The following is a 48,520-nucleotide window of genomic DNA, read 5'->3' on the forward strand; positions in this document are numbered from 1 at the left end:
CCGCGGCAAGATCGATCTTGGCCACACCACGGCCATAAGGCAGCAACAGCCGCTCCTCGATACCCATACCGGCCGCCACCTCACCCAACGGCCGAAGCGAGGCAGCCTCCGCGATAGCCAGATCCGACGGGAAGGACATCAGTCGAGTCCCGCGGCCGCGCGCAGCTCGTCGGCCTTGTCGGTCTGCTCCCACGTGAAGTCGGCGTCGTCGCGGCCGAAGTGCCCGTAGGCGGCGGTCTTGGCGAAGATCGGCCGGTTGAGCTGCAGGTGGCGGCGGAACGCGGCCGGGCGCAGGTCGAAGTGCTCGTCCACGAGCTTGCGGATGGTGGCCAGCGGCACCTGCTCGGTACCGAACGTCTCCACCAGCAGCGACAGCGGGCGCGCGACGCCGATCGCGTACGCGACCTGCACCTCCACCTTCTCGGCCAGCCCCGCGGCCACGATGTTCTTCGCGACCCAGCGCGCCGCGTACGCGGCGGAGCGGTCGACCTTGGAGGAGTCCTTGCCGGAGAACGCGCCGCCGCCGTGGCGGGCGAAGCCGCCGTAGGTGTCGACGATGATCTTGCGGCCGGTCAGGCCCGCGTCGCCCACGGGGCCGCCGATCACGAACCGGCCCGTCGGGTTGACGTAGAAGTTCTCCTGCAGCTCCTCGACGGAGTACAGGTCCGCGGGGATCTCCGGGACCACGACGTGCTCCCACAGGTCGGACTTGATCTGCGCGGTCTCGACCTCCTCGGCGTGCTGCGTGGAGATGAGGACCTTCTCGACGCCGACCGGCTTGCCGTCGCGGTAGCGGACCGTGACCTGCGTCTTGCCGTCCGGGCGCAGGTAGGGGAGCGTGCCGTCCTTGCGCACGGCGGCCAGGCGCCGCGAGAGCCGGTGGGCCAGCGCGATCGGTAGCGGCATGAGCTCCGGCGTCTCCTTGCACGCGAAGCCGAACATCATGCCCTGGTCACCGGCGCCGTCGCTGTCGAGCTCGTCCTCCGAGAGCTTGCCCTCGATGGCGCGGTTCTCGTACGCCTGGTCGACGCCCTGCGCGATGTCGGGCGACTGCTTGTCCAGGGTGATCATCACGGCGCAGTGGTGGCCGTCGAAGCCGTACTCGCCGCGGTCGTAGCCGATGTCGTTGATCGTGCGCCGCACCACGTCCGCGAAGTCGATCTGCGCCGTCGTCGTGATCTCCCCGGCCACGACGACGAGCCCGGTCGTGATGAGCGTCTCACAGGCCACCCGCGAGGTGGGGTCGCCGGTCAGGGCGGCGTCGAGGATGGCGTCGGAGATCTGGTCGGCCATCTTGTCCGGGTGGCCCTCGGTGACCGACTCGGACGTGAAGAGGTGCTCGTTCTCGGCCAGCGGGATCATGCGTGCTCCTTCTGGAGGCGGTCGCGGACCTGTGCGGTCGCGGTGGTCATGGCACGCAGTTTCGCGCGTGCGGCGGACGCCGGCAGGTGTCGGAGCCCGCAGTCGGGTGTGACGATCATCCTGTCAGCAGGCACGACGCGCAGCGCACGCTCGATCCTCCGTTCGACGACGCCGACCGGTTCGACCTCGGGCGTCTTGACGTCGAGCACACCCACGCCGAGCACGCGGTCCCAGCCGAAGCGCTCCACGAGCGCCAGGTCGTCGTCGCCCTTGCGCGCGAACTCCAGCAGCAGCTGGTCGACGTCCGCCTCGAGCACGGCGGGGAACAGGAAGTCGTAGTGGCCCTCCCACAGCGGGCGGGCGTAGCGGTTGCCGTAGCAGACGTGCAGGGCCCACGTGACCGGCACGTCCTTCACCACGATGTTGAGCGCCTCGATCGCGAGGCCCACCTGCTCGGGATGGCCCGCGAGGAACGGCTCGTCGATCTGCAGCAGCTCGGCGCCGGTGTCGGCCAGCGAGCGGGCCTCCGCGTTGAGCACCCGGGCGAGGGCGCGGACGAGGTCGGCCCGGTCGGGGTAGGCCTCGGTGCGCAGCCGCCGCGACAGCGAGAACGGCCCGGTGAGCGAGAACCGGACGGGGCGGTCGGTGTGGTCGAGGGTGAACGCGAGGTCGGCGGCGAGCCCCAGGGGGGCCGGTGGCGGGTCGTCGAGCGGGGCGGGCAGGGCGAGGTCGAGGTAGTCGAAGTAGAACGCCTTGACCGGGTCCATCACCTGCACGCCGGGCACGCGGGCCAGCAGGTGGTCGACGTCGTTGTCGCGGCGCAGCTCGCCGTCGCTGACGACGTCGATGCCGGCCACCTCCTGGTCCTTGAGCGCGGCCTTCACCGCCATGTCGTGCATCTCGGCGAGCTGGGTGCGGCTCACCGACCCGTGGTGGACGCCCGTCTTGGCGCGCTCCAGCCAGTCGGGGACCGACCAGGACCCGATGACGGTCGTCGCCAGGAGGGGTCGGCTCGGCAGCTGTTGCATCTCAGTCCCTCACGTCGGCCGTCATGGTCGTGATGCTGCTCCCGGCCCGGGCGAACGGGGTGAAAGCCACGTCGAAGCCCTTGCGGGCGCCGATGTGCGCGAGCAGCGGCCCGTTCACCCAGTTGACCACCGACCCGTCGTACTTGCCGGGACCACGGAAGCCGTCCCGGTACTGGTGCGGGTCGGTGGCGAAGAGGTCGTGGCACTGCAGCCGGCCGTAGGGGTGCAGCAGCGGCAGGGTCTCGGCGAAGCTCGCGGCCGCGCCGTTGGCCACGTGCATCCGTACGTCGCTGCCGGTGGCGAGCAGCGGCCGGAGCAGCTCACCGCTGATGCCCGGCGCGATCGCGTAGGTGTCCAGGCCGTGCAACGGCACGTAGCGCTCCTGCAGGCGCAGCGCGGCCCAGATCGCGCGCCAGAACTCGACGGCGGCACGGGTGTCGGGCACGTGCTGCGGCACGGCCTCGGCCAGCAGGGCGGGGCCCAGGCGCAGGAGCTTCTCGACCAGCCCGCCGAGGGCGTCCGGCGTGGTGTGCACGCTCGCCGCGACGGCCGCGGCGGCGTCCGCGGGCAGGTGGGCCCGGGACTCGACGAGGTGCTCGCGCTGCCCGATCGTCGCGATCTCGTCGGTGGGCAGGTTGTCGTAGACGTTGGAGATGTAGACGAGGAACACCTTGAACCGCAGGAACCCCAGCGACGTGGTGGGGCGCAGCGCGTCGAGGACGAACGAGCTGACGCGCTCGGCGTGCTCGCTGACGGTCGCGCGCGCGAGCTCCAGGACGTGGGCCGAGTAGTCGCCCATCAGGTAGTGCAGCCGCCGGTAGTAGCCGCGGCCGTGCTCGTGGTCGAGCTCCCGGAACGCGTCGAGCCACGTCCGGGCCTGGTGGCCGTTGCCGACGCCGAGCTCCAAGACGTAGAGCTCCTCGGGCAGCGCCCGGCGCTCGGCGAGACCGTCCCACACGGCGAACAGCTCCCGGATGGTCGTGCGCACCGGCTCGTCCTCGCGGGCGTCGCTGCGGCCGCCGGGCAGCGCCGACTCGTAGTCCTGCCCGGTGGCCTCCTCCCAGTCGCGAAGGTGACCCCAGTACAGCGCGTTGAACGCCCAGATCAGGCTGCGGCTGGTGGGCCCCCACTCCTCCAGGGTGAGCTGCCGGGCGCCCGCGCCGCCCGTGCGGTGGGCGTGCAGGGCGGAGGCCACCGCGGACGCGGTCGAGTCGGGCGCGCCGGCGATCCGCCGGAGGTCGACGGCGAGCTCCAACTGGGTGTCGCCGACCACCGGCCGCAGCTCGACGGGTGCCCGGAAGTTGTGGCGGTACTGCACCCAGTCGACCGTGACCCGCAGCCGCGACAGGTCGGTCGCCGCGCAGGCGGCCAGCGCCGTGAACACCGGGGCCAGTGCCCCGGTCAGGTCCACCGCGTTCTTGCCGCGCAGCCGGGCCGCGGGCTTGACGTCAACCAGCACGGAGCCTCCTCGTCAGTCCGGCCGTCTCCAGGATCTCCGGGACGCCGCGCTCGTACCCGAACGCCATGACGTGCACGCCCGCCAGGTGCGGGATCTCCCGCAGCGCGGCGATCGTCTCCGCGCACATCAGCACACCCTCGTCCGCGACGCGGTGGGCGGGCACGCCGCGCAGCCGGCGCCCGACCGACTCGGGGACGACCACCCCGGGCACCCTCGTGCGCAGGAACTCGTGGGCGCGCAGCGACCGGACCGGCCCGACGCCGGCGATCACCGCGCACCGCTGCGTGAGCCCCAGGTCCACCACCTGGCGCATCCACGCGGCGAACGCCGCCACGTCGAACACGAACTGGGTCTGGCAGAACTCCGCGCCCGCCGCCACCTTCTTGCCCAGCCGCGCGGCCCGGAACCGGGTGGGCGGGGCGAACGGGTTCTCCACCGCGCCGACGAGGAACCGGGGCGGCGGGTCCACCACCCGTCCCGACAGCAGCCGGCCCTCGTCTCGCATGGTCCGGGCCGTCCGGACGAGCTGGACGCCGTCCAGGTCGAACACCGGCTTGGCCTCGGGATGGTCACCGTGGACGGGGTGGTCGCCCGTCAGCAGCAGCACGTTCGGGATGCCCAGGACAGCAGCGGAGAGCAGGTCCGACTGCAGCGCGATGCGGTTGCGGTCGCGGCAGGTCAGCTGCATCACCGGCTCGATGCCGGCCTCGGCGGCCAGCACGCATCCGGCGAGGCTCCCGACCTGCACGTGGGCACTGGGGTTGTCGGTGACGTTGACGGCGTCCACCCACCCCCGCAGGTGCCCCGCGGCGCGGGCGATCGCGTCGCGGTCGGCACCGCGGGGAGGACCGATCTCGGCCGTGACGGCGAACCGGCCCGCGGCGAGCGCACCGCGCAGGCCCGGACCGGGACCGGTCACGCCCGGGCCCCGGGCATCCCCAGGTCGACCGGCCCGCCGGCGCCGCGGCCGGTCGGTCCCGTCCGAGGCGCCGCGGACGGCTCCGTCCACAGGCCCTCGTCGCGGCCGAGCCAGTACTGCACCCAGGAGCTCGCTCCGGTCAGGCGGTGGTCGACGGGCCGCTGGAAGCGGGTGAGGTCGTCGGCGTGGCCGGCCTCCTCCGCGCGTTCCAGCGCGGTGACCCACACACACGTCACGCCGGGGTGCACCTCGCAGTCTCCGTTGGCCGCGACGCCGCCGCACGGGCCGTTGCGCAGCTGCTTGGGGCACGTCATCGGGCACGCGTACCCGGTGGCCGGCAGCGCGCACTGGCCGCACATCCGGCACCCGAACAGCGCCTCCTTGCCCCGGCGCTCCGCGGCGGTGAACAACCGCAGGGCCCGGGGGTGGCGCTCCAGCCGGGCGGCCAGCCGGCGGTACAGCGCGTTCGGTGCCACCAGCGGTGCGAGCCGGTAGGTCGCGCGGGCGGACGGGCGGGGGCGTGCCGGGCGGGGCCATCCGGGCGCCGTCTCCGCCATGACCCCGCCTCCGGCCGGGCACTTGTGGCTCGCGACAGGCATCAGCCCGGACGGGCGGGCAGCTCGACGGCCGTCATCGCCCTGGCGACGACCGGACGCAGCCGTCCGGGCAGGGGGGTGGCACCGGCCCGGAGGTGGGCGACGGCGGCCCGCAGCTCGGCCACCTCACGACGCAGATCGGTGATGAGTGCCTGGTCGGCGGCCGCCCGCTCGGTCTCGACGTGCCCGCTGATGCGTTCGAGCTCGGTGAGCAGGGGATGGACGATGCTCTGGGACACCGGTGGCCTCCTCGGCGTGCGTGCCTGTCGATGACCACGCTAGGGCGCGCTGTGGCCCCGGACACATGTGCTCGACCACAAATCGGAGGGGCGAACAGTGGCCGCGGAGCCCAAGCGGCTCCTACGCTGCGCCCATGGCCGCGGCGGCAGGAGCGAACCCGGCTCCGGGGCTGCGGCTCGAGGCCGTGCCCCCCGAGCGCCGGGAGAACGTCCTGCTGCGCGAGCTCGTGGCCGCGTTCAGCCACCTGTCGGCGCTCGCGTCGCAGGACGCCGACGTCGACGGGGTGGTGCGGCTCGTGGCGCGCCGCACGGGCTGCTGGGTCGCTGTCGTGGGCCCCGACCCGGTCGGCGAGCCCGACGTCCTGTCCGCGGCGCCGCCCGACGCCGCCCAGCGGTTCACCGAGGCGGTCGGCGGCGACCGCCTCGCCGCGGTGCTCGGGGCGGCCGCGCAGAACCGGCGCGCTGTGTCGCTCTCGGGGCTGTCGCTCTCGGGGCCGGCCGCCGACGGGCCTCTACTCGACCGGGCCGGGCTCGCCGGGGCCGCGCTCGACCGGGCCGTGGTCGTGCCGGTGCTGGTCGGCCACGACGTCGCCGCGCACCTCGTCACGGTGGCGTCGGACGAGCCCGAGCTCGGCGACGACCTGCTGCTCCTGCTCGCCGAGCACGCCGCCACGGTCTGCGGGATCATCCTCGGCCGCGAACGCGTGGTGGCCGCCGCGGCGGGCCGGGCCCGCACCGACCTCGTCGAGGGGCTGCTGCTCGCCCGCGACCGCGACGCCGCGGAGGCCGACCGCTGGGCCGGGCACCTCGGGTTCGCCCGCGGCACCGAGCACCATGTCCTCGCGGTCGGCGTCGTGGAGACCCCGGATCGGGCGCGGGTGCTCGCCACCGCCGAGCACACCATCACCCGCGGGCGGTCCGCCGCGATCGTCGCGGTGCGCGAGTCCGAGGTCGTGGCCGTCGTGCCCGCCCCGGACGGCTCCCGGCCGGGGCTCGACGCCGTCCGCGAGCTGGCGCAGCGGTGCCGGGCCGCCGTGCTCGACCGCCATCCCGGCGCCGACGTCGTCGCGGGCATCGGGGGGTGCTGCCGCGAGGCCGGGGAGATCGCGCGCTCCTACAGCGAGGCCCGCAGCGCCATCGACGCCGCGCGCCGGATGCCCCGCGCTCCGGCCGTCGTCGCGTTCGGGGAGCTGGGGGTGCTGCGGCTGCTGCTGCAGGTGCCCGACCTCGGCGAGCTGCGGGCGTTCGCGGACGACGTGCTCGGGGACGTCGCCCGCGACGGGCGCACCGGTGCCGACCTGCTCGGGACGCTGGTGGAATGGTTCCGCTGCAACGGCAGCCCGCAGCGCACCGCGGGAGAGCTGCACGTGCACCCCAACACGGTCGCCTACCGGATCCGGCGGGTCGAGGAGATCTCCGGGCTGCGCCTGGACCACCACCGTGACCGGCTGCTCGCGCAGCTGGCCTGCGAGATCGTGCAGGTGCTGCCGTGACGGGCCCGGGGCTGCTCGGCGCCGGCGGGGTGCTGGTGGCGGACGGTGCCATGGGCACGGTCCTGCACGCGGCGGGTCACCCGCTGGACCGGGCGCTGCCCGAGCTGAACCTGTCCGATCCCGCGCTCGTCCGCCGGATCCACGACAGCTACCTCGCCGCCGGGGTCGGGCTCGTGCAGACCAACACGTTCGGTGCGAGCCGGCTCCGGCTCGAGGACCACGGCCTTGGCGAGGACACCGTGGCGATCACGACCGCCGGCGTGCGCGTGGCCCGCGACGCGGTCGCGGACTGCGGCCGGCAGGTGCTCGTCGGCGGGTCGGTCTCGCCGGCGGTGACGGTGCAGCAGCGGCGCCGGGTGGGCGCCGCCGACCGGGAGGCGGCGCTGCGGGAGCAGATCCACGCCCTCGCCGCGGCCGGGGTCGACGTCCTCGTCCTGGAGACGTTCGGGTACCTCGACGAGCTGGTGGAGGCCGTCGGCGTGGCGGGGGAGACCGGCCTGCCCGTGATCGCGTCCGCCACCTTCGCCCCCGACGGCCGCACGTTCGGCGGCGACACCCCGCACGACGTCTGCTCGGCGGTGGCCGGCCTGCCGGTCGTCGCGCTGGGCACGAACTGCACGCTCGGCCCCCAGGGTGTCCTCGCGGTGGTGCAGGAGCTTCGCGCGCACACCGACCTACCGATCGCGGCCCAGCCCAACGCCGGCCTGCCCCGGCGGGCGGAGGGCTCGCGCTTCTCCTACGACGTCGACGCGCAGTACGTCGCCCGGTACGCGCGGCTGCTGGTGGAGGCGGGCGCCGCCGTGGTCGGCGGGTGCTGCGGCACCACCCCGGCGCACCTCGCCGCCGTCGTCAGGGCGCTGGCGACGGCCCCTGCGCGGACGGGGCCAGGGCGGGCGGGGTCAGCGCGGACGGGGCTGGGGCGGACGGGGCTGGGACGGCCGGGGGTGGGGCGGACAGCGCCGGGGCAGGCGTCGGGGGCCGACCAGCTGTCCGCCCGGCGTCACACCGCCGGTGGGCTGGTTCGTCCGGAGCGGGCGCGGGAGGCGTCGCGGCCGCGGTTCCGGGTGCTCGCCGAGATCGAACCGCCCGAGGCCGGGCACGTCGCGGAGGTGGTGAGCCGGGCCGCCGAGGCGTGCGGACACGGCGTCGACGCGCTGTGGGTCCCCACGGGCGACGGGCCGCGCGCCCGGCTGGGCCCGGTGAACCTCGCCGTCCACCTGCAGCACGAGCTGGGCGTCGACACCCTGGCCAGCGTCACCACCTGGGACCGCACGATCATGGCGCTGCAGGCCGACCTGCTCGGCGCCCACGCGCTGGGCGTGCGCCGGATCGTGTGTGAGACCGGCAGCCCGCCGCTCGTGGGCGACTACCCGAACGTCGACGGCGTGTGGGACGTCGACTCGACCGGCCTCGTCGAGCTCCTGACCGGGCTCAACGAGGGCCGCGACCGCAACGGCCTGCGCCTCGCGGGCAAGACCGCGTTCGAGATCGGCGTGCGGGTCGCCCCGGGATCCCGCGACCGGGAGGTCGAGGCGCGGCGGGCGCTGCGCAAGGTCGAGGCCGGGGCGCAGTTCCTCGTGACGCGGCCGGTGTACGACCTGGAGTCGTGGCGGCGGCTGCGCGACGCGCTCGGCGAACCCGCGCCGGTGCTGGTGTCCGTGCGGCCGCTGCGCAGCTTCGCCCAGGCCGAGTACCTCGCCCACGAGGTGCCCGACACGGAGGTCCCGACGGCCGCACTGGCGCTGCTCGAGCGGGCCGGGAACGGGGCCCCGGAGGCCGGGATCGACCTGGCGGCGGAGCTCATAGGACAGGTGCGATCCGATGCGGAAGGCGTCGTGATCCTCCTCCCAGAGGCGGCTGCCGCCGCCGAACAGCTCGTTCTCGCGGCCGGTGGATCATGACATCGGGCCTCGTTGACGTGACCTAGATCACGCGCTACGTTCGCGGTCCGTAGCTGCGCACGCTCGTTCCGCTACGCGCTCTGGGACGTCACCGTTCGGCTGATCCGACTCGAGGAGAGCGCACCGCCATGGCTGCTTACGACCCGCGGACCGCCACCGGCCTGCCCACCGAGCCGGTCGGCTCGCTGCCCCGCCCGGCGAAGCTGCAGGAGGCCTACGCCCGGTACGACGCCGGCGAGATCGGCAAGGGCGACCTCGAGAAGCTGCAGGACGCCGCGGTCAAGGACTCCATCGAGCGCTTCGAGGCCACCGGATCGCCGATCATCTCCGACGGCGAGCAGCGCTGGTCGTCGTTCGCCACGTACCCGATCGCCGACACCCTCGCCGGCACCGGTCTCGCGCCGGGCCTCGGCCCCGGCGGCCAGTTCTTCGCGATCTTCGCCGACGGCCACGGCCGCCAGCTGCCGAAGCTGGAGTCCGGCCCGTTCCACTACAACCAGCACGCGGCCGACACGCTGCGCAAGTCGATCCCGTTCGCCACGAAGCCGATGAAGCAGGCCGTGATCGCGCCGTCGATGCTCGCGCTGCTCTACCCGCTGAAAGACCCGGTGGAGGGCTACTCCCGTGAGGAGTTCGAGGCGGCGCTGATCGACGAGTGCGAGCAGGACATCCGCCAGGCCTTCGCGGCCGGCGCGGTGCGCGTGTCCGTAGACTTCACCGAAGGCCGCCTCGCCACCCGCGAGGACCCCCGCAACCCCTGGACCGGTGCCGGGCTGCTGCCGCACTTCATCGAGCTGAACAACCGGGTCATGGCGCGGTTCACGGCCGAGGAGCGCGTCAACATCGGGATCCACACATGCCCCGGCGGCGACCGCGACTCCGTCCACTCCGCTGACGTGCCCTACAACAACCTGCTGGGCTCGATGTTCGACATCAACGCCGGCTACTTCCTCATCCAGTGCGCCAGCGAGCGCGACAAGGACCCGGTGTTCCGGTCCATCGGTGAGCACCTGCGCTCCGACGCCGACGGCGTGGTGCAGATGGCGTACATCGGGTCGACGGTCACCCAGTCACCCCGCGTCGAGTCGCCGCAGGAGATCGCCGACAACCTGATCCGGGCGGCGAACTTCATCGACAAGAACCAGATCGGCTCCACCGACGACTGCGGCTTCTCGCCCTTCTCCATCGACGAGAAGCCCAACCACGGCTCACCCGACTACGCGCGCGACGTGGCGTTCGGGAAGATCGCGGCCCGTGTCGAGGGCTCCCGGCTCGCCGCGGAGAAGCTCGGCCTCTAGCTGCGAGTGCGGATGACGGCGCCCGGCTGGGGACTTCTCGCCGGGCGCCGCCGCATGTGCCCTCGCCCCCCGGACCCGATCGGTGCGCGGGGCCCTGCACCCCCGACGCCGGAACCGGAGCGGTCACGCGAGGCGTGAGCGCCGGCGACCGCACGAACAGGTGACCACCCCGACCACGAAGGGGTGGGGCTGTGGACACGGCTTGCCGAACGGGGACGAAGATCGGCCAGCGGTCGCCCGCTCCGGACGGCCGGTACGGTGCGGGGAGTTGTCGGAGTGGACGTCGAGTGAGGATGCGCAGATGACGGAGAACGTGCCCCAGCGGGTGGCCATCGTGACCGGGGCGGCCCGGGGGATCGGCGCGGCCACCGCGCTCCGGCTGGCCTCGGACGGCCTCGCGGTCGCCGTGATCGATCTCGAGGAGTCCGCGGCCAAGGGCACCGTCGAGGCGATCGAGGCCGCGGGTGGCACGGCCGTCGCCGTCGGCGCCGACGTCTCCGACGCCGCTCAGGTCGAGGCGGCCGTCGCCCGCGTGGCCGACGAGCTGGGCGCCCCCACGGTGCTGATCAACAACGCCGGCGTGACGCGCGACAACCTGTTGTTCAAGATGACCGAGACCGACTGGGACACGGTCATGGGCGTGCACCTCAAGGGCTCGTTCCTGATGGCGAAGACGGTGCAGAAGCACATGGTCAGCGCCAAGTGGGGCCGGATCGTCAACCTGTCGTCCACCTCGGCGCTGGGCAACCGCGGCCAGTCCAACTACTCCACGGCCAAGGCCGGCCTGCAGGGCTTCACGAAGACCCTCGCGATCGAGCTGGGCAAGTTCGGCGTCACGGCCAACTGCATCGCGCCCGGGTTCATCGTCAGCGACATGACCAAGGCCACGGCCGAGCGCATCGGCGAGGACTGGGACACCTACGTCGCCGTGCGCGCCGCGCAGATCCCCGTGGCGCGGCCCGGCCAGGTCGAGGACATCGCGCACACGGTGTCGTTCTTCGTGAGCGAGGGCGCCGGGTTCGTGTCCGGCCAGGTGATCTACGTGGCGGGCGGCCCGAAGGCCTGACGGCGGTACTCTCCCGCGTGCGTTTCATCTTCCGTCCCCCCGCGGCCCGGGCGGCCGGCCTGCTGTCGCTGCCCTGGGAGCAACCGCTCGAGGAGTGGAAGGACGACCGCCTCCTGGAGCTGGCCCACCGCGGCATCTCGCGGCACGTCGTCCGGTTCGTCGAGGTCGACGGCCTGGTCTACGCGCTGAAGGAGATCGACGAGCGGCTCGCCCGGCGGGAGTACCGCCTGCTGGGCGAGCTCGAGGCGATGGGGATGCCGGCGGTCTCGGTGCTCGGCGTGTGCGTGGAGCGGCCCCCGGCGCAGGGTCACGAGCAGGACGCGGTGCTCGTCACCCGGTTCCTCGACTACTCGATGTCCTACCGCTACGTCTTCTCCCACGGCCACACCACGCGGGCCACCGACCAGCTGGTGGACGCGATGGTGGAGCTGCTCGCCCGGCTGCACCTGGCGGGCCTGTTCTGGGGCGACTGCTCGCTGTCGAACACGCTGTTCCGGCCGGACGCGGGCAGCATCGCCGCGTACCTCGTCGACGCCGAGACGGCCGAGATGCACCCGTCGCTGAGCGACGGACAGCGGCGCTTCGACATCGACTACGCCGCAGAGCGGGTCGGCGGGGAGCTGTTCGACCTGCAGTACGGCGGGCTGCTGCCCGACGACGTCGACCCCGTCGAGATCGCGGCCGAGATCCCGCGGCGCTACGCGGCGCTGTGGGAGGAGCTGACCCGCGAGGAGCTGCTGCAGCCCGACGAGCAGCGCTACCGCATCGCCGAGCGGGTGGATCGGATCAACGAGCTCGGGTTCGACGTCGACGAGATCGAGCTGAGCACCACCGAGGAGGGCACGCGGATGCGCGTGCACACCCAGGTGGCCGAGGTCGGACGGCACCGGATGAAGCTGTTCGCGCTGACCGGGCTGGAGGTCACCGAGAACCAGGCCCGCCGCCTGCTCAACGACGTGGTGAGCTATCGCGCCTACCTGGAGCAGAAGGAGGGCCGCGCCGTCCCCGAGACCGTGGCCGCGCACCGGTGGCGCGCCGAGGTCTTCGACCGCGTGATGGCGATGGTGCCCGAGGACCTCGACGACCGGCTCGCCCCTGCGGAGGTGTTCCACGAGATCCTGGAGCACCGCTGGTTCCTGTCCGAGCAGGAGGGCCGTGACGTGGGCACGACGGCGGCCGCCCGCTCGTACGTCGGGAGGATTCTGCCCGCCACCCCCGCGACGCTCACGGTGCTGCCCGACATCCCGGGCGCACCCAGCTGATCCGACCCGGGCCGGCTCACTCGCTGCGGTCGGTGATCGTCGAGCTCCAGGCCGGGATCGGGGCGGTGCCGTCGGCGACGGTGACCGCGCCGCCTGTGGGGTTCACGACGAGCGCGGCGCCGCCCTCGCGGAACGCCAGCAGCGGCGTGGTGGTGGAGTACCCGATCTCGACGTCGCCCTTGGAGAGGCGGGGTTCGAGCCACTGCCAGGCCGCGGTGAGCGGGGTGGGCTGCCCGCCGCCGGACGAGGTGGCGTCGGTCCACAGCGCGCCGTAGCCGAGGTCCTTGCTGCCGGTGCGGCCCTGAGGCCCCCACAGCAGCGCGGCCGAGGCACCGGACTGCGCGAACGCGGCGACGGCGGCGAGGGTGGCCGCGGCGCTGGCCGGGCTCGTGGACGCACCGTTCTGACCGGCGGGGAGATTCGGGTAGAACTCCGACCACCAGATCGGCAGGTCGGTCTGCTGCCGGATCCAGGCGTCGAGGTCGGCGAACTTCTGCGCGCCCTCCCGGAGCGACGTGGGCGGTGTCCTCTGGCGGGTCGCGGTGCCCCCGTCGACCGCGATGAAGTCGGCACCGACCTTGTTGGCGAGCCAGTAGGTGATGACGTCGAGCGCGCGCTGGTCGGCCACCCCCCACGGGCCGCTGACGTCGGACCCGTTGGCCTGGCCGGGGTCGAGGCTGGTCAGCACGATGTAGGGCCCGCCGACCTGGACGTCGGGGCGCACGGCCTTCACCGCCGTGTAGACCTTGTTGTAGAAGGCGGTGTAGTCCTCGTAGCCCCAGCGGTTCCGGTCGTCGTCGTAGAAGCCCTTGAGCTCGTTCCACACCTGCACGCGCTCGATCTGCGGGTAGCGCTCCACGGCCGCGGCGGCGAGCGCGGCGAAGTCGTCGTAGTGGTCGGGGGTGGGGGCGACCTCGATCTTCGACCAGTCGGTCTGCCCCGCTGCGCCGCCCTTCATCCAGTCCGGCGAGCAGCAGAGGGTGAGGACGGTGTGCCCGCCGGTGTCCTTCACGAGCTTCATGCGCGTGTCGAGGCTCGACCACTCGAAGTCCCCGGGCGAGGGCTCGGGGTTGAGCGTGCCGAAGCCCATGAGGTGAACGTTCTGCCAGTAGGCGCCGTCGGCCGACAGGATGGCCTCGCCGCGCTGCCGGGCCGCGGCGGGTTCCTCGGGGTCCAGGCTGGACTGGGTGTGGCTGACACCGAGATCCAGCGGTGCGGCCTGCTTCTGCCAGCTCCACGCCCCGGACAGCGCCTGTTGCGCAGAGGCGGCGACCGACTGCGGGGTGGGGGCGGCGGAGCAGGCTGCGGCGGCGAGGACAACCACCGCGAGCACTGCGGCGAGGACGCGGTGATCACGCACGGGCGGACCTTAGCGGGATGCCGCCGACACGGAAGTGAGGTACCAGCCGGGCCGTTCCCGCAGCTCGGCGTCGGTGCCGCGCTGTGCCACGCGCCCGTCCAGGACGACGACCACCTCGTCGAGCCGGTCGAGGCCGGCGAGATCGTGCGTGACCAGGAGCATGGAGCGGCCCTGCGTGGCGGTGAGGAGATCGTCGAGCACGGCGTCGCGGGTGTTCGGGTCGAGGTGGGTCGTCGGCTCGTCGAGCACGAGGACGCGCGGGTCGGTGAGCAGGGCCCGGGCCAGTGCGAGGCGCTGGCGCATCCCGCCCGACAGCCGCGCCCCGTGCGCGCCGACCTCCTCCTCCAGGCCGGTGCTCCCCATTCCGACCCGGCGCAGGACCTCGCGCAGCGCCGCGTCGTCGGTGGGGGTGCCGTCGGCGGTGTCGGGGCGGGCGAGGCGCAGGTTCTCCCGCACGGTGCTCGCGAAGATGTGCGGGTCCTGCGGTACGCCGCTGACCCACGCGCGGACCTCGTAGGGCTCACGGGTCGTGAGGTCGACACCGTCGAGGTGCACGGTGCCCCCGCCGGGGTCGCGGAACCGGAACAGGACGTCGACCAGCGTGCTCTTGCCCGACCCGCTGGGCCCGACCACCGCGATCCGCCGGCCGGGAGCGAGGTCGAGGTCGAGCCCGTCGAGGGCCCAGGGCTCGTCCGGGCCGTAGCGGACGCGCAGGTCGCGCAGGTGCAGGCCGGCGTCCGTGGGACCGGCCTGGGGGGCGGCGCGGACGGTGACCGCGGGCGGGGTGTCCAGGACGTCGAACAGCCGCGTCCCCGACGCCCGCACCGCTCCCAGCCGAGCTGCGGCGGCAGGCAGCGGCGCCACGATCTCGAATGCGGCCAGCGCCGTCAGCACGAGCACGGCGAGCGGGACCGTGCCGAGGGCTCCGGAGTCCACGGCGGCCACGCCGGCGAGCAGCGTCGCCCACAGCGTCAGGCCCGCGACCAGCGCGGACGCGCCTGCCCCGAGCCCGAGCAGCCCGGCGTCCCGGCGGGCGACGCGGGCCAGTTCGGCGTCGGCCGCGTCGATGCGGGCCACCGCACGGGGCATCGCCCCGTAGGCGACGAGGTCGGGCGCGCCGTGCAGGGTGTCGACGAGCGCGGTGGAGAGAGCGGCGGTGGCCGCGGCCCGACGCCGTCCGGGCCGACGTCCGGCGGCCGCGGCGGCGAACGGGACGGCGAGCCCGCCCAGCAGCAGACCCGTGGCCAGCACGATCCCGCCGGGCACCAGCACGGCGGTGGACAGCGTGACGACGCCGGCCCCGACGACGAGCGCGGCGAGCGGCGGGGTGAGGCCGCGGATGAGCAGGTCCTGGGTGGCGTCGGTGTCGCCCACCAGCCGTGTGACGAGGTCGCCGGAGCGGAACCGGTGGATCGGCTCGGTGCGGGCCAGGCGCGTGTACACCCGGTCGCGGACGTCGGCGAGCGTGCGCAGGGCGGCGTCGTGGGTGACGAGCCGCTCCAGGTAGCGCGCCACCCCGCGGGTCACACCCAGGGCCCGGGTCGCCACGACGGCCACGCTCAGCGCCGTTATTGACGGGTGGCCCGCGGCGGTGGCGATGAGCCAGGCGGCGGCGGCGAGCAGCGCCACGGCCGAGCCGGTGGCGACGGCGCCGGCGAGGACGCCGAGCGCGAAGCGGGCGCCGCGCGGCCGGGCGAGCGCGAGCATCCGCCGGAGGGGGTCGTGCCTGGGCGCCGTCATCGGTGGGCCACCTCCCGTGCCTCGGTCAGCGCGCGACCGGCCTCCAGGTGGACCAGCTCGTCGGCGAGGTCGGACCAGCCCGCGTCGTGGGCGACGATCACGCCGGTCCGCCCTTCCAGCAGCCGGGCGACCCCGGCGCGGACGAGCGCGGCGTTCTCCGGGTCGAGGTGGGCGGTCGGCTCGTCCAGGAGGACGACGACGTCCCCGTCCGCCGTGGCGGTGCGCAGGAATGCGCGGGCCAGGGCGATGCGTTGCCGCTGACCGGCCGACAGGCGGGTGCCGCGCTCGCCGAGACGCGTGGCGTAGCCGCCGGGCAGGGCGGTGATCATCGCGTGGGCTTCCGCGAGCCGGGCCGCGGTCTCCACCTGCGCGTCCGTCGCGTCCGGGGCGCCGAGGCGGATGTTGTCGGCCACCGACGCGTCGAACAGGTACGGGCGCTGCGGCACCCACGCGAGCCGGCGCCGCCAGTCGTCGGCAGGGACGTCGGTGAGGCGCACGGGGGTGCCGTCGCGCCCGGTGACCGTGATCGTGCCGCGGTCCGGGTCGCCGAAGCGCAGCAGCAGCCCGAGCAGGCTGGTCTTGCCGGCGCCGCTGCGACCCGTGACGAGGGTGGTGGTGCCGGGGCGCAGCACCAGGTCCAGGTCGTGCAGCGCCGGGACCTCGCGGCCGGGATGGGTGAGGCCGACCCCACGCAGCCGGATCTCCGGTGCCGCGGCCGGCGCGGCCGGTGCGGCCGGGACCGGCGCCGGTCCGCCCGGGCCGTCGAGCACCGCGAACACGCGTTCCGCGGCCACCACGCCCTCCATGCTCGCGTGGAAGCGGGCTCCCACCTCGCGCAACGGCAGGTAGGCCTCCGGCGCGAGGATCAGCACGAGCAGCGCCGTCTCCAGGTCGAGCCGGCCGTAGAGCAGCCGCAGCCCGATCTCGACGGCCACGAGGGCCACCGCGACCGTCGAGAGCAGCTCCAGCACGAACGCCGACAGGAACGCGATCCGCAGGGTGCCCATCGTGGCGCGGCGGTGGTCGTCGGTGACCCGCCGGATCAGCGCGGCCTCGGCCTTCGCCCGGCGGAACAGCGCCAGCGTCGGCAGCCCCTCGACGACGTCGAGGAAGTGACCGCCGAGCCGCTCCAGCAGCCGCCACTGCTTCCGCGTGCGGTCCTGGGTGTGCCATCCGACGAGGGCCATGAACACCGGGATCAGCGGCAGTGTCAGTGCGATGACCAGCGCGGAGATCCAGTCGGCCCGCGCCACCACCACGAGCACGGCCACCGGGACGAGCACGGCGAGCACGAGCTGCGGGAGGTAGCGGGCCACGTAGTCGTCGAGGGCGTCGAGGCCGCGGGTGGCGAGCGTGGCGAGCTCGCCGGCGTCGGTCCGGACGGGGTCGGCGGCCGGCCCGGTCGCGTGGGCGACGAGCTGCCGCCGTAGGTCGGACTTCACCCGGGCCGCGCTGCGCAGGGCCGCGGTCTCGGCACCGTGCGCCAGCGCGGTGCGGGAGAGGACGACCACGCCCACCGCCGTGACGGCCGCGGCGATCCCGGCCGCGCCCGTCGCGGCCCCGGAGATCACCCGCGCCACCAACCATGCCTGCGCCAGGATCAGCCCGGTGAGTGCCAGCCCGCAGGCGACCGTCACGACGAGGTGCACGCGCACCGACCGCGTGGTGCGGACGAGCCGGGGATCGAGGGGTTTCATGCCGCGCCGACGTGCGCCCGGGTGACCCGGCGGCGGAACACCCAGTAGCTCCACGACTGGTAGGCGATCACCACCGGGAGGAAGATCCCGCCGACCCAGCTGAGCAGCCCCAGCGTGTACGGCCCCGAGGCGGCGTTCGCCACCGTCAGGTCGAAGGCCGGGTCCAGGGTCGAGGGCAGCACTGCGGGGTAGAGCGACCCGAACAGCACCACCGTGAACGCCGCGATCGTGACGACGGTGGCCACGAACGCCCAACCCTCCCGCCCGAGGGCCGCGAGCACCGCACCGGCGAGCAGGGCCACGACGGCGCCGACCGCGGCGGCGGTGGTCCATCCCGCGCCGTGGGCCGTCTGTGTCCAGGCGAGGAAGCCCGCGAGCACGGTGACGGCCACCGGCCCCGTCCGCCGCACGGCAGCGCGGGCGCGGTGCCGGACCGGTCCGTCGGTCTTGAGCGCCAGGAACACGGCGCCGTGCAGGGTGAAGAGTGTCAGCGTGGCCAGGCCGCCGAGCAGCGCGTACGGGCTGAGCAGGTCGGCCACGCCAGACCGCACGACGCCGTCGGGTCCGAGCTCGACACCCCGCACGAGGTTCGCGAGCACCACGCCCCAGACGAACGCCGGCACGACGCTGCCCACGACGATCCCGAGGTCGCAGCGGCGCACCCACGCGCGGTCGTCCACCTTGCCCCGGTACTCCAGCGCGACCCCGCGCACGATGAGCGCGAGCACCACGAGCAGCACGGGCACGTAGAAGCCGCTGAGCGTCGCTCCGTACCAGGCGGGGAACGCGGCGAACATCGCGCCGATCGCGGTGATCAGCCAGACCTCGTTGCCGTCCCAGACGGGTCCGATCGCGTCGAGCACCACCCTGCGGTCGCCGCGCGAGCGACGGCCGAGCACCGGCAGCAGGATGCCGACGCCGAAGTCGAAGCCCTCCAGCACGAAGTAACCGGTCCACAGGACCGCGATGGCGACGAACCAGACGGTGGGGAGATCCACGGTCGTCCTCCTAGTAGCCGAGCGCGGGGACGAGGGGCTCGTCGCCCGAGTCGGAGCCCGCGACCGGGACGGGCTCGGGACCCTTCTTGACGTACCGCCACAGCAGCCGGGCCTCGACGACCGCGAGCGCGCCGTAGAGGGCGGTGAACACGGTGAGCGAGAGCGCCACCTCGGCGAGGCTGACGCCGGGGGAGACGCTGGCCGCGGTGAGCAGCTCGCCCACGACCGTCCACGGCTGGCGGCCCATCTCGGTGAGGACCCAGCCGAAGATGTCGGCGGTGAGCGCCGCGGGCAGGGCGGCGACAGCCACCCGGTACATCCAGCGCTGCTCGGGCAGCCGCCCCCGGCGGGTGAGCCACAGGCCGGCCACGCCGACGCCGACGCCGGCCAGGCCCAGCCCCATCATCAGCCGGAACGCCCAGTACAGGACGGGCACGTCCGGGACGTAGTCGCCGGGCCCGTACCGCGCAACGTTCTGGGCCTGGATCTCGGTGATGCCCTGCACGGGCGCGGAGAACGTGTCGGTGGCGAGGAAGCTGAGCAGGTAGGGGATCTGGACGTTGAGGTGGTTGCGGCTGCCCTCGACGTCGCCGACCGCGAACAGCGAGAACCCGGCGGGCTGCTCGGTCTGCCACAGCGCCTCGGCCGAGGCGAGCTTCATGGGCTCGTACTGCGCCATGAGCTGCGCCTGGTTGTGGCCCGAGAGCGCGACGACGATGCCCGCGATCGCGGTGGTGGCCAGACCGGCGCGCAGCGTGCGGCGGAACATCTCGTGGTCGGCCTGCGGGGCGTCCGCCTTGCCGTTGCGGGTGCGCAGGATCCGGATGGCGCTGACGGCGACGACGAACAGCCCCGCGACGACGAACGACGCGCCGAGCACGTGCACGTACGTCGAGAGCGCCTGCGGGTTCGTCAGCACCGCGACGATGTCGGTGAGGTGCGCGCGCCCGGTGGCGGGGTCGACCGTGAAGCCGACGGGGTGCCGCATCCAGGCGTTCGCCGAGAGGATGAAGAACGCCGACAGGTTGGAGCCGATCGCGGCGACCCAGATGGTGGCGAGGTGCACGCGCTTCGGCAGCCGGTCCCAGCCGAAGATCCACAGCCCGATGAACGTGGACTCCAGGAAGAACGCGAGCAGCGCCTCGAGCGCGAGGGGAGCGCCGAAGACGTCGCCGACGAACGTCGAGTAGGCGCTCCAGTTCATCCCGAACTGGAACTCCTGGACGATGCCGGTCACCACGCCCATGGCGAAGTTGATCAGGAACAGCTTGCCGAAGAACTTCGTGGCCCGCAGGTACTCGGCCCGGCCGGTGCGGTGCCAGGCGCTCTGCAGGGCCGCGACGACGACCGACAGGCCGATCGTCAGCGGGACGAACAGGAAGTGGTAGATCGTCGTGATCCCGAACTGCCATCGGGACAGGTCCAGGGCATCCACGCAGTGCCTCCGTTCACCGAACTTCTACGTCCGGTAGTAGTTCTACACCCCGTAGAAGAATCCTCCGCACAGGACCGGCACAGCCGACGCACAGGGAGCGTCGGCACCGTCGGGGACATGAACCGGACAGAGCGTGCAGCGGGGCGCCGCAGGGTCGTCGCCGTGACGGCCGCGATCGCGGGAGTAGGCGTCACCGGAGCCGTCGGCCTCGCTGTCGTCGCAGCTCACGGCTCCGCCGACGCGAGCACCACCGCTTCCGGAACCGCCACCGACGGCTCCAGCAGCAGCGCGGACGGCTCCTCGTCGAACGCGTGGCAGCCCTCCGGCGCCACCGTCGGCCAGGGATCGGCGAGTGGCGGATCACACGCCTCGTCGGGCGGATCGTGATGCCGCTCCTGGAGACCCTCCCCCTGGGGCCCGGCACCGCACAGTGGCCGCTGTGGAGCACCACCGCGCGGCTCGTCGCCACCGATCCCGGCGCGCTCCCGGTGGCGCGACGCGTCGTCGAGGACGTGACACGGCGCGTGGAGGCGGCGTGCAGCCGGTTCCGGCCCGACTCCGAGATCGCGATGCTCCCCGGCGACGGCACCCCGGCCCGGGTGAGCCCGCTGCTGGCCGAGCTCGTGCGGACCGCGCTGCTGGCCGCCCGTCGCACCGACGGCGACGTCGACCCGACGCTGGGTGCCGCGCTGGCCGCCGCCGGCTACGACCGCGACTTCTCCCTCCTGGGCGACGGTCCGCTGCGGACGTTCCTGGCCGCGCCCGAGCCGGCGTGGCGGCGGGTCCAGCTCGACGGCGACGTCCTCACCGTGCCCGCGGGCACCCGGCTCGACCTGGGCGCGACGGCCAAGGCCTGGGCCGCCGACCACAGCGCGGCCGAGGTCGCCCGCGCCTGCGGGAGCGGCGTGCTGGTGGCTCTGGGCGGCGACATCGCCACCGCGGGCCCCGCGCCCGTCGACGGCTGGCAGGTGCTCGTCCGGGACCAGGCGGAGGACCCCGCCGCTCCCGTCACGCTCGGGGCCGGCGGCGCGCTGGCCACCTCCAGCACCGTCAGCCGCACCTGGGAGAACGGTGGCGGGAAGGGCCGGGGAAGGACGGCCCACCACGTCCTCGACCCGCGCTCCGGCATGCCCGTGGCCGCGGTCTGGCGCACGGTCAGCGTCGCGGCCGGCACGTGCGTCGAGGCGAACACCCTCACCACCGCGGCGGTCGTCCGCGGGCTCGACGCGCTGCCCTGGCTGCGTGCGCTCGGCGTCCCGGCCCGCCTGGTCGGTGCCACGTTCAAGATCCTCACCCTCGGAGACTGGCCGTCCTCATGATCAACGCCCTGTGGTACCTCGGCCGCGGCACGGGGGTGGTGTCGCTGGTGCTGCTCACGCTCGTCGTCGGGCTGGGTATCGCGACGCGCTCCGGCCGCCCACTGCCGGGCCTGCCCCGCTTCGCCGTCACCGCGGTGCACCGCAGCGCGAGCCTGCTCGCCGTCGCGTTCCTGGTGGTGCACGTCGGCACGCTGCTCTTCGACCCCTACGCGCAGCTCGACGTCCTGTCGCTCGTCGTCCCGTTCACCGCGGCGGCGCAGCCCTTCTGGTACGGCCTGGGCGCGCTCGCGCTCGACCTGATCCTCGCGCTCGTCGCGACGAGCCTGCTGCGCGACCGCATCGGGCCGCGCATCTGGCGTGGCATCCACTGGGCCGCCTACGCGGCCTGGCCGATCGCGCTCGCCCACGGCCTCGGCTCGGGCAGGGACGCCGGCACCGGCTGGATGCTCACGACCACCGGCCTCTGCGTGGCAGCGGTGCTCGGTGCCGTCGGCTGGCGGGTGTCCGACCGCTTCGCCGAGGTGCGCGGGCCCGCTCCCGCCCCCGTCGTCCCCGCCCCCCTGATCGGTGTCCGATGACCGCTCTCACCACGGCCGCCGGGACGGTCCCGTCCCACCCCCTCCTCGACGCCGCGCGGCTGCGGCTCGAGGACCACCTGCGCCACGTCGGACCGATCCCGTGGGCCGTCCCGCTCGTGCGCGAGCTGGAGGCCGCCGGGCTGACCGGCCGCGGGGGCGGGGGCTTCCCCGTCGCCCGCAAGCTCACCGTGGCGGCCTCGGCCGCGGCAGCCACCGGCCGCGTCCCACTCGTCGTCGCCAACGGGGCGGAGGGTGAACCGGCCAGCGCCAAGGACCGCCGGTTGCTCGCCCACGCCCCGCACCTCGTCCTCGACGGGCTACAGCTCGCGGCCGCGGCGATCGGTGCCGACCGGGCGCACGTGCTCGTCGCGCCCGCCGCTCTGGTCGCCGTGCAGGCGGCGCTGGTGGAACGCGCCGGCGTCGACCGGGTCCCCGTGGAGGTCACGGTCGCCGCCGAGCGGTTCGTCGCGGGGGAGGAGTCGGCCGTCGTCGCCGCGCTGGAGGGACGGCCCGCGCTTCCCGGCGACAAGCTCCGCCGCGTCGTCGAGTCCGGGGTGCACGGCCGTCCCACTGCCGTGCAGAACGTCGAGACGCTCGCGCACCTGGCGCTGATCGCACGGTTCGGGGCGGGCTGGTTCCGCTCCCGCGGGACGGCCACCGAACCGGGGACGGCGCTGGTCACGGTGAGCGGGGCGCTCGACCGGCCCGGCGTCGTCGAGGTGGCCCACGGGACCCCGCTGCGCGCGGTCCTCGACGGCGCGGGCCTTCGGCATCCCGCACCGGTGCTGGTCGGCGGCTTCCACGGCGCCTGGCTCGCCCCGCACGAGGTCGGCGTCGCGACCTTCTCCCGCGCGTCGCTCGGTGGATACGGGGCCGCGACGGGGGCGGGCGTGCTGATCGCGCTCCCGCCGGGCGTCTCCGGGATGGTCGAGACCGCCCGGATCGCGGCCTACCTGGCCGGGCAGAGCGCCCGCCAGTGCGGGCCCTGCCAGGGCGGGCTGCCGCGCATGGCCGACGTGCTCGGCCGGATCGCCGCGGGTGACCGCGACCCCCGGCTGGTCGCCGAGCTGCACCGGCTCGCCGGGCTCACGGCGGGCCGCGGCGCCTGCCACCACCCCGACGGCACCGTGCGGCTGGTCCGCAGTGCCCTGCGCGTCTTCGGAACCGACCTCGGAGCGATCTCGTGACCACCCTCCACATCGACTGGACCCGCTGCCAGGGCCGCGGCGGCTGCGTCGAGCTGCTGCCCGAGCTGATCGGCCGCGACGAATGGGGCTACCCGCTCACCGGCACCGACGTCGCCGTGCCCCGGGCGTTGCACGGCCACGCCCGGCAGGCGGTGCGCGACTGCCCGCGCCTCGCCTTGCGGCTGGAGCAGGGCCGGGATACCCCCTGATCGGGGCGTGCGCGGGGTCACGCTGCTCGGAGTGGAACGGTCAGTACCGCCGGTCACTAGACTCCGCCCATGGTCGACGGCGACGCGAGCACCGAGACGGTCCCGGAACGCGCAGCACCGGCGGAACCCGACGAGCTGAGCCTGGCCGCGGAGTTCCCCGCCGCCACGCGCGAGCAGTGGGTCGGACTCGTCGACGGGGTGCTGCGGAAGTCCGGTCGGATCGGTGAGGACGCCGAGCCCGGCGCGGGCGTCGCGAAGCTGGTGAGGTCGTCCCTGGACGGCATCGGCGTCCGGCCCCTCTACACCGTGGACGACGTCGCCGGCCTGCCCGCGGCCGGCGTGCCCGGGCAGCGGCCGTTCGTCCGGGGCTCGCGGGCCACGGGCCCGGTCCCCGACGGCTGGGACGCGCGCCAGCGGCACGCCGAGCCCGACGCGGAGACCGCCCACACCGCGGTCCTCGCCGACCTCGAGAACGGTGTCAACTCGATCTGGCTCGCGGTGGGCGAGGGCGGCACGGCCGTCACGGACCTGCCTGTGGTGCTCGACGGGATGTTCCTCGACCTGGCCCCGGTCGTCCTGGACGCCGACGGGGCCGACGTGGGCGCCGCCGAGGCGTTCCTCGCGCTGGCCACCGACCGCGGCATCGACCCCGCCACGCTGCTGGGCACGCTCGGCCTCGACCCGATCGGTGTCCGCGCCCGCACCGGCAGCGGCCCGGACCTCGACACCGTGGTGCCGCTCGCGCAGCGGGTCGCGGGAGAGTTCCCGCTGGTCAGGGCGATCGTCGTGGACGGGTTGCCGGTGCACTCCGCCGGCGGCTCCGACGGGCAGGAGCTGGGCTTCGCGCTCGCGGCCGGCGTCGCCTACCTGCGCACGCTGACCGCCGCGGGCCCGGACGGCGGCACCCAGGCGGGCCTGGACATCGATACGGCCGCGCGGCTGCTGGAGTTCCGCCTCGCGGCCACGGCCGAGCAGTTCCCGACGATCGCGAAGTTCCGCGCCGCCCGCAGGCTCTGGTCGCGCGTGCTGGAGGTCTCCGGGGCGTCCGCCGACACGGCGCAGACGCAGCACGCCGTCGCATCGCCCACGATGCTCACCCGCCGCGACCCGTACGTGAACCTGCTCCGCGGCACCGTGTCCGGCTTCGCGGCCGGGGTCGGCGGGGCCGACGCCGTCACCGTCGCGCCCTTCGACGCCGCGATCGGGCGCTCCACGCCGTTCTCCCGCCGCATCGCGCGCAACACGCAGTCCCTGCTGGTGGAGGAGTCGCACCTGGCCCGGGTGATCGACCCCGCCGGTGGCTCGTGGTTCGTCGAGTCGCTCACCGACGAGCTCGCGCAGGCCGCCTGGGCGTTCTTCCAGGAGATCGAGGCCGCGGGCGGGGCCGTCGCGGCCCTCGACTCGGGGTTCGTGGCCGAGAAGGTCGCCGCGGTCCGGGCGAAGCGCGAGAAGGGCGTCGCCACGCGCAGGGTGCCGCTCACGGGCGTCAGCGAGTTCCCGGATCTCGACGAGAAGCCGGTCGAGCGCGATCCGCTGCCGGCCACCGAGTCCGGCGGACTGCCGGTCTACCGGCCCGCCGGGCCGTACGAGGCCCACCGCGACCACTCCGACGCCGTCCTCGCCGAGACCGGGTCGCGGCCACGCGCGTTCCTCGCCACGCTGGGCCCGCTCGCCGCCTACACCGCGCGGGCCGGGTTCGCCCGCAACGTGCTGCAGGCCGGTGGCGTCGAGGCGATCGACGCCGGCCCGACCGAGACCGCCGAGGACGTCGCCAAGGCCTATACGGCCGCGTCGAGCGACAGCGGAACGCGCATCGGCGCCGGCTGCTCGCCGGTGGCGGTCCTCTGTTCCACCGACACGATCTACACCGAGCGTGCCGAGGCCACCGTCGCCGCGCTGCGCGAGGCCGGGGCGCGGTACGTCCTGCTCGCGGGCAAGGCCGATGTGCCGGGCATCGACGGGCAGCTGTTCGCGGGCGGCGACGCCCTCGCCACGATCGACGCCGTGTACGCGGCACTGGAGGGATCGCAGTGACCATCCCCGACTTCACGACGATCTCCCTGGACAGCGAGGCACCCACCGGCGAGTGGGCCCCCGACCCGGCTCCCGAGACGTGGGAGGCGCCCGAGGGCATCGGCGTCAAGCCGCTCTACACCGCGTCCGACCTCGAGGGCGTCGACTTCCTGAACACCTACCCGGGCGTCGCGCCGTACCTGCGCGGCCCCTACCCGGCGATGTACGCCACGCAGCCGTGGACGATCCGCCAGTACGCGGGCTTCTCCACGGCCACGGAGTCCAACGCGTTCTACCGGCGCAACCTCGCCGCGGGCCAGAAGGGCCTGTCGATCGCGTTCGACCTGGCCACCCACCGCGGCTACGACTCCGACCACCCGCGCGTCGCGGGTGACGTCGGCATGGCGGGTGTGGCCATCGACTCGATCTACGACATGCGCCAGCTCTTCGACGGCATCCCGCTGGACAAGATGTCCGTGTCGATGACCATGAACGGTGCCGTGCTCCCGGTGCTCGCGCTCTACATCATCGCGGCGGAGGAGCAGGGGGTGGCGCCGGAACAGCTCACGGGGACGATCCAGAACGACATCCTCAAGGAGTTCATGGTCCGCAACACCTACATCTACCCGCCGCAGCCCTCGATGCAGATCATCTCCGACATCTTCTCCTTCACCTCGAGGAAGATGCCGAAGTTCAACTCGATCTCCATCTCCGGCTACCACATCCAGGAAGCCGGCGCGACGAACGACCTGGAGCTGGCCTACACGCTGGCCGACGGGGTGGAGTACCTGCGGGCCGGGATCGACGCCGGGCTGGACGTCGACGAGTTCGCACCGCGTCTGAGCTTCTTCTGGGCGATCGGCATGAACTTCTTCATGGAGGTCGCGAAGCTCCGGGCCGCGCGGCTCCTCTGGTCGAAGCTCGTCAACCAGTTCGAGCCGCAGAACGCGAAGTCACTCAGCCTCAGGACGCACTCGCAGACGTCGGGCTGGTCGCTCACGGCGCAGGACCCGTACAACAACGTGATCCGTACCTGCATCGAGGCGATGGCGGCCACCCAGGGCCACACGCAGAGCCTGCACACCAACGCCCTCGACGAGGCGCTCGCGCTGCCCACCGACTTCTCCGCCCGCATCGCGCGCAACACCCAGCTGCTGCTGCAGCAGGAGTCGGGCACCACCGACGTCATCGACCCGTGGGGCGGCAGTCACTACGTCGAGCGGCTCACCTACGACCTCGCCCGCCGCGCGTGGGCCCACATCACCGAGGTCGAGCAGGCCGGCGGCATGGCGCAGGCCATCGACGAGGGCATCCCGAAGCTGCGCGTCGAGGAGGCCGCGGCCCGCACGCAGGCCCGCATCGACTCGGGCCGGCAGCCCGTCATCGGCATCAACAAGTACGTGGCCACGGCCGACGAGGCCCTGGAGGTCCGCAAGGTCGACAACGCCGGGGTGCGCACGGAGCAGCTGGAGAAGCTGCGGCGGCTGCGCGAGGAGCGCGACGACCGGGCTGTCGACTCGGCGCTCACCGCGCTCACCAACGCCGCGGCAATGATCGCCGAGGGCTCGCCACGCACCGACGAGCAGAACCTGCTCGCCCTCGCCGTCGACGCGTCCCGCGCGATGGCCACCGTCGGGGAGATCTCCGACGCGCTGGAGAAGGTGTTCGGTCGGCACGCGGGACAGATCAGGATCATCTCCGGCGTGTACTCCAAGGAATCGGGCACCAGCCCGGCAGTCGCCAGGGCCCGCGAGGCAGTCGACGAGTTCGCCGGGGCCGAGGGCCGCCAGCCGCGCATCCTGGTGGCGAAGATGGGCCAGGACGGCCACGACCGCGGCCAGAAGGTGATCTCCACGGCGTTCGCCGACCTCGGCTTCGACGTCGACGTGGGCCCGCTGTTCCAGACCCCCGCCGAGGTGGCCCGCCAGGCCGTCGAGGCCGACGTGCACGTCGTCGGGGTGTCGTCGCTCGCGGCCGGGCACCTCACCCTGGTGCCGGAGCTGCGTGACGAGCTGGCGAAGCTCGACCGCGCCGACATCATGATCATCGTGGGTGGGGTGATCCCGCCCGCCGACGTGCCCACTCTGAAGGAGATGGGTGCGGCCGCGGTGTTCCCGCCCGGCACGGTGATCGCGGAGTCGGCCGTCGAGCTGCTGGCCAAGCTGACGGCCGCCCTGACGGACTGATGGCACGCGCGATCGACGTCCCCGCCCTCGCCAAGGGCGTGCTGGGCGGCAGCCGGTCGGTGCTCGCGCGGGCGATCACGCTCGTCGAGTCGTCGCGGGCCGACCACCGCGCCGCTGCGCAGCAGCTGCTGATGGAGCTCCTGCCGCACGCGGGCGGAGCGCACCGCGTCGGGATCAGCGGCGTGCCCGGCGTGGGCAAGTCGACGTTCATCGAGGCGCTGGGCACGCGGCTGACCGGCGACGGCCACAAGGTCGCGGTGCTGGCCGTCGACCCGTCCTCGACACGCACCCGGGGCTCGATCCTCGGCGACAAGACGCGGATGGCGAAGCTCGCCAACGACGAGAACGCGTTCGTCCGGCCGTCGCCCAGCGCGGGCACGCTCGGCGGGGTCGCCCGCGCCACCCGCGAGACGATCGTGCTCATGGAGGCCGCGGGCTTCGACGTCGTGCTGGTGGAGACGGTCGGCGTGGGGCAGTCCGAGGTGACCGTCGCGGGCATGGTCGACACGTTCCTGCTGCTCACCATCGCCCGCACCGGCGACTCCCTGCAGGGCATCAAGAAGGGCATCCTCGAGCTCGCCGATGTCGTCGCCGTCAACAAGGCCGACGGCGACCACGAGCGACCGGCGAAGGCCGCCGCCCGCGAGCTGGCCGGGGCACTGCGGATGATGACCCCCACCAGCGAGAGCTGGCGCCCCCCGGTGCTGGCCTGCAGCGCCCAGACCGGCGGCGGGATGGGCGAGGTGTGGGAGAAGGTCACCGAGCACCGCACCGCCCTCGACGAGCACGGCGAGCTCGCCCCCAAGCGCGCCACGCAGCAGGTGGAATGGATGTGGGCGATGGTCCGCGACCAGCTCCTGGACCGCATGCAGTCCGACCCGGGCGTCCGTGAGGCGTTGCCGGGCCTGGAGCGCGACGTCCGCAGCGGCGCTCTCACGCCCACGTTGGCCGCGCAGCAGATCCTCGACGCCCTTCGCTGACCCTGCCCGGTGCGCCGCTCCGCCGGTGCGTCGTGCTGGAGGTGCCAGAAGCGGCGGGGGAGTTGGTCACCGGAGGTCGAGGCGCCGGTACCCGGAGGGCGACGAAGGTCAGGTCTCGGCGACGCTGCCGGGACCGAAGGAGACCCATGGCCGAGTTCCTCACCGACATCAAGACGATTCGCGACCGGGCCCGGCAAGAGATGGACAAGGGCCCGGTGACTCCCGCCTACGGCGCCGACGTGGGCCGGGTGCTCGCCGTGCTCAACGAGGCACTGGCCACCGAGATCGTGTGTGTCCTCCGGTACAAGCAGCACCACTACGCGGCCAGGGGGCTCAATGCCCACGCGGTGGCCGACGAGTTCGCCGAGCACGCGGACGAGGAGCAGGGCCACGCCGACCGGTTCGCCGAGCGGATCTCCCAGCTGGGCGGCACGCCGGACATGAACCCGGACACGCTGTCCGGCCGCGCGCACTCGGAGTACACCACCGCCCCCCAGCTGATCGAGATGATCAAGGAGAACCTGGTGGCGGAACGGATCGCGATCGCGTCCTACACCGAGATCATCAACTGGCTCGGGGACGGCGACGTCACGACGCGGCGGATCTTCGAGAACACCCTGGCGAACGAGGAGGAGCATGCCGACGACATGCTCACCTTCCTCGAACAGATGTCCTGACCGTGACCGCCGCGGTACGGGACGTGGCCGTCCGGGACTACGACTCCGGCGTCTTCCAGAGGCTCAACGACTTCTCGGTGGCCCGCGGGTACCTCGGCCACAGCCGCGACTACGTGACGGAGCTGGGCGACCTGATCTGCCACCACGGCCTGCACGAGGTCCTCGGCGTGACGTTGCTGCACAAGCACTTCGAGATCACCGGCGACGAGATGGTCGTGCGCGAGTTCGTCGACGGCGTCTCCTACATGAGGCCGTGGGACGTCGAGGCGCTCCCGCTGGTGCTGCCCTACCTGTGGAAGGCCGAGGTCGACGGGGGGCACGCCGACTACTTCCCGCTCGAGTTCTGCGCGTACCCGGCCGGGATCCAGGACGAGGTGGAGCGCGACCTGGACCGGCTGCGGGACTCCGTCGGCTTCCTCGCCGCGTTCGCCGAGGCGCTCGACGCGCTGGGCCTGCGCGAGGTCTTCGGCCTGGCGCACCTGCGCTCGCGCGACGGGCTGACCCTGGGTGCAGGCGAGACGCTGCTCGAGACCACCGACGAGGTGAACCGCATCCTCACTCTCCGCCCGGCGCGGGCGCAGGAGGTGGAGGGCCTCGACACCACGCAGACGCTGTGGATCTACCGGCCGGCGCCCTCACGGGTCGGTGCGGTGCTCAACAGGGGCTCAGGTGGCGTGCACTGTGCGGCCCACTGCCAGGCGCACTGCACCGGCCATCACTGAAGCGGCCCATCCGGCCGGAACGACCACGGGAATCACGGCGAACGGAGGACACCGAATGACCACGGGTGGACGAGGGCGCGGACGTTCACAGACCGAGGGGAGCAGCCAGCCGTCCGAGAGCCAGACCAGTTCCGGGGAATCATCGTCATCCACCGAGCTGCGGGACTTCAAGACACAGGCGCGGGCCATGTCCGAGTCCGATCGTGAGGCCGCTTTCTCGAGTGACGAGTTCCGGCGCCTGGTGGCCGCGGCGGCGGTGCCGACCGTCGTGGCCGAGGCGGAGTGCGCCAGCCACTGCTACTCGCACTGCGGCAGCCACTGCTTCGGCCACGGCTGAGGTGCCCCTCGGGGCGGGGCCGGGCGCGTGGCGTCCGGCCCCGTCCTGTGGTCCCGCGCCGAACGGGCGGCGCGCCTGCCGGACCCCGGCGGCCGACGTCGCTAGCGTCGACGGAGTGCTCGGGGTCAGTCATGCCACGTCCGGTGCGGCCCTCGGGCTCGCCGTCGCCGGGTTCGCGCCCCGGATCGCCGACGTCCAGCCCACCGCCGGCAGCATCCTCACCTTCGCCGGGGTGTGCGCAGGGGCGGCACTGCTGCCCGATCTCGACCATCCCTCCTCGGAGGCCACCCGCCGGTTCTCGGTGGCGTCGTGGCTGGCCAGCCGGGTGATCCGGCCCCTGTCGGCGCTCGTCTACGACCTCACGAAGGGCCGCCGCGACACCGGTCGCGGCACCCACCGCGGCCTCACCCACACGGTTGTCGGGGCGGTGCTGCTCGGGCTCGCCGTCAACCTCGCGTCGGCGCGGTGGGGCACGCCGGTGCTGCTGGGCACGCTGTTCGTCTGCCTCGCGCTGGCCATCAAGGGCCTGGACGCGATCGTGCCCGGGCCGCCGTCGCTGATGATCGCGGCGGGGCTGACGTTCGCGGTGCACGAGTACGTGCCCGGCGGCACGGCCGGCACCGCGGGCTGGCTGGGCACCGCCGTCACGCTCGGGATGCTGGTGCACTCGGCGGGCGACGCGATCACGGAATCGGGTGCACCGCTGCTGTGGCCGCTGCGCATCCGGCAGCGCAGCTGGTACCCGGTGGGCACCCCCCGACCCCTGCGCTTCCGCACCGGTGGCACGGTGGAGGCCTGGGTGGTGGCGCCCGCCCTGACCGTGGCGGTGTTCCTGCTGGTGGCGCTCGTGGTGCCGGGCGTGGCCCCGGTCCTGGAGCAGATGCGCCACCAGGTTCAGCGCCTCCTCGCCGGCGCCTGAAACCCGTGGCGCCGGTCGGTGAGAGCATGGTCACCGGTTCGATGCGTTTCCGATCACATTGTTTCCGGCCGCATGTGGCCGTTCCCGCGCCCAGCCGGTGATCATGGGGCGGGTGGGCCTGCGCGTGAGCCCGCGGACCGGGGGCGCCCCGAGCGCCGCGCCCACGGTAGCGCGATGATGCCGACGTGAGCGAGCCCGCGAGCGAACCGTCAGCGCAGAGCCAGTACGTACTCCCCGGCCGCCCGGTGATCGGGATCCTGCACCCGGGCGTCATGGGGGCGGCGGTGGGATCGGCACTCAAGCCGGTGGCCGGGGCCGTGATCTGGGCGGCGGCGGGTCGGAGCGTCACCACCTCGAAGCGGGCGGAGCTCGCCGATCTCGTCGGCGTGCCGGACCTCCCCGAGCTGGCCCGCCGGGCCGACGTGATCATCTCGGTGTGCCCGCCCGAGGCCGCGCGCGACGTCGCCGAGCAGGTGGCGGCCGCGCTCGGCGACCGCCCGGAGCGGCCCCTCTACGTCGACGCCAACGCGGTGTCGCCCGCGACCGTCCGGGGGATCGCGGAGCTGCTCGGCCCCGACCACGTCGTCGACGGCGCGATCATCGGGCCGCCGGCGTGGGAGCCGGGCCGCACGGTGCTGTGGCTGTCGGGCGCCGCGTCGCCGGTCGTCGCCGGGCTGTTCGAGGGCTCGCCGTTCACCGCGCGGCTGCTGGACGGCGGGGTGGGCGCGGCCAGCGGGCTCAAGGCGTGCTTCGCGCTGCAGAGCAAGGCGCTGCCGACGATCTGGCTCGCGATGGTCGAGGCGGCCCGGGCCTTCGGCGTGCAGGACGCGCTGCGCGACGAGCTGACGCGCACCGGCGTGGATCTGGCCGCAGCGCTGGACGGCGTGGACGCGCGGGCCACGGGCAAGGCCTGGCGGTGGGTGGGGGAGATGCAGGAGGCCGGAGACGCTCTGGCCGGGGTCGGCGTGCCGGACGGGTTCTCCCGCGCCGCGGCGGAGATGTACCGGCGGATGGCCGACGCCGACCCCGTGGACCGGGCCAACATCTGGGGGCTCCGCGGCGGCGCGGTCTGAGGGCGGCGCGGTCTGAGGGCGGCGCGGTCCGAGGGCGGCGCGGTCCGAGGGCGGCGCGGTCCGAGACGGGACCACGTCCCGCCGAGGGTCGCCGCCGCCGCACCGGAGGGGGCCGTGCGCGGCGGCGGCGGGCTGGTCGGGAGCGTCCGGCGCTCGGGCGCTCCTGCTGGTCGGGCGCTCCTGCTGGTCGGGCGCTACTGGCGGTCGAGCTGGGCGATGGCGTCGCGCGGTGGGGTGTCCCAGCCCCGGTTCCCGCCCGTGGTGGGGGCGGGCTGGTCGCCCGGCGCTGCGTACGCGGCCGTGGCGCCGGCCAGGACGGCGGCGGCGACGGCTCCGATCACGACGGTGATCGTCAGGGGCTTGCGTGACATGGCCCCAGCTTGGCGCGGGTTCCGCGCACGGTCGCGCACCCGCCACCGATATCACCCGAAAGTGTCGCCGCGTCGGCGCCCGATCGAGGCAGGTGAGGACGGATGGTGCACCGTCAGGGCGTCCACCGGCGGAAACCACCCTCCGCGTCCACCACCTGACCGGTGATCGTCGCCGCGTCCGGCCCGAGCAACAGCGCCACCACGGCCGCCGCCTCCGCGGGGGCGTTCCAGCGTCCGCGCGGCATGTGCCGTTGCACGAACGCGTCCAGCTCCGGCCCGGCCCAGCCGGTGTCTGTCGGGCCCGGGTTGACGCAGTTGACGGTGATGCCCCGGTCCGCGAGCCCGTCGGCGAGGGAGGCCGTGAGCTGGTGCAGCGCGCCCTTCGTGGCGATGTAGGGGATCTCGTCGGGCATCGGGCCGCGGTGCTGCCCGGAGGTGAACAGCACCACCCGGCCGTGCTCCCCGCGGAACTGCGCCGCGAACGCCTGCACCAGCAGCAGCGAGGCCCGGACGTTCACCGCCCAGGTCCGGTCCAGCTGCTCGGCGGTGATCTCGGCGAGAAGGCCGTTCTGGCTGCGGGCGTGGTTGACGACCAGCGTGTCGAGCGCCCCGAACCGCTCGACGGCCGCTGCCACGAGAGCCGCGGGCGCGGCCGGGTCCCCGAGGTCGGCGGACGCGTGCGCGAGCTGCGCTCCCTCGCCACCCAGCTCGACCAGCACGCCGTCGACGCCGCCGGGATCGGCGCCCCACGGCTCGGTGGCGTCGTAGGGGTGAAAGGAGTGGGCGAACACCCGGTGGCCGTCGTCGAGCAGCCGCCGCGCGATGGCGAACCCGATGCCCTTTCGGCGGCTGACCCCGGTGACGAGCGCGGTACGGATCACGCGGTGATCCTCACCCCGACGGGCCGAAGCGCTCCACCCGGATAGCACCCACCGGCACGCCGGCCTGCTCCAGGACGGCGGTGGCGGCGTCGGCGAAGGCAGGCGACCCGCACACGTAGACGACCTGGTCACCGGTCACGAGCGGGGCCACGTCGTCGACGGTGAGCCGGCCGACCGGTCGCGTGGTGCCGGGCGGGGCCTCGCGGGTCCAGACGACCGTGGTCTCGGGGCCGGGCAGTTCGTCGGCGTAGTAGAGGTCCGCGGGCGTGCGGGCCGAGACGAGGAGCCGGACCAGGTCGCGGCGGCCCGACCGCCGGCCCTCGCGCAGCATCGCCATCAGCGGCACGACGCCGGACCCGCCGCCCACCAGCAGCGCGGGGGTGTCGCCCGCCCACGCGAAGAACCCGCCGATCGGCCCGCGCACCTCCAGTTCGTCGCCGGGCTGCACGACGTCGTGCAGGAACTCCGAGACCTCGCCGTCGTCGAGCTTCTCGACGGTCAGCTCGATCTCGCCGGTCTCGTCGGGGGCCGAGGCCACCGAGTACGACCGCTGCGCCGTGTAGCCGTCGGGGGCGGTCAGGCGCAGCACGTAGTACTGCCCGGCCACGTGGACGCGCGGCTCGGGCAGTGCGAGGCGGAACGTCTTGGCGCGCGGTGTCTCGTCACGGACCGCCACGACCCGCGCGTTCTGCCAGCGCAGCGTCTTGCGGTGGGTGGTGCCACCCGGAGTGACGGTCACGATGCCGCCTCCGCGGGAACGACCACGTCGGCCGGCATCAGTCGCCCTGGTAGCGCTGCTCGGTCCAGGGGTCGCCGCGGTCGTGGTAGCCGTTGCGCTCCCAGAAGCCCTGCTCGTCGTGGTCGAGCAGGCGCAGGCCGGACACCCACTTGGCGCTCTTCCAGAAGTACAGGTGCGGCACGATCATCCGGGCCGGTCCGCCGTGCTCGGTGGTGAGCGGCTTGCCGTCGGCGTCCCAGACCACCCACGCCTTGCCGTCCGTGACGTCGGCCAGCGGCAGGTTGGTGGTGTAGCCCGTGTGCGAGACGGCCACGACGTGCGTGGTGGTGGGCAGCACGCCGGCCGCGTCGAGCAGGACGTCCACCGAGACGCCGTCGAAGGTCATGCCGAGCTTCGACCACGTGGTGACGCAGTGGATGTCGCCGGCGTAGCGCGAGCGGGGGAGCGCGTGGATCTCGTCCCAGGTCCACGTGGTCTCGCGCTCGACGAGCCCCTCGACCGTGAACGTCCAGCGGTCGGTGCCGATCCGCGGCGTGGCCTCGGCGTGCAGCACCGGCCAGTCGTCACGGGCGTCGTACTGCCCCGGGGGCAGCCGTGGATCGCGGTCGCGACGGCGCCCGGTGAAGCCCCTCGTGATGCCAGCCATGACGCTCCCAAGCCGATCGGCGGCCCGTTCATTCCGCGCTACTCCGCGCGCTTGCGCGCCCGCCGCAGCCGGTCGAGATCGCCGTCGGAGAGCGCGGTCCAGAAGCGTAGCGCCGCGTGCTCCATCTCCAGTCCCAGCTCGAGTGTGATCATGCGCGGTTCGGCGTCGTGGTCGCCGCCGAACCGCTCGACCATCCCGTCGTAGACGGCGATGCGATGCCGGTGCTGACGGATCTGCTCGGCGGCCAGCGCCGCCACGTTGCCCGGGGCGCCGACCTCGTTGAAGAACAGCTTGAGCTCGGCGATGTCGCGCATCTGGAAGTGCTCGTCGGTGGCGGAGGCGAGCCAGTCGCGCAGCGCGTCGCGGCCGGCCCCGGTGATCGAGTAGGTCTTGCGGCGGCGGCCGGTGTCCTCCACCGACAGCGCGAGCAGCCCGAGATCGGCCAGCCGGTCGGGCTCGGAGTACAGCTGCGCGTGCGGGAAGTGCCAGAAGTAGCCCACGGAGTGCCCGACGGCCCGCTTCAGGTCGTACGGCGTGGACGGGCCGCGCAGCGCAATCATGCCCAGCACCACGTAGGACGTGGTGGAGAGCCGCACCTCGGTCACGAGGTGGGATCGTACGGGTACGGACGGTCCGATCGGGATCGTTCGTCTTGCGTGTCATACCGTACGCACCGTACGGTCTGATTCAGATGGTGAGAGGTGGACGGAGGCTCCATGGACGTGGCGACGACGCTGACCTGGGCTGCGGAGCGTTACCCGCACCGCCGGGCGGTGGGCGGTGCGGGTCGGCACCTGACCTACCGCGCGTGGGACGCGCGGACCAACCAGCTCGCCCGCGTGCTGGCGGCCGCGGGGGTCGGTCGCGGCGACCGCGTCGCGCTCGCGCTCGCCGGTGGCGAGCCCCTCGCCAGCCTGCATCTCGCCGTGCAGAAGCTGGGTGCGGTCTCGGTGCCGCTGTCCACCCGCTTCGGCCCCGAGGAGCTCCGCTACTGCATCGACGACGCGGCAGCCATGCTGGTCGTGGCCGACGAGGCCAACGCCGCGCGCGTCGCCGCCGCGGGGTCGGACCCCCGTTCCGTCACCGAGCTCGACGCCCTGGCCGAGCGGGAGTCCGACGCGGTCGTGCCCGGTGGGCCGGGCGAGGACGACACGAGTGTGATGCTCTACACGTCGGGCACCACCGGGAAGCCCAAGGGCGTGCCGCGCAGCCACCGCGCCGAGCACTCCGCGGCCGTCGCGCACGCCGTGCAGTCGCAGGCCCGCAACGGCGAGACCGTGCTCGGCGTCATGCCGATGTTCCACACGATGGGCCTGCGGACGCTGCTGGCCAGCATCGTCGTCGGCGGCACCTGGGTGGGCCAGCCCGCGTTCGACGCCGAGGAGTCGGCCGAGCTGATCGTCGCCGAGGGCGTGTCGTCGCTCTACCTCGTGCCCACCATCTACTGGTCGCTGCTGCGCACCAGCTGCTTCGAGCGCGCGCCGCAGCTCGACCACCTCGCCTACGCGGGTGCCGCCATGACCCCCGCGCTGGCCGAGCAGCTCGTCGAGGCCGTGTCGCCCACGGCGTTCGTCAACCACTTCGGGAGCACCGAGATCTACACATTCACGATCGGCCCGGACGTGGCCGCGAAGCCCGGATCGGCCGGCCGCGCCGGGGTGTTCTCCCGAGTGCGGCTCGTGACCCCCGAGGTCGGGGCCCCGACGGACGCGCTCGTCGCCCCGGGTGAACAGGGCCAGGTGATCGTCTCGATGCAGAGCCCGGAGGCGTTCGCGGGCTACTGGCAGCGCCCCGACGCCGACGCCAAGGCCATCCACGACGGCTGGTACTACACCGGCGACCTCGCCGTCGCGGACGAGGACGGCGACCTCTGGGTGGCCGGGCGCGTCGACGACATGATCAATTCCGGTGGGGAGAACATCTACCCCGACGAGATCGAGGCCGCGCTGATCCGCTGCCCCGAGATCGACGACGTGTGCGTGGTGGGGATGCCCGACGAGCGCTGGGGCCACGCGGTCACGGCGTTCGTGGTGCCGGTCCGCGGCCTCGACCCCATCGCCGCGGCCGAGAAGACGGCGGCCTACGCACGCGAGGTGCTGCCGTCGCTCAAGCGCCCGAAGCGCGTGATCGCCGTACGGGAGATCCCGCGCTCCGGCGTCGGCAAGACGCTGCGCCGCACACTGGTGGCCGGTGACTACGAAGGGCTGGCCAATGCCTGACTGGACCCCGTCGCGCATCGAGGACGCCCCGCTCGTCAGCGGCAACGGCCGCTTCCTCGACGACGTCGACCCGCTGCCCGGCACGCTGACCGCGACCGTCGTGCGCTCCACGCAGCCGCACGCCCGGATCCGCTCGGTCGATCTCTCCCGCGCCCGCGCCCACCCCGGCGTCGCCGCCGTGATCGGCCCGGACGAGGTGCTCGCCGCGCTGCGACCGTTCCCGCTCTCCACGGGCGCCCCGATGCACTACTTCCCGACCGGCACCGACAAGGTGCGCTTCGTCGGGGAGCCGGTGGCCGTGGTGGTCGCGTCCGACCGCTACACCGCAGAGGACGCCGCCGAGCTCGTGGCGATCGACTACGAGCCCCTCGACGTGGTGATCGGGGCCCGTGCCGCGCTGGCCGAGGACGCCCCGCTGCTGCACGAGGCCGCCGGGTCGAACGTCGCCACCGACCGGACGTTCTCGTTCGGCGGGGTGGACGAGGCCTTCGAGAAGGCCGCCCACGTCGTCGAGGGCGAGTACGACTTCCCGCGCTACTCCTCGGTGCCGATGGAGTGCTACTCCGTCATCGCGCACTGGCGGTCACACGAGGGAGGGGCGGACCAGGTCGAGGCCTGGGCCAACTTCCACGGGCCCTTCACGATGGTGCCGGTCATGGCCGGGGCGCTGGGCATCCCCACCTCCGCGCTGCGCCTGCACGTGCCCGCCGACATCGGCGGCAGCTTCGGCATCAAGGCCGGCATCTACCCCTACGTCGTGCTGATGGCGTTGGCCAGCAAGCACTCCGGCACACCCGTGCGCTGGACCGAGGACCGCGTCGAGCACCTCCTGGCCAGCTCGTCGGGTGCCGACCGCGCCATGCGGTTCGCGGCGGCCGTCGACGCGGACGGCGCGATCACGGCGCTGAAGACCGACCTCGTCGACAACGTCGGGGCGTACCTGCGCCCGCCGGAGCCGTCCACGCTCTACCGCTGCTTCGGCAACATCACCGGCCCGTACCGCATCCCGGCTGTCGAGATCCGGGCTCGTGCGGTGGTCACCAACGAGATGCCGACGGGGCTCAACCGCGGCTTCGGTGGCCAGCAGCTCTACTTCGGCCTCGAGCGCCTCATGGACGCCGTCGCGGGCGCCACCGGGCTGGACGTGCTGGAGGTCCGGCGCCGCAACCTCATCGCGGGCTTCCCGCACGAGACGGCCACCGGCGGCGTCTACGACTCGGGCGACTACGCCGCCGCTGTCGACCTCGCCGTCAAGAACGCCGACATGGACGAGCTGCGCGGCCGCCAGGAGGCCGCCCGTGCCGACGGCGCGTTCTACGGCATCGGCGTGGGGCTGGTGGTCGACCCGTCGGGCACGAACATCGGTTACGTCGGCCTCGCCACCCCTGCCGAGGACCGCAAGCCCGGGCGTGACAAGTCCGGCTCCACCGAGCACGTCCGGATCTCCGTGGACGTGCAGGGCATCGTCACCGTGATGCTCGGATCGGTGCCGCAGGGCCAGGGCCACGCCACGGTCGCCCGGCAGGTGGCGGCGCAGCGACTCGGGCTGCCGGTGGACAAGGTCCGCGTGGTGGTCGACATGGACACCTCCACCACCCCATGGACGGTCACGTCCGGCAGCTACTCCTCCCGTTTCGCGCCGCTCGTCACGAGCGCCGTGGTGCAGGCGGCCGACCGGATCGCGACCACGATCCGCGCCGCCGCGTCGACGATGCTGGACGCGTCCCCCGAGGACCTGGAGCTCGTCGACGGCACCGTGCGCGCCCCCGACGGCACGTCGGTGCAGTTCCGGCACGCCGCCGGCGTCGTGCACTGGGACCCCACGTCGCTGCCCGAGGGCACCAGCGCCAGGCTCTACGAGGAGGCGGCGTTCACCCCGCGCGAGACGCGTGCGGCGACGCAGGACGACAAGATCAACTCGTCGCTCTGCTACGGCTTCGTCGCCGAGATCGTCGCGGTGCGGATCGACCCGGACACCCTCGAGATCAGCATCGACCGCGTCTCCTCGGTGCACGACGCCGGCACGGTGCTCAACCAGCAGCTCCTCGACGGCCAGGTGCACGGCGCGCTCGTCCACGCGCTGGGCGGGGCGATGTACGAGGAGTTCACCTACGCGCCGTCGGGCCAGCCGACGTCGGGCACGTTCCTCGACTACCTGTGCCCCACGAGCGCGGAGATCGGGTACGACCTGCGCGCCGACCACGTCGTCAGCCCCTCGCCGCTCACCCCGCTGGGCGCGAAGGGCTGCGGCGAGGGATCGTCGATGAGCTTCCCCGTGGCGTTCGCGAACGCCGTGGCGGACGCACTGGCGCCCCGGGGCGTCGACATCACCAGCCTCCCGCTGCACGGCGAGGTGCTCCACCAACTGCTCACCACCACACCTGAGGAGAAGACAGCATGGCGCTGAAGGGCGGAGAGGTCCTGCTGGACCACAGCGAGGACGGGCGCATCGCGTACCTGACGCTCTCGCACGGCAAGTTCACGGTGGTCACCTGGGAGATGCGCCAGCTCGTGGCGGACCGGTTCGCCGAGATCGACGCCGACCCGCAGGTGCGCGTCGTCGTGGTCAAGTCGGACGGCGAGCACTTCACGAGCGGCGGCGACATCGCCGGGTTCATGGAGGTCGACCCCATCGACTTCACCGACCTCGGCCACAACGTCACCGCGCCCGCGCGCAGCGCGAAGCCGGTGATCGCCGCGATCGACGGCTACTGCTTCGGCGTCGGGTGCGAGATGGCGCTGTCGTGCGACATCCGCCTCGGCACCCCGCGCACCCAGTTCGCGCTGCCGGAGATGAACCTGGGCATGATCCCCGGCTCCGGCGGCACGCAGCGCCTGTCGCGGCTGATCGGGCTCTCGCGCGCGAAGTTCCACATCATGACCGCGACGCGGATCCAGTCCCAGCAGGCGCTGGACTGGGGCATCCTCGCCGAGGTCCACGAGGACCGCGCCTCGCTCTACGCGGCCACCGACGCGCTCGCCGCGAAGATGGCCAACTTCTCGCCGGCCGCGCAGCGCACCGCCAAGGAGGTGCTGGACAAGGGCATCGACGGCCCGCTGTACACCGGCATCGACCTGGAGCGGAAGGCCTACGCGATGCTGCGCTCCACGCAGGACTTCGCCGAGGGCGTCAAGGCGTTCGGCGAGAAGCGGAAGCCGGAGTTCACGGGACGATGAAGGCTGCTCCGTTCGCGTACGTCCGCCCGGCGGCGCTCGACGACGTGCTCGCCGAGCTGGCCGACGGGAACGGAAAGGTCCTGGCCGGCGGCCAGTCGCTGGTGCCCGTGCTGGCCATGCGGCTGGGCCGTCCGGCCACGCTGGTCGACATCGGCTCGGTCGCCGAGCTCGGCTCGCTCGACCGCGGCGCCGAGGTCGTCCGCGTCGGCGCCGGCGTCCGCCAGCGGCGGCTGGAACGGTCCGCCGAGGCGGGTGCCGTGCCGCTGCTGGGCCTGGCCCTGCCGTTCGTCGGGCACCGGGAGCTGCGCAGCCGCGGCACCGTCTGCGGCAGCCTCGCGCACGCCGACCCGGCCGCCGAGCTGCCCGCCGTCGCCTCCTGCCTGGGGGCGACGCTGGAGATCGCCGGGCCCGGCGGCCGGCGGCGCGTGCCCGCGAAGGAGTTCTTCGTCGGCGCGATGACCACGGGTGTCACGCCCGAGGAGGTGCTCGTCGGCGTCGAGTTCCCGGTCGCCGGGGCGGGGGAGGGCTTCGGCTTCGGCGAGATCGCCCGCCGCCACGGCGACTTCGCCCTCGCCGGCGTCGTCACCCGCGTGCGGGTCGGCGGCGACGGGGCCGTGACCGATGCGCGGCTGACCGGCTTCGGCATCTCCGACCGCCCGGTCACGTCCGACGTCACGTCGTGGCTGCAGGACACCACCGACGAGCAGAGGCTCCGGGCGGCGACGCGGGAGCTCGCGGAGCAGGTCGTCGACACCGGTGGCGACAGCCACGGCTCCAGGGGCTACCGGCGCCGCCTGTTCTCCGTCCTGGCCGCACGAGAACTGGCGAACGCCGCGAGGAAGGCACGCGCATGACCACCACAGAGAAGCGGATCGGCGCAGGGAAGACCGGCGCAGGGAAGACCGGCGCCACCCCGCCCGCGCGGGAGAAGGTGCCGGCCGGCGAGCTCGTCGAGGTCCCGATGACCGTCAACGGTTCGGACGTGACGGTGCGGGTGCCCGCCCGCATGCACCTCGCCGACGCGTTGCGCGAGCAGCTCGGCCTCACCGGCACCCACCTGGGCTGCGAGCACGGGGTGTGCGGGATGTGCACGATCCTCGTCGACGGCGACGCGGCCCGGGCCTGCCTGCTGTTCGCCGTGCAGTGCGAGGGCGCGGAGATCGTCACGGTCGAGGGGCTCGGCTCCGCCGACGACCAGCACCCGCTGCAGCAGGCGTTCTCCGCCCACCACGGCCTGCAGTGCGGGTTCTGCACGCCCGGGATGCTCATGAGCTCCTACGACCTGCTCGCCCACGAGCCGGACGTGGACGCCGAGGAGCTGCCCGAGCGGATGTCGGGTGTGCTGTGCCGGTGCACCGGCTACCGGGGCATCCTCGCGGCCGTCGCCGACGTGGCCGCCGAGCACCCCGGCGGCGTCCCCGCCCCGATGAACTGCGCCGCGCGGACTCTCGTCGGGCGGGGGAGCGGGTCCACGACCGGCACGGCCGACGAGGACGCCCCGGAAGCGCACGCGGAGGTCCCCGCCGAGGTGCGGGTGCCCATCGGCTCGCCCTCGGCGACCGTCGAGGTCACGAGCACGCTGAGCTCCCCGCTCGACGACGTGTGGCGCGTCCTGGAGGACGTCCCGCGGCTCGTGGCGTGCCTGCCCGGCGCGGAGCTGCTGGAGACGCTGCCCGGCGACCGCTACCGCGGGAAGGCCGGGGTGTCGCTCGGGCCCGTCAAGCTGTCGTTCGCGGGGCTCGCCCAGATCCTCGAGCGCGACGTCGCCGACCACCGGATCCGGCTCGTCGGGCAGGGCGCCGACACCGGTGGCAGCGCCACGCAGGCCGACATCCGGCTGCGTGCCGAGGCCGGCCCGGACGGCGGCACGGTGCTGCGGGCCGACGCCGACCTGTTCCTCTCCGGGCGCATCGCGCAGTTCGGGCGGGCGCTGGCGGGTGACGTCAGCAGGCGGTTGTTCGAGCAGTTCGCAGTGGCCGTGGACGAGACGGCGCGAACCGGCACGGCCCCCACGGCCGCGGCGGGTCCCTCGCCGGTGCGGCTCGCGCTGCTGGCCGCGGCCGACGGGCTCAAGCGGACGGTCGCGCGGGTGCGGGCGCGGCTGGCCCGGCGGTCCTGACCACCCGGCAGGGGCACCGGCGCGTCGTCGGGCCAGGCGGTGCGGGAGGCACGACCGGATCGTAGAGTCCGAGATCGTGCTCGATCCCCAGTTCCGCACCGTTCTCGACACGCTCACCGCGGCAGGCGCCGTCCCGCTGGTCCGGGGCTCCGCCCCCGAGAGCCGCGACCACTACCGGGAGCTGTCGCTCTCCCGGCGCGGACCGGGGTTCGTGCCCGAGCAGGTGGCCGCGGTCCGCGACGCCACGGTCGACGGGCCGCGCGGGCCGATCCCGGTGCGGATCTACACACCGTCGCAGGACCGGGGCCGGGCGGTCACGTACCTGCACGGCGGTGGATGGGTGCTCGGCGACCTCGACACCCACGACCCGGTGTGCCGCCGCGTGGCCAACGCCGTCGGTGCCGTCGTCGTGGCGGTGGACTACCGGCTGGCGCCCGAGCATCCCCATCCCGCACCGCTCGACGACGCCGCGGCGGCCCTGAGCTGGACCGCGGCGGAGTTCGCCGGGCGGCCGCTGGGCGTCGCCGGCGACAGCGCGGGTGGCGGTCTCGCCGCGGGCGCGGCGCTGCGGGCCCGGGACGCGGGCGTGCTGTTGGCCGCGCAGCTGCTCTGGTACCCCACGATCGACCCGGCGCTGCGCTCGGCGTCGGTCACGGAGAACGGCGAGGGCTACTTCCTCACCGCGAAGGACATGCAGTGGTTCCTCGAGCAGTACGTGCCGGGCGGCACCGCGGACCCACACGTGGACCTGCTCGCCGCCGACGTCACGGGAGTGGCACCCGCTGTGGTGGCCACGGCCGAGTTCGACCCGCTCCGCGACGAGGGCGACGCCTACGCCACGCACCTCTCCGCGGCGGGCGTCGAGGTCCGGCACGTGCCCGGACCGGGCCTCATCCATGGCTACGCCGCGTTCCTCGGGGCCGTCGCCGCGGCGGACACCCGGGCCGCGGAGGTGCTGGCGGCGTTCGACGCGCTGCTGGGCTGATCCGGGATCCGCGCGGGCCGCGGGGGCACGTGCCGCCGACCGCGTCCCCGGCGGCGTGACGCATCACGAGTGCGCCTCAGCGTGGTTCGTTGACGGAACGACCACGCCGATGGCGCATCGGGCGGGTCAGAGGGCCCGCAGGCCGGTACCCGACCTCTCGTGGCGGGTGCCGCACTCGGGGCAGGTCAGGTCGTCGGCCAGGCGCTCGCCGCACGCGCAGACCCAGCCCTTCGCCCGTGCCGGGTTGCCGGCCACGAACGCGTGGGCGGGCACATCCTTCGTGACCACGGCACCCGCGGCGGCGAACGCGTGCTCGCCGATCTCGGTGCCGCAGACCACCACGGTGCCGGCCCCGAGCGTGGCGCCGCGGCGCACGGTGGTGGGCAGCAGCACCTCGGGCCCGCGCTTGATCGCCGCTCGCGGGCGCAGGTCGTTGGTGAACAGCACGTTGGGCCCGAGGAACACGTCGTCCTCGCACGTCACGCCGGTGAACACGAGCGTGCCGTTCTTCACCGTGACGTTGTCGCCGAGGGTGGCTCCGGTCTCGACGAACGCGCAGTCGCAGATGTTGCAGTCGCGGCCGATGCGCGCGCCGGGCAGGACGTGGGCGAACGCCCAGACCCGCGTGCCCTCGCCGACCTCGTCGCTCTCGCACAGCCCCTGGGGGTGCACCCGGACCCCGGCCGCGAGCGTCACCGTGCGACGGCCTCGGCCAGCACGGAGACCACACGCTCCTGCTGGGCCGGGGTGATGTTCGGGAACATCGGCAGCGAGATGATCTCGTCGGCGAGCAGCTCCGCGTTCGGGAACGAGCCCGAGCCCTTGCCGAGGTGGGCGAAGGCCTCGGTGCGGTGGACCGCGGTGGGGTAGTGGATGCCGGCGCCGATCTTGGCCTCGTGCAGCTCGGCGAGGACGCGGTCGCGCTCGGCGACGCGCACGACGTAGAGGTGCCAGACCGGGAGGTTGCCCTCGGCCACCACCGGGCCGGTGACGCCGTCGACACCCGCGAGGAGCGTGTCGTAGCGCTCGGCGGCGGCGCGGCGCTGCGCGTTCCAGCCGTCGAGGCGGCGGAGCTTGGCCGACAGGACCACGGCCTGCAGGGTGTCGAGGCGGCTGTTGAAGCCGAGCACGGTGTGCTCGTACTTGCGGGGCGAGCCGTGCTCGCGCAGCAGCGCGACGGTGGCGGCGAGGTCGTCGCTGTCGGTCAGCACCGCGCCGGCGTCGCCGTAGGCGCCGAGGTTCTTGCCCGGGTAGAAGCTGGTGGCGGCGATGTCCCCGAGCTTGCCCGCCGCGACGCCGTGGCGCTGCGCACCCTGGGACTGCGCGGCGTCCTCGAGGATGGCCACGCGGCTGGGCAGCGCCGCGCGCAGCTGCTCGACCGACGCTGTCTGGCCGTAGAGGTGCACCGGCAGCACCACGCGGGTGCGGTCGGTGACGGCGGCCGCGGCGGCGTCCACGTCGACCAGCGCGGTGTCGAGAAGGCAGTCCACCAGCACCGGGGTGGCGCCGGAGCGGGTGACCGCCTCGGCGGTGGCGATGAAGGTGTTGGCGGGCAGGATGCACTCGTCACCGGGGCCGACGCCCAGCGCGCGCAGCGCCATCTCGATGGCGTCGGTGCCGTTGCCGACCCCGACGCAGTGCGCGATGCCCGACCAGGTGGCGTACTCGGACTCGAAGGCCTTGATCTGCGGGCCGCCCACGAACGCGGTGCGGCCCACGACCTCGGCCCAGCCGGCCTCGACCTCGGCGGCCACCTCGGCGTGCGCGGCGGCGAGGTCGAGGAAGGGCACGGCCTCGACGGTCGGCAGGGTGCTGGTCAACGAACGCTCCTCGGAGTGGGGTGTCAGCCGGCGGCGGGGGCGGCAGCCGCCACCCCGATCGCGGCGGCGAGGGCCGCGACCACCGTGTCCTGCTCGGCGTCGGTCAGGTCGTGGTGCACGGGAAGGATCACCGAGCGGGTGGTGAGGTGCTCGGTGGCCGGCAGCGGCCCGTGCGGGTGCCCGGCGTAGGCGGGCTCCAGGTGCGCGGCCATGATCCCGCGACGGGCCGAGACACCGGCCTCGGCGAGTGCGGCGAGCACGTCGGCCACGGGCGGGGCCGCGTCGGGCAGCACCACCCAGAACGACTGGAAGTTCGACGTGGCGTACTCGGGGTCACGTACCGTCTGCAGCCCGAGCGGGGCCAGCAGCTCCTGGTAGCGGGCGGCGATCTCGCGGCGGCGCGCCACGATCGTCGGCAGCCGGCGCAGCTGCACGAGGCCCATCGCGGCCTGGATATCGGTCATCCGGTAGTTGAACGCCGTCTCGCCGTACTCCTCGACGATGGCGCGGCCGGCGGCGTGCCGGTCGGCGGCCGAGACGCTCATGCCGTGCTCGCGCAGGCGCCGCATGCGGGCGGCGAGCTCCTCGTCGTCGGTGGTGATCATGCCGCCCTCGCCGGTGGTGAGCAGCTTGCGCGGGTGGAACGACCACGCGGCGAGCAGCGCGCCCTCGCCGGTGGGGCGCCCGTAGAGCGTGGAGCCGGCCGCGCACGCGGCGTCCTGGACGAGCGGCAGCCCGCCGAGCGCGGTGCGCAGCGCGTTGACGTCGGCGGGGACGCCCGCCTGGTGCACGACCATGACGGCCTTGGTGGCATCGGTGCGCACGGCCGTGACGGTCTCGGCGGTGATGTTGCCGGTTGCCGGGTCGATGTCGGCGAACACCGGCGTGGCCCCGCAGTAGCGCACGGCGTTGGCCGAGGCGATGAACGAGAACGACGGCACGATCACCTCGTCGCCCGACCCGACGCCCAGCACGTACAGGCACAGGTGCAGCGCCGTGGTGCAGTTCGAGGTGGCGACGCCGTGGTCGGCCCCGACGGAGGCGGCGAACGCCTTCTCGAACTCGGCGACGCGCGGGCCCTGGGCCACCCAGCCGGAACGCACGGCCTCCGCGACGGCCTGGGCCTCCTCCTCGCCGAGCAGCGGGCGCATCACCGGGATCATGGGCAACCTTTCGGGGTGAGGACGGGGTCAGCTGGCGGTGGTGGTCGCCTCGGCGCTCCACCACTTCACGAGGTCGCGCAGGCCGTCCTCGAGCTCGATCTCGGGCGTCCAGCCGAGTTCGGACGCCGCCCGGGAGATGTCGGCGAGGCGGCGGGTGACGCCGTTGACCGCGCGCTCCGGACCGTGCTCCGGCAACAGGTCGGAGTCCATGGCCGCCAGCAGCGCGGACGCGAGCTCCGCGAGGCTGGTCTCGGTGGCGGTGGCGATGTTGTAGACGGTATCGGTGACGTCGGCGCGCGCGGCGAGCAGGTTGGCGCGGGCGATGTCGTGCACGTGCACGAAGTCCATCGTCTGCTTGCCGTCGCCGAAGATCAGCGGGGCGTCGCCGCGGACGATGCGCTCCATCCAGCGGATCAGCACCTCGGTGTAGAGGCCGTGGACGTCCATGCGCGGGCCGTAGACGTTGAAGTAGCGCAGAGCCACGTAGTCGAGGCCGTTCATGGCGTGGAAGCTGCGCAGCATGCCCTCGTTGAACGCCTTCGCCGCACCGTAGAAGGTGTCGTTGTTGTAGGGGTGGTGGCGCTCGGTGGTCGGGAAGGTCTCGGCCAGGCCGTAGATCGACGCCGACGACGACGCGACGACCTTCTTGACGTCGTTCGCAACGGCCGCCTCGATGACGGTGAACGTGCCGTCCACCAGCGACTCCAGCGCGAGGCGGGGCTGCTCGGCGCACTGGGTGATGCGCAGCGCGGCGAGGTGGAACACCACGTCGATACCCGCGGTGAGCTCACCCACCAGCTTCGGGTCGTTGATGTCACCGGTGACGACGGTCAGCCGGTCGCCGCCGATGGCCTGCGCGTTCGCGAGGTTCTCCATCCGGCCGCGGGCGAAGTTGTCGAGCACCACGACCTCGGTGGCTCCGGCCTCCAGCGCCTGGTCGACGACGTGCGAGCCGATCGTTCCGGCCCCACCGGTGACGAGAATGCGCTGGCCGGTGACCGGCTGGGCAGTGCTCACGAGCGTCCTCCTGCTGATCCCCCCTGCACCACGCAGAGTCGACGAAGACGATGTCATCCCGGTGATGCGTCACCGCACAGGGGGTGTCCCGCTCGCGGGACCGGAGGTGTCCCGCAACGACGCCAGCAGCCGGTCGACGAACGTCACCTGCCCGGCCACCAGCTTGCGCCGCGCGGTGTCGGGGTCGAACCAGGCGGCCCGGTCGATCTCGGGGAACGACGCGATGCGGCCCGAGCGCGGCGGCCACTCGATCGTGAAGGTGTTGCTGTCGATGTGGTCGGCGTCGAAGTCGCCCGCCAGGGCGAAGACGGCGACGACCTTGCCCCCGCGCTGCTTGACGCTGCCGAGGTCGCGCAGCCGCCCGTCGGGCGGTGGGGAGCCGGTCTCCTCGGTGAACTCCCGCCGTGCGGCGTCGCGCGGGTCCTCGCCGGGATCGTGCTCGCCCTTCGGGATCGACCACGCGGCATCGTCCTTCTTCGCCCAGAACGGCCCGCCCATGTGCCCGAGCAGCAGCTCGACGCCGCCACCGGTCGCGGGCCGGTGCAACAGCAGGCCCGCACTCAGTACGGTCACGTCCCACCCCTCGTCGTCGCGCTGCAGGTACCGCACCGTCCGCGGCTTCCGCTGGACACCGATCCGGACGGGGTGCGTCACGCCCGATCCTGTCACCGTGATCCGGTCAGTGCAGTTGCGGGAGCGCCCGGGAAGATCGGCCGAGCACGCGGTCGAGGCCGTGGATCCCGGCCGCGAGTGCGAGGAAGATCAGGGTGATCACCAGGCTGTTGAGGGCGACACGCCCGTAGCCCAGGTCCGTGACCTCGAGGAACGGGTAGGGGTACCAGGTGATGATCGCGCCGCGCACCAGCGTGAACGCCAGCCAGGCCAGCGGGTAGATCAGCGACAGCAGCACGGTGCGCAGCGAGACGAGCCCCCGGGGCCCGAGCAGCAGCCAGCCGATGACGAACATCACCGGTGACACCTGGTGGAACATCCGGTCGGCGACCAGCGCGCCGCCGTGCAGGTCGTAGAGGCCGATGAGCACCGTGTTGTAGACGATGCCGGTGACGGTGATGCCGAGCAGCGCGTCGAGCCAGAGCACTGCAAGCGCGGTGGACCGCAGGGCGGGCCGAGCCACCAGCGCGATGCACACCCCCGCGACGAGCAGGTTCGACATGATCGTGAAGAACGTGAACAGGTTCGCCACTCGGGAGGCCGGCGTGGCGAACACACCTGTCGTGTCGGCAGCTGTGATCGGGATCTGGATCGCGAGCGCCACGATCACCACGAGTGCGTTGAGCGCGAGCCACAGGCGCGCCTGGCGGGACACGGG

At 73.6% G+C, this 48,520-nt stretch carries 45 protein-coding genes; 23 read left to right on the plus strand and 22 right to left on the minus strand.

Annotated elements, in window-relative coordinates:
• Positions 1-138: 138 nt before the first annotated feature.
• Genes metK through JWR81_RS22145 form a run of 6 tightly spaced genes read right to left on the minus strand, consistent with a single transcriptional unit; the run spans position 139 to position 5,603 of the window.
• On the minus strand, positions 139-1,362 hold the full coding sequence (gene metK / locus JWR81_RS22120; protein ID WP_297656264.1) for a methionine adenosyltransferase: 1,224 nt from the start codon (positions 1,360-1,362) through the stop codon (positions 139-141).
• Positions 1,359-2,390: a hypothetical protein gene (locus tag JWR81_RS22125; protein ID WP_297656281.1), complete on the minus strand. Its 1,032-nt coding sequence runs from the start codon at positions 2,388-2,390 to the stop codon at positions 1,359-1,361. The genes metK and JWR81_RS22125 overlap by 4 nt, the downstream gene beginning before the upstream one ends.
• A gap of 1 nt (position 2,391) precedes the next feature.
• Entirely contained in the window at positions 2,392-3,849 is a 1,458-nt protein-coding gene (locus tag JWR81_RS22130) for a hypothetical protein (RefSeq protein WP_297656284.1), read from the minus strand.
• Positions 3,839-4,768, minus strand: a complete 930-nt coding sequence (locus tag JWR81_RS22135) for a methylenetetrahydrofolate reductase (protein WP_297656287.1) — start codon at positions 4,766-4,768, stop codon at positions 3,839-3,841. The genes JWR81_RS22130 and JWR81_RS22135 overlap by 11 nt, the downstream gene beginning before the upstream one ends.
• The gene (locus tag JWR81_RS22140) at positions 4,765-5,325 is read right to left on the minus strand and encodes a methylenetetrahydrofolate reductase C-terminal domain-containing protein (RefSeq protein WP_297656290.1); all 561 of its coding nucleotides are present in this window, start codon (positions 5,323-5,325) and stop codon (positions 4,765-4,767) included. The genes JWR81_RS22135 and JWR81_RS22140 overlap by 4 nt, the downstream gene beginning before the upstream one ends.
• Positions 5,326-5,366: 41 nt before the next feature.
• The gene (locus tag JWR81_RS22145; protein WP_297656300.1) at positions 5,367-5,603 is read right to left on the minus strand and encodes a hypothetical protein; all 237 of its coding nucleotides are present in this window, start codon (positions 5,601-5,603) and stop codon (positions 5,367-5,369) included.
• 134 nt (positions 5,604-5,737) lie between these two features.
• Between JWR81_RS22145 and JWR81_RS22150 the strand changes: the two genes are divergently transcribed.
• The 5 genes from JWR81_RS22150 to JWR81_RS22170 all read left to right on the plus strand — a co-directional run bounded on the left by JWR81_RS22150 (position 5,738) and on the right by JWR81_RS22170 (position 12,623).
• Positions 5,738-7,096, plus strand: coding sequence for a CdaR family transcriptional regulator (locus JWR81_RS22150; RefSeq protein ID WP_297656304.1), 1,359 nt, complete (start codon positions 5,738-5,740; stop codon positions 7,094-7,096).
• Entirely contained in the window at positions 7,093-8,997 is a 1,905-nt protein-coding gene (locus tag JWR81_RS22155) for a bifunctional homocysteine S-methyltransferase/methylenetetrahydrofolate reductase (protein WP_297656307.1), read from the plus strand. The genes JWR81_RS22150 and JWR81_RS22155 overlap by 4 nt, the downstream gene beginning before the upstream one ends.
• Positions 8,998-9,125: 128 nt before the next feature.
• Positions 9,126-10,295 carry a 5-methyltetrahydropteroyltriglutamate--homocysteine methyltransferase gene (locus JWR81_RS22160; RefSeq protein WP_297656312.1) on the plus strand — a complete coding sequence of 390 codons (1,170 nt, stop codon included), beginning with the start codon at positions 9,126-9,128 and terminating at the stop codon, positions 10,293-10,295.
• Between the two features lie 301 nt (positions 10,296-10,596).
• On the plus strand, positions 10,597-11,361 hold the full coding sequence (locus JWR81_RS22165; protein ID WP_297656316.1) for an SDR family oxidoreductase: 765 nt from the start codon (positions 10,597-10,599) through the stop codon (positions 11,359-11,361).
• A gap of 17 nt (positions 11,362-11,378) precedes the next feature.
• The gene (locus tag JWR81_RS22170; protein WP_297656319.1) at positions 11,379-12,623 is read left to right on the plus strand and encodes a DUF4032 domain-containing protein; all 1,245 of its coding nucleotides are present in this window, start codon (positions 11,379-11,381) and stop codon (positions 12,621-12,623) included.
• A gap of 16 nt (positions 12,624-12,639) precedes the next feature.
• Here JWR81_RS22170 and JWR81_RS22175 read toward each other — a convergent pair whose 3' ends face one another.
• From JWR81_RS22175 to JWR81_RS22195, 5 genes are read right to left on the minus strand one after another with little or no spacing between them, the layout of a single operon-like run.
• Positions 12,640-13,983: a hypothetical protein gene (locus JWR81_RS22175; protein ID WP_297656322.1), complete on the minus strand. Its 1,344-nt coding sequence runs from the start codon at positions 13,981-13,983 to the stop codon at positions 12,640-12,642.
• A gap of 9 nt (positions 13,984-13,992) precedes the next feature.
• A complete protein-coding gene (gene cydC / locus JWR81_RS22180) occupies positions 13,993-15,723 on the minus strand; it encodes a thiol reductant ABC exporter subunit CydC (protein ID WP_297656325.1) in 1,731 nt (576 codons plus the stop codon).
• A complete protein-coding gene (gene cydD / locus JWR81_RS22185) occupies positions 15,720-17,420 on the minus strand; it encodes a thiol reductant ABC exporter subunit CydD (RefSeq protein WP_297656328.1) in 1,701 nt (566 codons plus the stop codon). The genes cydC and cydD overlap by 4 nt, the downstream gene beginning before the upstream one ends.
• Entirely contained in the window at positions 17,417-18,418 is a 1,002-nt protein-coding gene (gene cydB / locus JWR81_RS22190) for a cytochrome d ubiquinol oxidase subunit II (protein ID WP_297656331.1), read from the minus strand. Before cydB ends, cydD begins: the two co-directional genes overlap by 4 nt.
• 10 nt (positions 18,419-18,428) lie before the next feature.
• A complete protein-coding gene (locus JWR81_RS22195; protein ID WP_297656334.1) occupies positions 18,429-19,853 on the minus strand; it encodes a cytochrome ubiquinol oxidase subunit I in 1,425 nt (474 codons plus the stop codon).
• 386 nt (positions 19,854-20,239) lie between these two features.
• Between JWR81_RS22195 and JWR81_RS22200 the strand changes: the two genes are divergently transcribed.
• The 12 genes from JWR81_RS22200 to JWR81_RS22255 all read left to right on the plus strand — a co-directional run bounded on the left by JWR81_RS22200 (position 20,240) and on the right by JWR81_RS22255 (position 32,053).
• Entirely contained in the window at positions 20,240-21,172 is a 933-nt protein-coding gene (locus JWR81_RS22200) for an FAD:protein FMN transferase (RefSeq protein WP_297656337.1), read from the plus strand.
• Positions 21,169-21,750, plus strand: a complete 582-nt coding sequence (locus JWR81_RS22205) for a ferric reductase-like transmembrane domain-containing protein (RefSeq protein ID WP_297656340.1) — start codon at positions 21,169-21,171, stop codon at positions 21,748-21,750. Before JWR81_RS22200 ends, JWR81_RS22205 begins: the two co-directional genes overlap by 4 nt.
• Positions 21,747-22,937 (plus strand): NADH-ubiquinone oxidoreductase-F iron-sulfur binding region domain-containing protein, encoded by a 1,191-nt coding sequence (locus JWR81_RS22210; RefSeq protein ID WP_297656344.1) that lies wholly within the window; start codon positions 21,747-21,749, stop codon positions 22,935-22,937. Before JWR81_RS22205 ends, JWR81_RS22210 begins: the two co-directional genes overlap by 4 nt.
• The gene (locus tag JWR81_RS22215; protein WP_297656347.1) at positions 22,934-23,146 is read left to right on the plus strand and encodes a ferredoxin; all 213 of its coding nucleotides are present in this window, start codon (positions 22,934-22,936) and stop codon (positions 23,144-23,146) included. The genes JWR81_RS22210 and JWR81_RS22215 overlap by 4 nt, the downstream gene beginning before the upstream one ends.
• 69 nt (positions 23,147-23,215) lie before the next feature.
• On the plus strand, positions 23,216-25,180 hold the full coding sequence (locus tag JWR81_RS22220) for a methylmalonyl-CoA mutase family protein (protein ID WP_297656350.1): 1,965 nt from the start codon (positions 23,216-23,218) through the stop codon (positions 25,178-25,180).
• A 20-nt stretch (positions 25,181-25,200) separates the two neighbouring features.
• On the plus strand, positions 25,201-27,345 hold the full coding sequence (scpA, locus tag JWR81_RS22225) for a methylmalonyl-CoA mutase (protein WP_297656407.1): 2,145 nt from the start codon (positions 25,201-25,203) through the stop codon (positions 27,343-27,345).
• The gene (meaB, locus tag JWR81_RS22230; protein ID WP_297656353.1) at positions 27,345-28,325 is read left to right on the plus strand and encodes a methylmalonyl Co-A mutase-associated GTPase MeaB; all 981 of its coding nucleotides are present in this window, start codon (positions 27,345-27,347) and stop codon (positions 28,323-28,325) included. Before scpA ends, meaB begins: the two co-directional genes overlap by 1 nt.
• 146 nt (positions 28,326-28,471) lie before the next feature.
• A complete protein-coding gene (locus tag JWR81_RS22235) occupies positions 28,472-29,002 on the plus strand; it encodes a ferritin-like domain-containing protein (RefSeq protein ID WP_297656356.1) in 531 nt (176 codons plus the stop codon).
• Positions 29,003-29,004: 2 nt separating this feature from the next.
• Entirely contained in the window at positions 29,005-29,724 is a 720-nt protein-coding gene (locus tag JWR81_RS22240) for a hypothetical protein (RefSeq protein ID WP_297656358.1), read from the plus strand.
• A 187-nt stretch (positions 29,725-29,911) separates the two neighbouring features.
• Positions 29,912-30,061, plus strand: a complete 150-nt coding sequence (locus JWR81_RS22245; RefSeq protein WP_297656361.1) for a hypothetical protein — start codon at positions 29,912-29,914, stop codon at positions 30,059-30,061.
• Between the two features lie 115 nt (positions 30,062-30,176).
• Entirely contained in the window at positions 30,177-30,980 is an 804-nt protein-coding gene (locus tag JWR81_RS22250; RefSeq protein ID WP_297656364.1) for a metal-dependent hydrolase, read from the plus strand.
• Positions 30,981-31,165: 185 nt separating this feature from the next.
• Complete coding sequence (locus JWR81_RS22255) at positions 31,166-32,053, plus strand: NAD(P)-dependent oxidoreductase (RefSeq protein WP_297656367.1); 888 nt, start codon at positions 31,166-31,168, stop codon at positions 32,051-32,053.
• Positions 32,054-32,247: 194 nt separating this feature from the next.
• On the opposite strand, the gene JWR81_RS22260 is transcribed toward JWR81_RS22255, so the two are convergent.
• The 5 genes from JWR81_RS22260 to JWR81_RS22280 form a co-directional block, all read right to left on the minus strand.
• Positions 32,248-32,424 carry a hypothetical protein gene (locus tag JWR81_RS22260; RefSeq protein ID WP_297656369.1) on the minus strand — a complete coding sequence of 59 codons (177 nt, stop codon included), beginning with the start codon at positions 32,422-32,424 and terminating at the stop codon, positions 32,248-32,250.
• Between the two features lie 113 nt (positions 32,425-32,537).
• On the minus strand, positions 32,538-33,302 hold the full coding sequence (locus tag JWR81_RS22265; protein WP_297656410.1) for an SDR family oxidoreductase: 765 nt from the start codon (positions 33,300-33,302) through the stop codon (positions 32,538-32,540).
• A gap of 13 nt (positions 33,303-33,315) precedes the next feature.
• Complete coding sequence (locus JWR81_RS22270) at positions 33,316-34,044, minus strand: ferredoxin reductase (RefSeq protein WP_297656371.1); 729 nt, start codon at positions 34,042-34,044, stop codon at positions 33,316-33,318.
• Positions 34,045-34,081: 37 nt separating this feature from the next.
• Positions 34,082-34,690: a sulfite oxidase-like oxidoreductase gene (locus JWR81_RS22275; RefSeq protein WP_297656374.1), complete on the minus strand. Its 609-nt coding sequence runs from the start codon at positions 34,688-34,690 to the stop codon at positions 34,082-34,084.
• 38 nt (positions 34,691-34,728) lie between these two features.
• Positions 34,729-35,295, minus strand: coding sequence for a PadR family transcriptional regulator (locus JWR81_RS22280; RefSeq protein WP_367278829.1), 567 nt, complete (start codon positions 35,293-35,295; stop codon positions 34,729-34,731).
• A gap of 111 nt (positions 35,296-35,406) precedes the next feature.
• On the opposite strand from JWR81_RS22280, the gene JWR81_RS22285 reads away from it, so the two are divergent.
• The 6 genes from JWR81_RS22285 to JWR81_RS22310 all read left to right on the plus strand — a co-directional run bounded on the left by JWR81_RS22285 (position 35,407) and on the right by JWR81_RS22310 (position 43,190).
• Entirely contained in the window at positions 35,407-36,909 is a 1,503-nt protein-coding gene (locus tag JWR81_RS22285; protein WP_297656377.1) for a class I adenylate-forming enzyme family protein, read from the plus strand.
• Entirely contained in the window at positions 36,902-39,316 is a 2,415-nt protein-coding gene (locus JWR81_RS22290; RefSeq protein WP_297656380.1) for a xanthine dehydrogenase family protein molybdopterin-binding subunit, read from the plus strand. Before JWR81_RS22285 ends, JWR81_RS22290 begins: the two co-directional genes overlap by 8 nt.
• Positions 39,307-40,086, plus strand: coding sequence for an enoyl-CoA hydratase-related protein (locus tag JWR81_RS22295; protein ID WP_297656383.1), 780 nt, complete (start codon positions 39,307-39,309; stop codon positions 40,084-40,086). The genes JWR81_RS22290 and JWR81_RS22295 overlap by 10 nt, the downstream gene beginning before the upstream one ends.
• The gene (locus tag JWR81_RS22300) at positions 40,083-40,940 is read left to right on the plus strand and encodes an FAD binding domain-containing protein (protein ID WP_297656386.1); all 858 of its coding nucleotides are present in this window, start codon (positions 40,083-40,085) and stop codon (positions 40,938-40,940) included. Before JWR81_RS22295 ends, JWR81_RS22300 begins: the two co-directional genes overlap by 4 nt.
• Positions 40,937-42,205, plus strand: a complete 1,269-nt coding sequence (locus JWR81_RS22305) for a 2Fe-2S iron-sulfur cluster-binding protein (protein WP_297656389.1) — start codon at positions 40,937-40,939, stop codon at positions 42,203-42,205. Before JWR81_RS22300 ends, JWR81_RS22305 begins: the two co-directional genes overlap by 4 nt.
• Positions 42,206-42,281: 76 nt before the next feature.
• Positions 42,282-43,190 (plus strand): alpha/beta hydrolase fold domain-containing protein, encoded by a 909-nt coding sequence (locus JWR81_RS22310; RefSeq protein ID WP_297656392.1) that lies wholly within the window; start codon positions 42,282-42,284, stop codon positions 43,188-43,190.
• Between the two features lie 126 nt (positions 43,191-43,316).
• Here JWR81_RS22310 and JWR81_RS22315 read toward each other — a convergent pair whose 3' ends face one another.
• The 6 genes from JWR81_RS22315 to JWR81_RS22340 form a co-directional block, all read right to left on the minus strand.
• Positions 43,317-43,886 carry an acyltransferase gene (locus tag JWR81_RS22315; protein WP_297656395.1) on the minus strand — a complete coding sequence of 190 codons (570 nt, stop codon included), beginning with the start codon at positions 43,884-43,886 and terminating at the stop codon, positions 43,317-43,319.
• On the minus strand, positions 43,883-45,010 hold the full coding sequence (locus JWR81_RS22320) for a DegT/DnrJ/EryC1/StrS aminotransferase family protein (RefSeq protein WP_297656398.1): 1,128 nt from the start codon (positions 45,008-45,010) through the stop codon (positions 43,883-43,885). Before JWR81_RS22320 ends, JWR81_RS22315 begins: the two co-directional genes overlap by 4 nt.
• 23 nt (positions 45,011-45,033) lie before the next feature.
• Positions 45,034-46,173 carry a DegT/DnrJ/EryC1/StrS aminotransferase family protein gene (locus JWR81_RS22325; RefSeq protein ID WP_297656401.1) on the minus strand — a complete coding sequence of 380 codons (1,140 nt, stop codon included), beginning with the start codon at positions 46,171-46,173 and terminating at the stop codon, positions 45,034-45,036.
• Positions 46,174-46,200: 27 nt separating this feature from the next.
• Positions 46,201-47,190: an SDR family NAD(P)-dependent oxidoreductase gene (locus JWR81_RS22330; RefSeq protein WP_297656404.1), complete on the minus strand. Its 990-nt coding sequence runs from the start codon at positions 47,188-47,190 to the stop codon at positions 46,201-46,203.
• A 69-nt stretch (positions 47,191-47,259) separates the two neighbouring features.
• Positions 47,260-47,763 carry an NUDIX domain-containing protein gene (locus JWR81_RS22335; RefSeq protein WP_297656416.1) on the minus strand — a complete coding sequence of 168 codons (504 nt, stop codon included), beginning with the start codon at positions 47,761-47,763 and terminating at the stop codon, positions 47,260-47,262.
• Between the two features lie 106 nt (positions 47,764-47,869).
• Positions 47,870-48,520: Pr6Pr family membrane protein (locus JWR81_RS22340; RefSeq protein WP_367278830.1), on the minus strand; the 651-nt coding region annotated here is incomplete at its 5' end.

Source organism: Pseudonocardia sp. (assembly GCF_025965585.1).
Lineage (GTDB): Bacteria > Actinomycetota > Actinomycetes > Mycobacteriales > Pseudonocardiaceae > Pseudonocardia.

Coding starts and splice junctions, on each gene's coding strand:
- metK (WP_297656264.1), bottom strand. CDS start 1,362: ATGATCCCGCTGGCCGAGAACGAGCACCTCTTCACGTCCGAGTCGGTC.
- JWR81_RS22125 (WP_297656281.1), bottom strand. CDS start 2,390: ATGCAACAGCTGCCGAGCCGACCCCTCCTGGCGACGACCGTCATCGGG.
- JWR81_RS22140 (WP_297656290.1), bottom strand. CDS start 5,325: ATGGCGGAGACGGCGCCCGGATGGCCCCGCCCGGCACGCCCCCGCCCG.
- JWR81_RS22150 (WP_297656304.1), top strand. CDS start 5,738: ATGGCCGCGGCGGCAGGAGCGAACCCGGCTCCGGGGCTGCGGCTCGAG.
- JWR81_RS22160 (WP_297656312.1), top strand. CDS start 9,126: ATGGCTGCTTACGACCCGCGGACCGCCACCGGCCTGCCCACCGAGCCG.
- JWR81_RS22165 (WP_297656316.1), top strand. CDS start 10,597: ATGACGGAGAACGTGCCCCAGCGGGTGGCCATCGTGACCGGGGCGGCC.
- cydC (WP_297656325.1), bottom strand. CDS start 15,723: ATGACGGCGCCCAGGCACGACCCCCTCCGGCGGATGCTCGCGCTCGCC.
- cydD (WP_297656328.1), bottom strand. CDS start 17,420: ATGAAACCCCTCGATCCCCGGCTCGTCCGCACCACGCGGTCGGTGCGC.
- JWR81_RS22200 (WP_297656337.1), top strand. CDS start 20,240: ATGCCGCTCCTGGAGACCCTCCCCCTGGGGCCCGGCACCGCACAGTGG.
- JWR81_RS22205 (WP_297656340.1), top strand. CDS start 21,169: ATGATCAACGCCCTGTGGTACCTCGGCCGCGGCACGGGGGTGGTGTCG.
- JWR81_RS22210 (WP_297656344.1), top strand. CDS start 21,747: ATGACCGCTCTCACCACGGCCGCCGGGACGGTCCCGTCCCACCCCCTC.
- JWR81_RS22220 (WP_297656350.1), top strand. CDS start 23,216: ATGGTCGACGGCGACGCGAGCACCGAGACGGTCCCGGAACGCGCAGCA.
- meaB (WP_297656353.1), top strand. CDS start 27,345: ATGGCACGCGCGATCGACGTCCCCGCCCTCGCCAAGGGCGTGCTGGGC.
- JWR81_RS22235 (WP_297656356.1), top strand. CDS start 28,472: ATGGCCGAGTTCCTCACCGACATCAAGACGATTCGCGACCGGGCCCGG.
- JWR81_RS22245 (WP_297656361.1), top strand. CDS start 29,912: ATGTCCGAGTCCGATCGTGAGGCCGCTTTCTCGAGTGACGAGTTCCGG.
- JWR81_RS22260 (WP_297656369.1), bottom strand. CDS start 32,424: ATGTCACGCAAGCCCCTGACGATCACCGTCGTGATCGGAGCCGTCGCC.
- JWR81_RS22275 (WP_297656374.1), bottom strand. CDS start 34,690: ATGGCTGGCATCACGAGGGGCTTCACCGGGCGCCGTCGCGACCGCGAT.
- JWR81_RS22285 (WP_297656377.1), top strand. CDS start 35,407: ATGGACGTGGCGACGACGCTGACCTGGGCTGCGGAGCGTTACCCGCAC.
- JWR81_RS22290 (WP_297656380.1), top strand. CDS start 36,902: ATGCCTGACTGGACCCCGTCGCGCATCGAGGACGCCCCGCTCGTCAGC.
- JWR81_RS22295 (WP_297656383.1), top strand. CDS start 39,307: ATGGCGCTGAAGGGCGGAGAGGTCCTGCTGGACCACAGCGAGGACGGG.
- JWR81_RS22300 (WP_297656386.1), top strand. CDS start 40,083: ATGAAGGCTGCTCCGTTCGCGTACGTCCGCCCGGCGGCGCTCGACGAC.
- JWR81_RS22305 (WP_297656389.1), top strand. CDS start 40,937: ATGACCACCACAGAGAAGCGGATCGGCGCAGGGAAGACCGGCGCAGGG.
- JWR81_RS22325 (WP_297656401.1), bottom strand. CDS start 46,173: ATGATCCCGGTGATGCGCCCGCTGCTCGGCGAGGAGGAGGCCCAGGCC.